The following is a 57,671-nucleotide window of genomic DNA, read 5'->3' as shown; positions in this document are numbered from 1 at the left end:
GCTGATTAGCACTTTGTTCAATTTTAATTGGACAGCAGATAACTTCTCTCAACCGACTAATCAAGTCAATAATTTCCTTGAAAAGGGTAAAGCTGCTGTGGCTGACCCCCGGCGCGTTGCTGCTTTTTTGGTAACTACGCCAGAACCCATTGAGGTAGCTAGCAGCCGCTATTTGTGGGGTAGCGCACAGCAAATAGGTGTTACCGTTGGTGGTGTTATTGTTGTCTCTGCTGACGGTAACCAAAATCTTACAGAGGAATTTAACCCCTTACCCATTAGTGTAGTACCTGATGCATCGGCTGGTGAATGGCGATCGCTTATGGATGCCCTACCAGACTTTGTCCAGGAAGCAATAAAAGCACCAAAACCCATTGAAATTGATGTCCACAACCGTCAGGTACGCTTATTCCTACCTGGATTTGATAAAAAGCAAGTCAAGCTAACCCAGTACGGCCCAGAAGTAACAGTAGAAGCCGGCGACCAACGGCGCAATATTGACCTCCCACCCTCTCTCAGTGGTAAACCCATCACTGGGGCGAAGTTTCAAAATAGTTATTTGATCATTTCGTTTTAAGTTATAGATATCGGTGATTAGGGGCTAGGGACTAGGGGCTAGGAGCTAGGGGCTAGGGACTAGGAATTTTAGATTTTGCGAAAAGTCGAGCACCGGCTTCCGGCGATCTGTTAGCGCAGCGTTAGCGACGCAGGAGCGTCACTTTTCAAGACGGATTTTAGATTTAAACCTAATCCAAAATCGGAAATCCAAAATCCAAAATTGAATTGCCCAATGCCCAATGCCCAATGCCCAATGCCCAATGCCCCATACCCTATGCCAAATTTATCTTATGTCTGATTTAACTCCCATTACCCCAAATTCCAATCCGGCGGAAGCATTAGACGCAGTTAATTCCAGCGAAGAAATCACAGCAGTTGCCGATGACCGCAGTGCGAAAACTAGACAATTACTGGGGATGAAAGGCGCAGCACCGGGAGAAACTTCTATTTGGAAGATCCGGTTGCAATTGATGAAGCCTATCACCTGGATTCCCCTAATTTGGGGTGTAGTTTGCGGTGCAGCTTCTTCTGGTAACTACACTTGGACGCTGGAAAATGTCTTGAAAGCAGCGGCTTGTATGTTGCTTTCCGGCCCTTTGTTGACGGGTTACACCCAAACCATCAATGATTTTTACGATCGCGAAATTGATGCCATCAATGAACCCTACCGTCCTATTCCCTCTGGGGCAATTTCTGTACCCCAGGTAATTACGCAGATAGTTGTATTATTATTATCTGGAATTGGTTTAGCCTACGTGCTGGATTTATGGGCTGGTCATGAATTTCCCAATGTAACTGTACTGGCTATTTTTGGTACTTTTATTGCCTACATCTATTCAGCACCACCGCTGAAGCTGAAGCAAAACGGCTGGTTAGGAAATTACGCCTTGGGAGCAAGCTATATTGCTTTACCTTGGTGGGCTGGTCACGCTTTGTTTGGAGAACTGAACTGGAAAATTATGGTAATCACCCTAGTTTACAGTTTAGCTGGATTGGGGATTGCCATTGTTAACGACTTCAAGAGCGTAGAAGGCGATCGCCAATTAGGATTAAAATCACTACCTGTAATGTTTGGCGTGACTACCGCAGCCTGGATATGTGTAGTGATGATTGATGTATTTCAAGGATTAATTGCTGCCTATCTAGTTAGCATCCATGAAAATTTATATGCAGCAATTCTTGTACTGTTAATTTTGCCGCAAATCACCTTTCAGGACATGTATTTCTTGCGCGATCCTTTAAAGAACGATGTGAAATACCAAGCCAGCGCCCAACCTTTTCTTGTATTAGGAATGCTCGTGGCTGGTTTAGCCCTGGGTCACGCTGGTATTTAATTTATACATCCTGAGCTAGACGTTAAGAGTTGGGGGTTAGGAGTTAAAATTACTTCTAACTCCTAATTTTTAATTATGCCAATTTCAGGAATGATTGCTTGTCAGAGATTGCCGTTTAGGAAAAACACCACTCCTAATTAATTCATCTGTCACCTGATTTTTTAGATTGGCATTAATATGAGAAATTGCCATGCTGCAACTGATTTTTTATCTGATTCATGGGATTCAGCCTTTTTTAGTTCCTATTTGCTTTGTGACTGCTTGGTCTGTAATTATTCTCGGTGCTTGGAGCCTCTGGGCTGCTGCGCGAGATAGCGTGAATAAAGCCAAGCAAATGCATCAAATACCTTGTACTAATTGTCAATTTTTCACTGCTGATTATCGCCTCAAATGCACTGTACATCCCTCTCGCGCCAATACAGAAGAGGCGATTAATTGTACCGATTTTCATGCGAAAACCAACCCCATGTTTTATTAACGGGATGTTGACTGTTGACTGTTGATGGTTGACTGATCCCGAATTGCAATCTAAAACTTAACATTGAAACCCACACAAGGGCGGGGAAACTCCACCCCTACAAAATGTTAATTACGTATCACAATGCGGATTGGTATGACAACTGACAACTGACAACTGACAACTGACTATTGACCAATTTCTAACAAAACTTTGAGAACTCCTCGACTCTGAGCATGTTCAAAAGCTGCTAAACCTTCGCTGAGTTGATAGCGAGCCTGAATTAATGGTTTTACGTCCACTTGCTCTGTGGCGAGTAATTGGAGTGCTGGAGCAAAAGGGCCGCAACGGGAACCAATCAGAGTGATTTCATCTACAACCAAAGACGAAGCATCTAAGCTGAGGTTCCCTGCATAGGTACTTTTCAAGACTAATGTACCGCGAGGACGTAAAGCGCGACGAGCGATCGCAAATCCTTCGGGATTTCCTGTACATTCTACAGAAATATCGAAATATTTATCTTTAACAGCAGCGGCTAAACCCGTTTTAATTCCTCGCGCTTCTAGATTAGCAAGTTTATCTTGATGGCGACCTACTACTAAAAGTTCACAACCTGTCAGCGCTATTGTTTGCGCTACCAGTTGCCCAAGTTTACCATCTCCTACTACCAGTACTAGTTGGTTAGTGCTTAACTCTACCTGCTGCTGAATTTCTAAAGCTGCGGCTAAGGGTTCGGTAAATGTTGCTACTTCTGTAGGCACATTATCGGGTACAGTATGTAGATTGGCGATCGGTAAACAGAGATATTCAGCAAAAGCTCCGTGACGATTGACAATACCTAATACAGTGCGGTTTTCACAGTGAGTTGATTGTTGACTCAAGCAAAATCGACAATGTCCGCAAACAGCGTTAATTTCACCGACTACTCGCTGATTAAGTAAGTTTTCTGGCCCTTGTTCAACAACACCAACAAACTCATGTCCTAAAACACCACTGTAGGGATAGTAGCCTCTGAGCAGTTCTAAGTCAGTATTACAAATCCCTGCACGCAAAACACGCACCAAGGCTTCTCCTGCTGGTGGTTCGGGAATGGGAATATCAGTACGTAATTGTAATTGGTTGTTTTCGAGCCAGAGTCCTTTCATCAAAAACCTCCAAAAAACCTCAACAGAATTTAGTTGAGGCGCAAACTTCATAATTTAGTATAAAATCATTCTCCTTCTTTCTGAAGAATTGTCGTGTTGGTAAGGTTGTAGGAATTGGGCTGAATTTTGCTTAACCAAGTTATGAGATCATCTCCATGTACTGCTATCTCATTTCCTAGAGTTTTAATATATAGAAGTCCGTCGCTAATAGTTAAATCTCGGATGGGATACCATGCATCTCGTGTCCGGATCAGCAGTTCTAACGGAATTCCTAATTGTAAAGCATATTTACGATATCTCCACCAAGCTCGCCAGAGAAAAACCGATTTCGTACCGTGCATTTTATAGCCATTAGGTACTTGACAGTAACGATATTGATAGAAACCGCGACGATCTAATTCACCTGTGAGAATATAGCTATAGTCAGCTAATACCTCATTCATAATTTCCCAATAGGACGAAGTTGCATTAATTAGGAATAATGATGGTGTATGAGCTAATTCGGCGGTTGCAATCACACCTTCAGTTTTTGCCATTAGTTGGGTGGTTTGATAGACTGTTTGCGCCGTCAAAAATGGGTTAGACAGTAAGACTTCTTGTTTTTGCATGGAGTTATAAACAAAAACTCGCATTAATTCTAAATTAGACAACATAGCTATTTTTATACTCGGTGTCTCACCGCAATATTATGGGAGTGACAACACAGTATAAATTAGTTGCAACTAATTGAATCAACTTTAAATATAAATAAACCCTTGTGGGTTAAGGGTTAGAGGGTATATTTTATGACTATAATTCCTTAGCTTTGAGATAGTCTAAATTTTGACATTTGCCAAAAATGGTGTAAACACTGGCACTAATTCGGAACGGCTAACTACCAGTGTGGGAAAAGAGCGATCGCTATAATCTTCTCCTGTTATCAGGGGAAATGGCTCTGTTTTTAAGGATTTCCAAGTAGCGCCAGCCGCTTGCACAATTACCCAAGCCCCAGCTAAATCCCAAACTTTGGGCGTGGCTTCAATTCCTCCCAATGTCGCACCAGTGGCCACAGTCAGAAAATTATAGCTAGCTACACCCAACATCCGAATTTTACAGGGAAAGCCTGGTTGCATCGCTGCCGTACTGCGGGAACAGAGATTAAAAAAATGATTATTGCTGGGAGCATCAGGACTGGAATGGATGGGGTGATGGTTGAGAAATGCTCCAGTAGGCGTTGCTAACCCAGAATTACCTTGCCAAAAACCATGAAAAGTTTGATTCAGTGGTGGCGCGTAGATAAAACCAAAAATTGGTATTCCTCGATACAGTAATCCCAAAGAAATCGACCAAATAGGAATGCCCCTTGTAAAGTTAGTTGTACCATCCAACGGGTCAATTACCCAACACCATTCTGTACCAGGAAAAACGCGATCTGCTTCTTCACTTAAAATCCCGTAGCCAGGAAAAGTAGAAGCGATCGCATCCCTGAGGGTTTGATCCGCCCATTTATCAGATTGGGTCACCAAAGTGCCATCAGCCTTTTGTGAAGCTTGCACCCGCCCAAAATCTTGCATTAATTGCTTACCCACCTTAGCAGTGGTAGTTTGGGCAAAATCGAGAATCGTATTCCAAAAATCGTTCATGAATCAGGAGATGAGGGAAGGGAAGGGGGACAAGGAGGACAAGGGAAGGGAGACAAGCAGGACAAGGAGGACAAATGACCATTGACAATTGACCTGCCCAATGCCCCATGCCCATTTAATCTAAATCGCTTTCCAAAACAGAAGCGATCGCTTGTTTGGTACTAGTTTGAAATTCTGCCACATTTACGCGATTGAGAAACCAAATTGATACCAACATACCTATAGCTTCTAAGACAAATACTAGTCCATAAGCCAACTCTAGGCTAGGTAGTAACTTGCGACCTGTATCTAATACAGCACCACCAATAACTACAGCCAAACCTCTAGAGATAGATTGTGCTAATCCCCAGGCACCAATAAATGTACCTGCGGCTTCCGCTGCCGTCAAATCTAGCATCAAGCTAACTGCGGCTGTAGTTAAGAAACCTGTAGCTAAACCAAATAACACTAAACCGAATTTGAGAAAAGCGGGATTCGCGGAAAATCCTGAGAAACCTAGTAGAAGGGAAGCAAATGCAACTAAAATACAGCCTAGTTTCGCCGTTCGGCGCTTACCTAAACGGGGCACAATGATAAAGCCAGTAATCCCGTAGGCAATCAAGATACCTGTGCCGTAAAAAACATTTAGTTGAGTACTTTCCGCTAAAGGCATGTTAAAAACTTGCCCTGCATAGGGTTCCACAATGGGATCTTGCATAAACAAGCTAATAGTCATCACAACTAAAAATGTGAAAAACAAGCCTGTTTGTGGACTAGCTGTGAGGATTTCCCATGCTTTACCCAAGCTGATACTGTCTTCCCGATTCACTACTTGAGAACGTTTGCTGTATAGGGAGTATTTTTTCTCGACACCTAAGGTGGAAGCGATCGCAAATCCAAATACCAAAGCTGGCACAATCATAAATAATCTATTGACTGCTGCCTGCAAAATTTCTATGCTAGCGCCTGATGTGATTTGCTTGAGTAGGCTAGAGCTAATAATTGCCCCCACAATAATCCCTACCATCAGCATCGACCAGACAACACCAACTACTTTAGAACGGTTGTCTTCTTCCGACACATCCACTAATAAAGCAGCGAAAGCCGTACCACTGGCGCAAAGAGCTAAACCGTAGATCGCAAACACCAAACACAGCAAAGCCGTCCAGCCAATAGTTTGCGTATTCCAAACCCAAGTACCTGCACTTTGGGCAGCAAAATCCAGCTGCCACATTATTTGTACACATAAAAAGGAAGCGATCGCAAATATTGCTGCGCCTACCCAAACATAAGCTGTGCGATGATAACCCCATATCGGCTTCGCATCTGATATTTGCCCAAACAAAATCCGCGAAGGTGCAACAAATGCCGGTAGCGCCAGCACTAACGCCACTAACGTGGCGGGAATGGCGATTTCCTGAATCATGACTCTGTTGAGTACCCCCAGAGTCAAGATAGACATCATACTCAACCCCATTTGAAATAAGCCTAGCCTAAACATGGTCAGCAGATTGACCCTTGGCACAGACGGAGAGTTACTTGCAGAATCAAATGCTTCACTGCTTGCCATAGCTACTTTATGTGATCTGGAATTTTATTGTCCCATTTACTCAAGATAAACCCTGGCATTCCCAATTTCTCTAAAATTTGTCAATAGTCAGTTGTTATTTCTCCTTGTCTCCCTTCCCTCATTCCCCTCTCCTGTGATTGATTACGCACTAGGGGTGTAACGCTACACTAAAAAAGTAAAGAAATGTAACAATAATTATCATGTTGACAAATGTAGAAACTATCTCGTTAGGGAAAAATGGCCCAAGTGTGACGCCGCTTTGTCTAGGAACTTGGGCTTGGGGTGATAAACTTTTTTGGAGTTACGGCGATGGCTACGGCCCAGAACAGTTAAAAGAAGCCTTTACCGCCGCCTTAGAAGCTGGTATAACGTTCTTTGATACGGCGGAAGTTTATGGGCTGGGAGTTAGCGAAACTCTTCTCGGACAATTTTTGCAGCAAACCCAGCAACCTGTACAAATTGCTACAAAATTTGGGCCTCTCCCTTGGCGATTTACCGGACAATCAGTTGCTGATGCGTTAACAGACAGCCTCAAGCGCCTACAATTACAGCGAATCGAACTCTATCAAGTCCATTGGCCATTTACCTTCTTTTTGAGCCAAGAAACACTGATGAACGCCCTAGCCGATGAAGTGCAAAAGGGCAGAATTGGCGCTATAGGTGTGAGTAATTATTCAGCCGCACAAATGCGAGAAGCACACCAAATTTTGGCAGCCAGGGGAATACCTTTAGCCGTAAACCAGGTACGCTACTCTTTGCTGTCTCGCCAAATTGAAAGTCAAGGTATTCTCTCCACGGCTCGTGAGTTAGGTGTCACAATTTTGGCATATAGTCCGCTAGCTCAGGGATTACTCACAGGTAAATACAGCGCTAATAGTAGCGAAAATCCTACTGGTGCGAGAAAACTAGACCCAAGATTTAGTAAAGATGGTTTGCAAAAAATTACACCAGTTATATCTTTACTACAGAAATTTGGCGAGAAATACGATCGCACTCCGGCGCAAGTTGCTTTAAATTGGTTAATTGCTCAAGGTAACGTCATTCCCATTGCTGGCGTGAAAACTGCCCAGCAAGTCAAACAAAATGCTGGCGCTTTAGGCTGGAAATTAAGCGATGACGAAATCAGCGAGTTAGAACAAGTCACTCGCTCTTGGCTGTAAGATTTTTTACTAATAATTTTTCAATGTAGGAAATGTAGGGTGTGTTGTCGCGCAGCGCAACGCACCGCCAATTCTATTAATTTTTGAATAAGCTGAACCATATCTAGTTTGCATAATCTGAAATTGTACATTTCTTGTGGAGTGGGCGTCTCGCCCGCCCAATATATGCAAGTTAAATATGTAACTTATTACTACACAATATGCCCGTAAAATTACAGGCAATTTACCAGAAAATTATTTTTTGTTTAGCCTGAATCAATCCAAATTCAAAACTTGGAATCATACAATAACAAGCTAGTGGTTCATCGCATTAATCATGATAGGGCGAATAAATTCGTAGTCAGGACTTCAGCCCTGCATTCTCAAACACTAAAGTACTTTACTACGAACTCATCAAAACTATTGCGACAGACCACTAACGAAATCTTTCACAAAACCCGTTTTGTTGAATGCCAGTTGATTTCAGGGGGATAGCCCCCGCACATAACTGGCTCTTCCGACCTTAGGAAGCTGATTCTCTAGCTGAAGATGAACCTAGCTTTTGATTAGCAGGCGCTACGGAAGCATCACGACGGCCAGTCCGCAATTTTGGCTTGGGAGAACCACGTCTGTCATCTTCTCCAATGCTGTTGTCTGATTTGCTCCAAGAAGAACGGGTACGTTCTCCAGCATCACGACGCTTAACCAACTTGGGTTTGGGAGTGGAGATATTTTCCTCTTGAGGAATTTCAATATCTGAACTGAGCCAAGCAGGACGGGTTTGATCGTAAGCGATTTGCAAAGCAGCTGCTGCGATCGCTTGCGCATCATATTTTTCGATCAGTTCGCTGACTATCGGTAAAAATGAAGCTAAACGTTCGCCAGTCAAAGCTTCTCTGACTTGTTCTTGCAATTTGTTGATGTGCCGTGCTTCGATTTGCGCTCTGGTAGGAATTGAGAGCAATTGCCAGCTTTGGCGGTTATGGCGTTCAAATATCTGCTGCTTGCGGCGCTCAAATGGTTGGACTAGGGAAATCGCTGTTCCTTCTTTACCAGCCCGACCAGTACGACCAATGCGGTGAACGTAGGTTTCTACACTATCAGGTAAGTCGTAGTTGATCACATGGGACAGTTGGTCTACATCTAATCCCCGTGCCGCAATATCAGTTGCTACTACCCAGCGTACTTGACGATTGCGGAAGCGGCTTAATAAGCGCTCTCTGGCTTGTTGCGATAAATCACCGTGGTATTCATCGACACTATGTCCTGCTGCTTGCAGTTGACTGGTGAGTTCAGCCGCAGTACGTCTGGTACGGACAAATATCAAAGCTGATTCTGGATCTTCCATTTCCAGAATTGGTTGTAGCGCTTTGGCTTTTGTCCAATGACGGGGAATGAGATAAGCTACCTGATTAATCTTGGTAGGTGCAGCTTTTGGCTGTTCTACGGTAACTGTCACAGGCGATCGCAAAAACTTGTTCACCAATTGCCGAATTGATAGCGGCATGGTAGCTGAGAATAAAGCTGTTTGGCGGTCTTCCGGTGCTTGGGAAAGAATTTTGATCACATCATCGATAAAGCCCATGCTTAACATTTCATCGGCTTCATCTAAGACAAACCACTTGACTTGATCGAGTTTGAGGCTACCTCTATCTAGCAAGTCGATCACTCGTCCTGGGGTACCCACAACGATATGTACGCCGCGTCTGAGTTGCAAAATTTGCCGATCGATTGACTGACCGCCATAAATTGCTAACACTCGTAATCCGCTGTCACCGATAAATTGGCTGATAGCATCATGAACTTGCATGGCCAACTCGCGAGTCGGAGTCAACACCAATGCTTGCACAGCTCTTTGATTAATATCTAACCGCTCTAAAATTGGCAGAGAAAAAGCTGCGGTTTTCCCAGTTCCAGTTTGGGATTGACCGACTACATCACGACCTGCTAACAGTTGAGGAATTGCTTGGCTTTGAATATTAGTAGGTGTGGTGAAACCGATTTTTTCTAGTTGTTCAACACGTTCTTGGGAAATGCCGAGTTCTTGAAACGAAAGATTCATTAAATCTCCTAAAATTTTATTTTGGATTTTTTGCATTGAGTCATCAGTCCTGCGTCATTGGTCATTGGCGATTAGACAATGGACTTTTGACAAATTAGTTATTGACAATTTGACCGTAAAGGTCATATGTATCAGCACTTTGGATGTCTACTGGCACGATTGTTCCTAAGTGCGCCTTACCAACCACATAAACCTGCCCGTCAATTTCTGGGGCAAATCTTGCAGAACGACCAATTAATTCTCCAGTTTCAGGATTTTCTTGCTCAATCAGGACATCGACAATTTTGCCTACTTCCTGTTGATTCTTTCGCCAAGTAATTGGTTGTTGCAGTTCCATGAGGCGGCTACGGCGCTCATCCATGACGACTTGAGGCAACTGATTTGGTAACTTGTAGGCTGGGGTTTCCTCTTCTGGGGAAAAGGTGAACACGCCTACATGATCGAATTCGTGCCGCTGAACAAACTGTAGTAGATGTTCAAAATGCTCATCGGTTTCTCCAGGAAACCCAACAATAAATGTTGTTCTCAGCACTGCTGATGGTAGCGCTTCCTTAATGCGCTCCATAATTCCATCATTTACCCGCCCTTGCCAGGGACGGTTCATGGCGCGGAGAATTTCCGGATGAGAATGCTGTAAAGGCAAATCTAAGTAGGGAAGAACATTTGGTACTTCCTGAATCGCAGCGATGACATCTGGTGTCAATCCGGTGGGATAAGCGTAGTGCATCCTTATCCAGGGTACATCTACTTCTCCCAAAGCGCGGAGTAATTCGGCTAACTTTGGCTTACCGTAAATATCCAAACCATAATTAGTAGTGATTTGGGAAATTAGAATAATTTCTTGTACCCCTTGGCTAGCTAACTGCTTGGCTTCAGTGACAATCGATTCAATGGTACGCGATCGCTGATTTCCCCGCAGATGGGGAATAATACAAAACGCACAACGATAATCACATCCTTCGGCCACCCGTAGATAAGCTACGCCTTCGGTTGTAGTGCGGTAGCGCGGTGTAGTTTCATCGGCAATATAGGTTGGTTCTATACTAACCTGCTTAACCCGTTCTCCTTGTTCTACTCGCTCAATTACATTTACAATGTTGTGATAATCGCCTGTACCTACTACGGCCACTGCTTCTGGCAACTCTGCCAATAATTGTTCTTGGAAGTGCTGCGCCATACAGCCAGCAATTACGATTTTTTTATTCGCCTCTGCTAACTCTACCAAAGTTTTAACAGATTCTTCTCTTGCTGCTTCAATAAAACTACAAGTATTGACAATAACGTAATCTGCTAACTCTTCATTACTATCTACGCCATAGCCTGCTTTAACCAGCAGCCCCAGCATATGTTCTGTATCAATTCGATTTTTCTCGCAGCCCAGGTGAGAAATTGCAATAGTTGGCTTGTCACCCATATTTTGCCAAAATTTTCAGTTTTTTTCTTTTCATCAAATCCAAACAGGGTTTATGTCTGTTTTTATTTGCACCCAACATGTGGACAGTATTCAAGTGGAAGGGTAGCATTGCCCCTCGCTGTCCGCAAATCTATGACCCAAATCAATTTTCAGGTCATGTTATGATGCTTTTATTAATCAGTTTTCCCAGGGTAAAGCAGAGTGTCTTGGGGTACATTTGACACTTGTTGATGTTTTTTAACAATTCGCCTGTTGGTATTTTACATTACCAAGAGCGTATGCGTTGTTAATTTACCCATCGGGAAGCCGCCCAAAGGGCTGGTTGTGAGAAGTCGCTACCCTCAGGGAAATCGCGCTCTGGTGCGGACGCTCTGCGAACGTGCTTACGCCTCAACAAGCAGTAATGCTACCCTTACAGATTCAGGCTTTGCCTACGAACAGGCGTAGGAGAGAAACCTCAGACTGTAGGAAGCTGCCTCGCGTCTTGTGAGTTGCAAACTCCTCTTTGTAGTCAGGTTTTATCTTAACATATCTTATGGAAGGTTTTACCGCAATTTCCGTCCTGGGATAGAGGCGGTAAAACCTACTACATAAAGAACCATTTAATGCTAAGGGAGAGAGGGGCTAAGGATTGGAAGAGACTAGGGAATAGTGGTTTACTACATTAATAATGATAGATAAATTAGTTCTTAGCCAGGACTTCAGTCGGTGGATTTTGAAGCACTGTTGGTGCTGACTGTGAAACCATCAAAATTTCTGTGGCTCAATCCTAGGAACTAGAGACTGAAAGTGGCTAGGAAAGTGAAAATGAGGAAATCAGAATTTCCCTAGCCCCTAGTCCCTAGCCCCTAGTCCCTCACCCCTAGCCCCTAGTCTAAGCGCCTCTAATCCCTCACCCCTCCTAATAATTGACGTGGACTTATATCAGCTATTTAAAACTCGAACACCGATTATTGGCGTAGTTCACCTACTACCACTGCCCACCTCGCCTCGTTGGGGAGGTAGCCTGAAAACAGTGATTGATCGCGCCGAACAAGAAGCAACCGCCCTAGCCAGTGGTGGGGTTGACGGTATCATTGTCGAAAATTTTTTTGATGCGCCGTTTACCAAAAATCAGGTAGATCCAGCGGTTGTAAGTGCCATGACTGTAGTGGTGCAGCGTATCCAGAATTTAGTAACCTTACCTATCGGTTTAAATGTGTTGCGGAACGATGCCAAAAGTGCAGTTGCGATCGCCAGTTGTGTGCGGGCGCAATTTATTCGCGTCAACGTCTTCACTGGAGTCATGGCCACAGACCAAGGATTAATTGAAGGAGAAGCCCATCAAATACTCCGCTATCGGCGAGAACTTGGCAGTGATGTTAAAATTTTAGCCGACGTGTTGGTTAAGCACGCCCGCCCTTTAAGTTCCCCAAATCTCACAGTTGCTGTCAAAGACACAATTGAAAGAGGTTTGGCAGATGCGGTGATTTTGTCTGGCTGGGCTACTGGTAGTCCGCCGAATATAGAAGATTTGGAACTGGCTTGTGGTGCAGCCAATGGCACACCCGTATTCATTGGCAGTGGAGCCAATTGGGAAAACGTAGGTACACTAATGCAAGCAGCAGATGGTGTAATTGTTTCCAGTTCCCTCAAACGTCACGGTCAAATTGAACAACCTATTGACCCCATTCGCGTCAGTCAATTTGTCGAAGCCGCGCGTCGGAGTTGGAACTCTAAAGGTGAAACTAAATCAATTTCCTCTGTAACTATACGTTCTTAGGACTGGGCTAGGGCTAGGGGCTAGAGACTAGGGGCGCTTAGGCTAGGGACTGGGAAGGAGGAGCGGGCAAAACAATCAATACCAATGCCCTATGCCTTATGCCCAATACCAATGCCCCTAGCCCCATACTCCATGCCCAATACCCAAAAAAACTTATGATTCGTCGCCGTTCTACTCCTTGGATTCATAAATGGTCGCGACCATTGATTGCCGCGATCGCGGGGCTTGGTGCCCTAACAACAGGTTATTTGACTATCGAAAAGTTAACAGGTGGGAGTGCAGCTTGTGTAGCACAAGCTGGTGCCAAAGGTTGTAATGATGTGCTTTCCAGCCCTTGGGCGACTGTTTTAGGTCAGCCATTAGCTTTGTTTGGGCTATTGGCTTATTTAAGTATGCTGATATTTGCTTTGGCTCCTCTAGTATTGAAACCGGGAGATAATAACCGCAAACAAATAGAAAACTGGACTTGGTGGCTGCTATTAGTTGGTGCGATCGCTATGTCCATCTTCAGCGGCTACTTAATGTATGTACTAGCAACGCAAATCAAAGCTATTTGTCTTTATTGTATAGGCTCGGCTATTTTCTCTCTCAGTATGTTAGTACTGACTATTCTGGGTCGAGCCTGGGAAGATATCGGACAACTTTTCTTCACTGCCCTAATTGTCGGTATGGTAACGCTGATTGGCACTTTAGGCATCTATTCAGGTGTCAATACCTCAGGCGATCCAGTTACTTCCACTCCGGGTAAACCAGTACAAATCAGCTTTACTCCCAAAGTACAGCCCAATCCTCAATTTGGGTGGGAAATCACTACTAGTTCCGGTGAAGCAGAAATAGCCTTAGCTAACCATCTTGCCAAAATCGGTGCTAAAGAATATGTTGCGTATTGGTGTCCGCACTGCCACGAACAAAAGCTACTTTTTGGTAAAGAAGCTTACAAAATTCTTGATGATTCTGTTAAAGTAGAGTGCGCTCCTGATGGTTTGAAAGCACAACCAGATTTGTGTAAAGCTGCCAATATACAAGGTTTTCCCAGTTGGATAATTAATGGCAAAACCTATAGCGGAGTGCAAAATTTAGATGAATTAGCCAAAGTTTCTAATTATACAGGCTCTCGCAACTTTAAATATTTCCGGTAGTTAGTTGTAAACAGTTGCTGTGTTGCAACTACGGCTCATATCTCATCTTCAATAGTCAACTGGCGGCATTAAGTTAATTTGCTCCGGTTGACTTATTTTTTACCTAGTCAAAAGTTCATGAACAGACTCAACCATAAATTATAACCAACAACTTTAATTTGATGATTCCTACATAAGTAAGATAGAGGTATCAGATATTATCTTGTATATTATTTATTAGTTAACAAATTTCGTTCATCCTGACTGCTATAGGTGTGATACTTAAATTATCTCAAAACTTTGAAAATTGAACTGGGAAATTTTTTAAGTAAATCTACTATATATTCTGACTTTAATTGTGATTTTTTAAACTGTTTTTCACAAAAATGCCAACATTTAAGTACAATCTTAGGCTTTTAAAATTACCTATATATATACTACTGTTCTTAGCAAGCACTCTTTATACGGAATTGGTGATATGAGAAGCCAAGATGACAACTACCATTTCATCAGATAATAAGTACCCAAGATTAATCTTGAGGAACACATAGGGTTTGAAGAAATTTTGAGAAAGTTAATGTAGCTCACCTTGCAGCTATATTCGCCACATAGTTGATAGAGATCGCAAATAACAAATCTTTCTCCCTATTAGGTAATGGGAATGAGTAAGCAGCTAGACAAGCGTCTTGTAAAGTTCCTATCTGGACTGAAAAAACCGCTTGGTCGAGGACATAGGGAATTAATTACCGCCTCCTGCGTTGCAGTCTGCATCTTGCTTTTACGTTCGATTGGATTATTCCAATCTTTAGAATTGGCAGCTTTAGACCAATTATTCCGCTTACGTCCATACGATCCGCCAGAAGAGCGAATTACCATTGTTGCGATTGATGAAGCTTCATTACGCCATGTTGGCACTTGGCCAATTCCAGACAATGCGATCGCGCAACTGTTACAAAAATTAAAAGCTTTTCACCCCCGTGCTATTGGTTTAGATATATACCGAGATTTACCAGTGGAACCTGGTTATGAAAATCTGGTGAAAGCTTATAAATCGATGCCAAACTTAATAGGCATTGAACAACTAGCGAATAAAAAAAATGCCAGTGTTCTACCTCCAGCAGTACTAAATCAACTCGATCAAGTCGGTTTTAATAATGTTATTTATGACATTGATGGCAAAATTCGCCGCAGTTTGTTGTATTGGCATATTAATAATCAGGCACACGAAAGTTTTGCCTTGAAGCTGGCTTTATTGTATTTAAAATCATACGGAATTAATCCTCAAAGCGCAGCTAATAACTCTGAGTATTTACAGTTAGGTAAGGCAGTATTTACGAGATTTCAGGCTAATGATGGTGGGTATGTCAGAGCTGATGCTAAAGGCTACCAAATTTTGTCTAACTTTCCCAAACTCAGATGTCCTAATCCCTCAGCAGACTCTTGTAGTTACCGCCAAGTATCGATGCGGGATGTGCTAACAGATAAAATACCCAAAGAATGGTTTAGCGATCGCATTGTAGTTATTGGTTCTACTGCTCCCAGTCTCCAAGATTTTGTATTTGTACCGCAATCAAGCGATTTCATGGGTGCAGCCAAACCGATCGCTGGAATTGAACTGCAAGCCCATTTTATCAATGAGTTAATTAGCGCCGCCCTGGATGGAAGACCTTTACTGCAAGTCTGGCCGAAGCTATGGGAATACTTGTGGATTTTTGCTTGGTCTTATTTAGGCGCTGTGACTGCATGGCGCATCCGACACCCAAGCAGAAGCTTAATTAGTATTGTAATTTGTTGCTTATTGTTAATGCTGTCCGTCTACCTAGCTTTTTTGTTTGGTTGGTGGATACCGATTTTACCTTCACTGCTAACCTTTGGGACTTCGGTTATTTGGATTACCCGTTATCTTGTTTACACCCAAGAAGAGTTAAAACGTTCCAAAGAGTTTTTGCAACAAGTAATTAATACAATTCCTGACCCGGTTTTTGTCAAAAATGAACAACATCAGTGGATTGTTTTAAATGAAGCCTATTGCCGATTTATTGGTTATCCTAATCAGTTGTTAAATGAAAAGTCAGACTATGACTTTTTCCCTAAACATGAAGCTGATGTATTTCGTCAACAAGATGAGATGGTTTTTCAAAGCCATCAGCCCCAAGAAAGTGAAGAAGAGTTTACCGATGCTTATGGCAAAACCCATCTGATTGCTACTAAGCGATCGTTTCATAAAGATGCTGCGGGAAATTACTTTTTAGTTGGGGTAATTCGTGATATTACTAAGCGCAAACAGCGAGAGGAACAACTCAAACGTACTGCTGACGAGTTATATCGATCTAACAGTGAATTAAAACGCAAAGAAGACCATCTGCGTTATCTGGCATATCACGATCCGTTAACTGGTTTATCCAATCGTAAATTTTTCATGGAACAACTTCATGAATCTTTAGATTGGGCAGCCAATAATAATTTATTATTAGGACTATTATTTATCGATCTTGATGGCTTTAAACAAGTTAACGATACATTAGGGCACGAAATTGGCGATCGCTTATTAGTTACAGTTGGACAAAGACTCAGTAACTGCTTGCGCGGTAGCGATACTGTCTCTCGTTTAGGTGGTGATGAATTTACTGTGATTGTGAGAGCTATTCCCAACGTGCAAGTAGCTGCTAAAGTCGCAGAAAAAATCCTGGGGACGATTACAGAACCAATTGTTTTGGATGAATACACTACAAACGTTTCAGCTAGTATTGGCATCAGTATTTATCCCTTTAACAGCAACGATAGTGAAAACTTAATTAAACAAGCAGATACTGCTATGTACCGAGCTAAAAATCTTGGTAAAAACCGCTATGAGTTTGCTTGATTAATTTATGAGAAAGATAGTAGAGAATTATTCTTTTTTGCAAGAAGAATTCCCAACTTTAACCGGAAAGTAGGGTGAATAGGTTGTACTAATTTCTATTAGTTAGTTAGGGCATTAACAGAGGTGACTTGAGCATTAAAAATTTAAACTATTCTTTAGACTTAATGAATTATTTTTTAATAATTTTATGCATGGGCACAATTTGATATTACCCACCAGGTAAATACTCAAAGAGATCTGAGAAACTTATTTACTACAAATTCATTAGTATAAATACTGATAAATTTTATAGTTGTTAGTAACATTTTTACAAGCTTTTTTCTTTGATAAAGAATGGATATAAAAGTTTCAAAGGGCTAGCTTGTCGGTGAGGTTAAGCTATCTTGGCTCTTAAAAATTTCTGAATGTCAAGTAGTCACTAATTGCTGGAGATGATTTTTCTCCATTTGTAATCCATATAACATAAGTATTTCCAGTGAAAGTATTAAGATTGTATTAAGTATAGTAAATTTGATGGATGGTTATGTTTAGGCATTGCCTAAAAATCTCTAACTTTTGACCGATGTTATAAACACAACCAAAATTGTATTTCTATATTTCAAGGGCATCTAATCAAAATATTTTCAAAATCTTCCAAATATACACTAGTTCACTGATATTAAATTTCTTTATCAGTAAAATTGATTACATAAAATAAAAAATTAACTAAAATTTAATATTTTTCTGAGACAATAAGTATATCTACTGTTAAGAGCATAGAGAAAGTCCATGAAAACTGAAACAGCAAATTTACCTAGGTCTATTACTAATAATTTAAGAATTACAAGTATGGCAATCGTCTTGATCGGTGTTTACTTGCTAATTCCTAAAACTGGCACTACAACAACGTCATTAACTGATGTTAGTGTCAATAGCTTTAGCAATATTAGTGAAAGCTTTACCATACCTGAAGCTAATGCTCAGGAGTTACAACCGCCTTACATACCACCGAATTATGGCGGGCCTGACAGCCAACATGGTAGTGGTACTCGCTAAATCAGCTAAATTCCAGAAAATGTTACAAGGCATAAGTCTGGATAAATGATGACTAAAAGCTGCTGTAACCCTAAAAAGAAGCAGCAACAGAGCAAGTTAAAAGAATTGGTGAACGATGGCTGGAAAATTCTTAATATTTTAAATTTGGGGATTTCCACCAATGGTTTTTTTGTATAAGGGTATGAGCTTGCCAATCCAAGTCTGTGTCCGGATAATCTGAGCGGTAGTGTCCGCCCCGGCTTTCGGTTCTAAAAACAGCGCTTTTGAGAATTAAGTCAGCTACATCTAGCAAATTACGAGTCTCAGCCCACAGTCGTAATTGCCGTTCTACGTCTGGTAGTTTTAAACGGGCTGGTTCTAATGAATTTAAAGATATTAGGAATTGACTCAAGGGTAAGGCAGCAAAATCTCGTTGCCAAGATTCTACAGTGGTAATGGCAGCTTCTAAGCCTGATTGCGATCGCGAAATGCCTGCACTTTGCCAAACTAAACGCGGTAACTTCTGTCTAAGTAGTTCTATATGTACTTGCTGTCTTTGCCAATCGTCAGTTTCTGTCTGAAATTCGCGCATTGGCAACTCTGCTATCTCTGCTGGTAATTGCTCTCCAGACAAATCGAGATTAGCCATCTGTGCGCCAAAGACAATACATTCTAATAGCGAATTACTCGCTAAGCGATTAGCTCCATGTACTCCTGTACTGGCGGTTTCTCCCACAGCGTATAAACCAGGAATATTAGTGCGATTCATCAAATCTGTGACAATTCCCCCCATCCAGTAATGGGCTGCCGGAGCTACAGGTATGGGTTCTGTGAAGGCATCAATCCCCCAATGTTGACAGACTTTGATGATATTAGGAAAACGATGACGAATTTTGTCTGCTGGGATGGGGCGCATATCTAACCAAACATAAGCTGTGGCTGGATCAGTGGAAGTCCGCTGCAAATGGCTGAAAATAGCTCTACTAACTACATCACGCGGTGCTAGTTCTCCCTGTGGATGGTAGTCAAAGACAAACCGCCTTCCTTCGTTATCAACCAGGTGTGCGCCTTCACCGCGTACAGCTTCACTAATAAGAAAGCGATCGGCACCTGCTTTCGTGAGAGCAGTAGGGTGAAATTGGACAAATTCTAAGTCGCGGAGTATGGCACCAGCACGAGCAGCGATCGCTACTCCATCTCCCGTACTCACAGCCGGGTTTGTAGTTTGAGCAAATACCTGTCCGCCACCACCAGTTGCTAAAATCACTGCCTTAGCTTGAATCCAGTGGATTTCGCCTTGATAAAATAGGCTAATTCCTTGAACTCGCTCGCCTTGGGGCGTCATCCATAAACTCAAAGCCAAAGCTTGCTGAATAACTTGGATATTAGGGCGTCGCAGTACTTGGGCTGTTAGGGTAGTGATAACTTCTCTACCTGTGGTGTCAGCAGCATGAAGCACCCGGTTACGAGAATGGGCAGCTTCTAAAGTTAAAGCTAAAGCATTACCATGACGGTCAAAAGCTACCCCCAATTCAACTAGAGATTGAATGCAACTAGGGGCGTGTTCGGCTAGGAATTCTACGGCGGCTTTTTCGCATAAACCTGCGCCAGCCCGCATCGTGTCTTCAATATGTAAAGTCGGAGAATCTTCTGGGGCGATCGCCGCAGCAATACCACCTTGTGCCCAATCGCTGGCAGACAAAGCCACTGTTTCTTTGGTAATTATACCGACTCGCAATGAATCTGGTAGACACAGTGCCGTATACAGTCCTGCGGCACCTGCACCAACTACTAAGACATCAAATTGTCTAGGAATATCTATTTGCTGCAAGGTAAGAGATTTAGGGGGAAAGGGGAGAAATCGAGATAGGAGAGGGGTAGAAACAGAAATTTCCCGCTTATACCCATCTCTCAACAAAAAATGCCACTTCTTGAGAGCAGAAGTAGGCTGTGATTTAGCAAGTTAGCTAAAATTGCACTTATCTATAGATGCCGTTGTTAAAACGGTCATCTCCTTCATTGAAGGCAGGTTCAAATTCTGTCACTGTAAACTTATCTAAATTAGCTTGCAAGGTTTGTTTTTGGCGATCGCTCAATCCGGGAAGATCCAAGACATCCTCTACCTTTTGGTAAGGAGCATTCTTGATGATTTTCTTCGCTAGGGTAGGATACAAACCTGGGTACTGTTGAAAAGCACGGACGTTGGTATTGTTTAAATCAATTTTTTTACCAAATTCCGTTGCTAGTTTAGCGTCTGCACGATTCTGCTTTTCAATTGCCAAAATTGGCAGTTGGGGCAAAGTTAGACTATTGAAACTAGCAGCTTGGGCGCTCTGAGTAGTTCCCAGCCATCCCCAACAACCAAGCAACAAGCTAAATACTGTTAATAAACGCACCAATCCTTTCACGATTTTTCTACCTCTTTTCATCAAACGGAAATAAAAGCTTTAAGCTCACAGATGTCAACAGTCAATAGTTCATCATCAGTAGTTTTGACTGCTGAACAATAGCCACACACCAAAGTCAATGGCTCCTAAAGTCGCCTTAGCTAAGGGTAGTGACTGTTTTTTGACTCTTGACTACAATCTGTTTGCCTAATCAACACACAGCAGTCATCAGAAACTAATATACAGCTTATTAATATCCACAATATTGACTGTTACAGGCTTTCCCCTGACTTTTGTAAAAACTTTTCTAAAGTAGTACTTGGACAATAGGTAGATGAAGGGATGAGGGGGATCAGCCAGCAGAGGGAGCAGCGCCTCGGCTGCGCGACAGTTGCGCGTAGTCGAAATTTGGTGAGCGGGAGCAGAGGGAGTAGAGGCGAAAAATAGCAAATTAATTCTCTAGCCCCTAACCCTTAGCCCCTAATTAATGGGTATGTTGTGTTTCCTGTTCTAAAGAAATTCGCTCTCTTGTCCAGCCATCAATAGCGTCACCCAAAGCAGTAGTTAAGTTGTTACGGGTTTGAGCGTGGTTATCTTGCTCAGTTTTCAAAGCTTGCAATAGGCGATCGCGTTCTTGAATCACTTTCACTAATTTTGTTTTTAATTCCTCCACCGATTCGAGTTGTGCAATTTCTTGTTGGATAGCGGTGACTGCTGTAGCATCAGGAAGTGCGCCTGTATCCAAACCTTGGACTTTGTGCAGTTCCGCTTTGAGAGATGCGATCGCCTGTTGCGAGAGTTGAGTATCCGTGCGTCGTTGTTCTGCTTCTGTATTATAGAGTTTCCGCCACTTTTGGGCACTTTCCCAAGCTGCATCGCGATCGCGCTCAATTGCGGCTACTTGCTCCCTTAAAGACTGAATTTCAGTTAACCATTGTGTCGTTAGGTCTTGACTCATAGTGATTTTTGATTAGTCAATAGTCATTAGTCAATAGTCATTTGTCATTTGTCATTTGTCATTTGTCAATAGTTAGTGGTCAGTTGTCTTCCTTGTCCTGCTTATCCCCTCATTTTCCCGATTTCCAGTATTCAGAACTACAAAACTATGTATCAGTCGCGTTTTATCCGCTTCTTTCACCACCTCACATGGCGTAATCTCAAGAAAACTTTTGCGAGGACAATGGAAAGGCGACTTTTAGGACTGGCTTCAGAAATTGCTTTTAACGCTATGCTGTCGCTGTTTCCTGCAATTCTGGCTTTTGTCACAGCGATTGGCTTATTTGCAAACTTCTTGCAAGATACCTTTAGACAACTAGCAGTTCAGTTGAGTCAAATTGTACCCAGAGAAGCGCTAGTTCTCATTAGTGATTTTGCGACAACAGAAATCGCTAATTCTAAAAATAGCGGTTTGTTTTCTCTCAGCTTTGCGATCGCTATTTGGACAGCTTCGGGAGGGGTAAGTACTGCAATGACAGCTTTGGATCAAATTCATCAAGTTCCCCCTGAAAAAATGCGTCCCTTTTGGAAAGCTAAGCTGATTTCTTTGGGATTAACAATCGGGAATATTTTGCTATTAGTCTTAGCATCATTTTTAGTGTTTATCAGTGACCTAATTTTAAGAATCGTAGTCCGCGAAAGTAGTTTGTTTATTTTTTTATTTGATGTTTGGGAACTTTTCCGCTGGCCTTTAGCTTTAAGTATTGTTGCCTTTGCCTTTGGCTTTGTCTATCGCTACGGCCCTAGTGTTTGGAATCCAGGAACACCAATGATGCCTGGAGCTAGTTTAGCAGCTATTTTTTGGGCAATTTTATCGGCTCTGTTTCGGCTTTATGTCGCTAATTTTGGTAATTACAATAAAGTTTATGGTGCTGTCGGGGCTGTGATTGTCTTAATGCTTTGGTTATGGATGAGTGCGGTTGTACTTCTCGTTGGCGATCAATTAAACGTTACAGTAGGAGAAGATATGCGCTCTCGTAAAAGTGAAACTTTTCTTAAAAAGAATTAATAATTTGTATTTTATTTAATTGTTAATAGTTACAAATCTCTATGTTTACCATTAGCCAAAGTGCTGTAAATAATTATTGAACTTCCCAAAGCGATCGCACTCATGCCTGATTTACCTTCTCGGTATCCGATGATTGAACCTGACGCTAAAGCACCTACCGTGAGACGGCTACGTCAGCTAAGTCGGCTCATGGATAACATGATTACGATTCCCGGAACCCAGGTTGGTGTAGGGTTAGATCCAATTTTAGGATTATTACCTATTGGTGGTGATTTCTTAGGAGTAATACTTTCCTGCTACATTGTCTTAGAAGCTGCACGCATCGGCGTATCTAGAGCAACTCTTGGCAGAATGGTAGTCAATATCATCATCGATGGTTTAATCGGTACTTTCCCCATGCTGGGAGACTTATTTGATTTTGCTTGGAAAGCAAATACACTGAATATTCAACTGTTAGAAGAAAACTTAAAATCTCCCCAGAACATGCAAAAAGCAGATAAGGGATTTATGTTACTTCTGTTAGTTGGATTATTGCTAATTGCTATTATTTTAGTGATTTTGCCTATGATAGTAATTGGATGGCTGTGGCAAGCTATAACAGGTAGTTAATTAATTGATAAATGAATGAAAAATTGGTGGCAAGATACTTTTCCTAAAGGGCGACAAAGCATAATTATTACTGATACCAAAGGTTATCCTGTACAAATTTCTTACGGTGAAAAAGGTAAAGGTAAGCCGCTGATTTTATTACATGGTATGGGAAATTGGAGCTATAACTGGCGTTATAGTATAACTCCTTTATCTCAACATTGCCGGGTAATTTCTTTTGATGCCAAAGGCTACGGTTTTTCGGAAAAACCAGTATTAAGAAGAGAAGATAACGGTCATCAAATTATTGAACTAGCGCGAATTATTCAGGAATTATGTGATGAACCGCCTGTAATTGTTGCTGAATCTCTAGGTGGATTAGTTGCCCTTTCCTTGGCACAAGAATATCCCCATTTAGTCGGCAGGTTAATAGTAGTCAATGTGCCAATTTTTGCTGAAAAATTACCTCATTGGGCGATGTGGATACTGGCACAAACACCCATAGAAATTATCGAAACTGTTGATTCTTTACGGCTGACATATTTATTAGCGCCTCTATTTCGCGAAATTATGGCAATGGAAAGACGGCAAGTGCTATATGATCCATCAGTATTAAGTCAAGAAGATATTTATTGGATAGCTTACCCGTTTATTGAATTCCCTGGAACTATTGTCAAAGTTGCCGAAGAATTACAAATAGCAGCGCGCGAAATTGCTAAATGGCAAGAGAAGAAGCCTAATTTACTCAGTAAAATTCAAAGTAAATTAAGTGCAATTGAATGTCCCACATTAATTTTATGGGGACAGCAAGATAGTTGGTTTCCTGCTAGTCATGGTGAAAAATTGCATAAACATCTTCCTAATGCAAAATTGCAAATTTTACCAAACTGCTGCCATGATGCATCAATGGGTTCTTATCAACAGGTAAATAAAGCAATAGTTGAATTTTTGAAAGAAACTAATTTCTTTTAAACTGCTACTAAAGGGAGTAATTTAGCAATGTTTGCCCTAATTTTCTCCGAAAAAATTCAATTATCTCCTGATTCGGTGGTGCGTTTACCTGCTACTTCATATTTTTTAACTATGAGAGTGCCAAAAAGCTTTATTCTGAGAAGAACCTATAGCGCAAAATTAATAGTTATGTCGCATATGCAAACAACTGAAACTAAATCCCAGAACCTGCAAGAGTTTTTCGGCAAACAATGGCAGATTTATCAGAAAATGCTGGATAACAATTATATGGGACACCGAGAAATTTATAATATACTGCACGAATTTTTGATTAACTACTTTCAAAAACCCTTTAGAATGCTGGATTTAGGATGTGGTGATGCCAGCTTCACAAGCCAAGCTTTATTAAATACAAATATTAGCTGTTATTATGGTGTGGATTTGTCTATACCAGCATTAGAGACAGCCAAAGAAAATTTGGCAAAAATTAATTGCGATAAAACTTTAATTTCTGGCGACTTCTCTCAATTAGATTCTGTTTTAGAATTATTGCCAGAAAATAAATTTGATACAATTTTCATGTCTTTTGCTCTCCACCATCAGCATCTTGAACAAAAGTACTATTTTATTGAACAGTTTCACAATCTCTTAAATTCAGGCGGTGTTTTTATTCTAATTGATGTTGTTCGTCAACCGGAAGAAGATAGAGATACTTACGTTAGACGTTATTTAGATATAGCAAAGCAAGATTGGTCTTTACTTACCCAAGAAGACTATTCAATGGTTGCAGAGCATATGTTATTAAGCGATTTTCCAGAAACGCAACAAACTTTACAAGAAATATCTCAAAAAATAGGTTTTATTAAATTTGAATGCCTTTACTGCGATGTATTAAATACCACACAACTGTTGTGCTTTTATAAAGGCTAAAAATCATAATATTCACAGGATAAAATCTGATATTTAATTGAGATTTCAGAAACTTACCTGCTGATTATCGTCCTTGGGGTCAACCTGTGTTGGTTCCTGGTTCTATGGGTACGCAAAGCTGGATTTTGCGGGGAACCGAAAACAGCGCGATCGCCTTTCCTTTGGTTTTAGTTGTCACGGGGTGGGGCGAATCATGAGTCTCGCTAAGGCGAAGCGAGAACTTAAAGGCGATCGCTTGCTTGTCGAACTGGAAAAATAAGGTATCAATATTCGGGCTGGTTCAATGTCTGGTTTAGCTGAGGAAGCACCGCAGGCTGACAAAGATGTCAGTGGGGTTGTGAATGTCGTTAACAATGCAGGGATTGCTCGGAAGGTGGCTCGTTTTAGACCTGTAGCTGTCATTAAAGGATGATACCCATCCATAAGTTAAGGGGTCTAGTTGTTATCAACTAAACCCCTCAGATCTGTGATTCAATTTGAGCCAACATTGCCTCCTTGACTAACTCGAACTTTTAGGTATCGCTTTCTTGACTGGAACCTTTCGTAGTCACCTTTTCCTAAGGTTTAGCTTTGGCATGACTCTTAACTTTAGACCTGTGTTAAGGGAGTCGCCACTTGTTCCTATTTGATAGGTTCTTTGCGATCCTGCTTAGATATTAGCATGGCTTTTTAAAACTGCATGGTAATTTTTCAGATTTTCATCTATTAGAAATTATGAATTGTTTCTAGATTAAAAATTGTAGTGATGAAAAGCCACAACCTAGAAATTAAAAGGTCTTGAGCAAAATTTACTTTTCTTCATCTACAGTGTTTTTTTGTGCTTGTTTGTTGAAACAAACGAAAAGCTGCCTAGAATTTTCTAAGCAGCTTGAGCATTATCACGATTGTGAATTAAAAAATATTTTCTAGCGACCAATACCTACATATTGGAACCCAGCTCTGACCATTGTCTCCGGATCGAGGAAGTTACGACCATCAATAATTACTGGATTATTCATCAAGGTTGCCATCTTGGCATAGTCTAAGGTGCTAAACTGCTGCCATTCAGTTACAAGTACCAAAGCATCGCAGCCATCAGCTAATCTTTGAGCATCGGTTTCTACTAAAACACCAGAAAGACCATGACGTAAACCAGTTTGAGAAACAATTGGGTCGTAGGCTTTAACTTTAGCGCCCAAGCGGTTGAGTTGTTCAATTAAGTTAAGCGCAGGTGCATCGCGCAAATCATCAGTATCTGGCTTAAAGGTCAGACCCAATAGACCTACTGTTTTACCTTTGAGGATTTTCAACACTTGCTGGAGTTTTTCTAAAGCAATCAACCGTTGACGTTCGTTAACAGTAACAGCAGATTTCAATAATTGAGCTTCATAGCCATAGTCATCAGCAGTGTGAATCAGTGCTGATACGTCTTTGGGGAAGCAGGAACCACCCCAGCCAATACCAGCCTGTAAGAACTTGTTTCCAATACGGGAATCTAAACCAATTCCTTTGGCTACTTGAGTAACATCAGCACCAACGCGATCGCAAATGTTAGCAACTTCGTTAATAAAGCTAATTTTGGTTGCTAAGAAGGCATTAGCAGCATATTTAATCATTTCTGCCGAGCTAAGGTCTGTTGCCAGCACTGGTACAGGTGGTAAAGATTTGTCTTCAGCATACTGACGTTCGACAATGGGGGTATAGAGTTCTTTCATTAAGCCGATAGCTTTTTGGCTGTTACCACCCAAGACAATGCGATCGGGGTTAAAGGTATCGTAGACTGCGGAACCTTCGCGTAAAAACTCTGGATTGCTGACTACATCAAACTGATATGCAACCTCAGGTAGTCTTTCTTCTTCAGCAACCCCACCTGCTGTAACTAGGGTTTTTTGGCGTTCAGCAATGCCATCTAACACAATCATTCTTACCCAGTCACCAGAACCAATGGGTACTGTAGATTTGTTAACAATTACCTTATAACCACCATTGAGATGGTTACCAATACCACGAGCTACAGCTTCTACATAGCGGGTATCACTTTCACCTGTTGGTAATGGTGGTGTTCCCACAGCAATGAAGAGAATTTCACCGTGAGCAACTCCAGCCGCCAAATCTGTTGTGAATTCAATTTTCCCTGCTTGAATGGCGTTTTGCATAATTTCGGAGAGTCCCGGCTCAAAAATCGGTGACTGTCCAGACTTCATTAACTTGACTTTCTCTTCGTTATTATCTACACAAATCACATCATGACCGATATGAGCCAAGCAAGCGCCTGTTACTAAACCAACGTAACCAGTACCAATTACGCAAACACGCATTCTATTTAACTCCTGTTTTTTCTGTTGCTATTACAAATGAAAAACTTTTAACACGGCACTCATGTACAGCTATGACTATAGTTAGGGCTACATCGTGAAATTAGCCTGTACCTGAGTGAGAAAGCGATGCTCGACACTAATCACGAGACTAGTTGCTTTGTATCACTTTTGATCCGATTGCGGAAATCTTCTATTGTGAGTTTTAACCCTTCTTGTAGTGGAACGGTAGGTTCCCAATCTAACAAGGTTTTTGCCTTTGTAATGTCTGGACGACGGCGACGGGGATCGTCAGAAGGCAATGGTTCAAACTTAATCTTGGCTTCTGGATTAATCTGGCTTTGTACGGCCTGTGCCAATTCTAAAATGGTGTATTCATCAGGGTTGCCCAGATTCACTGGCCCGACATAGTCGCTATTCATTAGTCGGACAAAGCCTTCTACTAAGTCAGAGACGTAACAGAAACTACGGGTTTGGGAACCATCCCCATAGACTGTTAAAGGTTCACCCCGCAAGGCTTGAACGATAAAGTTACTTACTACCCGACCATCGTTTTCTAACATCCGGGGGCCGTAGGTATTGAAAATACGCACAACGCGAATATCAACTTTATTTTGCCTGTAATAGTCAAAAGCTAAAGTCTCTGCAATACGTTTACCTTCGTCGTAGCAGGAACGCAACCCAATGGGATTGACATTACCTCTATACTCTTCGGTTTGGGGATGAACTTCTGGATCGCCGTAAACTTCACTGGTTGAAGCCAAGAAAAATCTTGCTTTCACACGCTTCGCTAATCCCAACATGTTGAGCGTACCCATCACATTAGTTTTAACTGTTTTTACGGGATTGTACTGATAATGTACTGGAGAAGCAGGACAAGCCAAATGATAAATCTGGTCAACTTCTAACCTAATGGGTTCGGTGATATCGTGGCGGATGAGTTCAAAATATGGATTATCCAACCATTTAAGTATGTTTTGCTTGTTACCTGTGTAGAAGTTATCCAAGCAAATGATTTCATGCCCATCGTTTATTAGTTTGTCAATGAGATGAGAACCAATAAACCCGGCACCACCCGTCACTAGAATTCTCATAGTTCCCCAGTTAATTACATATATTGTCAATAGCTCTTGTGCGTATTTTTTTGATTACCCAATTTTAGGTAAAAAATACTCCCAAAGAATACGGTTATTTAAACATATGTTGTTAAATTTACCAAGTTTTCTTGGGTATATTTTTCAACTCTGTCTTACTTTTATCTATTAGCAAAATAACAAACATCCGTTGAAGTTTGTAGCTTTAGACTCTAGAATTCATCAAATCTTCACCTATATTAAGTATATTTAGAATCCAATATGCCAAATTCTACATACATAAAAAAGAAATTAGAGCAATATATTTAACATTATAAGCTCGGGAAAATAGCGATAAAATCTAGCGTTTGTGTAAACGATTTTACATGCTAGATGTAGTACTAGGAACTCCTGTTGGTAGAACTACTGTTTGCTGACGTTGTGGTTCTCCCAGCATGACAATAGAGCAAGTTAGTTGTCTAGCTAACTGAGTAGTAACATCACTAATAGCTAAGCCACCAGGGCTAGTGTGATTACGTATAAAAGGCAACACCACTAAATCATATAATCTTGCGGCTTGTAAAATGGCTTGGGCTACATTTTCATGAGCAATAATTTGAATTTCTGGGGGATTAGCAAAAGCTAATCTAGATACTAGTAGGGCAAGATGCGATCGCTTGGCAGCAATTTTGCTAGAACTGGTGCGGCGTTCGCACACATTCAAGACAGTAACTTGGGCTTGATTGCAATCTGCCAACATTTGGGCAAAATGCACAGGCTGTAATGTTGGTGCCATTAAATTTTCGATCGGAACTAATATGCGTTGAATTTTTTTCGGAGAGTCTACTAAACGCGTAACCGCTACAGGACAGTGGGATGCCCAAAGAACGTTATCAATGACGTTACCAAACAAACGCGCCCTTAGCCCAGTTCGTTTACCCCAACCCATGACGATCAAACTAGCTTTTTGTTCGCGAGCAGCTCTGCTAATTCCTGGAGCAAAGGCATCATCAATGCGTAGTAAGGGTTCTGCGGTTACCCCCAAGACTCGACTTTGGGCTGTAGCTTTTGCTAATAATCGCTCGCTGCGCTGCAAAGAGGCTTCTAACTGTGGTGCATCCATATGAGCCGCCGCAGTAGCGATCGCTAATGGTACAACTCTGCCATTTGTTTGGCGTGCTAACAATGTTGCTAATTCAATGAGATATTGCTGAGTCTGGGGATTGTAGATTGGTACTACTATCGTCAAAGCATTATTAGTTTCTACGATTTTTTGCTCTAGTTGATTTGTCGGTGCTGGCTCTGGAGGTACTGATGAAGCCAACCCCCCAGCTACCCGACTGGTAACTAACGAGCCAATAGTTGATGTCACAAGCATGACAACCACAACGCTATTGAACACTACAGGTGTCAATAATTTAGTTTCATATCCGACTAACGTTGCTGCTAATGTAGTACCCACTTGAGGAATCGTCAGCGACCACATTGTTAACATTTCTTGCCAAGTGTAGTGGTATAGCAGTTTTGTTAACAATGCAGCGATTAATTTGCTAACAATTACACCAAAAACCAACAGAAGTGTTAATTGCAGATTAGTACTGCTGGTAAATGTAGTGAAATCAATCAATAAACCTAAATGAACAAAGAAAATGGGAATGAATAGGACGCTACCAACAAACACCACTTTTTCTTTGACTGGCCCTTCCCCTACAATTTCATTAACTGCTAAACCTGCTAAAAAGGCACCAATAATTTTTTCTATCCCAATCAATTGAGCGCCCACAGCCGCCAGAAAAATAGTCAGTAGGACAAATAAAAACTGGTTACCTTCTTCGCCTCCAGAACGGCGGAAAAACTCTTTACCTAACCAATCAAAGCCAGCTAAAACGACAACAGCGTAAATAGTTAACCAACCGATTAAAGTCAGAAGCTTGGGGAAACTAAATCCACCTGTATTATCGACAGCTATGCATAAGGTTAAGACTAACAGAGCGCCAATATCAGTAAAAACCTTGGCTCCAATACTGACGCTGACAGCTTCATTGTTGACAACACCCAAGCGATCGAGCACGGGATATGCCAATAAAGTATGGGAAGCGAACAAACAGCCAATGAGTATTGATGCTATCCAATCAAAGCCAAACAATTTCCCAAACAAGCTGAGCATCACTAAGGGAATAATAAAAGTGAAGCAGCTAAACCCTAGGGAACGATTTTTTTGCCGCTGGAATTGCTCTAAATCTACTTCTAACCCGGCGACAAATATTAGGTAAACTAGCCCAATATCTGCTAGTAACTTCACGATCGCTGATTCTGTCTGAAATAAATTCCAGCCTGATGGGCCAAGTACTACCCCAGCAAAAACCAAACCGACTAATCCTGGTAGTCTGAGCCGCTCGAAAAGGATCGGCACTACTAAGATAACTACCAGCAAAATAGCGAAGGGAACAATGGGTTCCTTACCCAGTAATTGGGAGGTTGGTTCTATTGTCAGAACTTGGGAAATGAGTTCCATAGGTAGAACTTGAAAGGGCGATAGTGAAGCTGCGATTACCCTAAAGGCAATCGCCCGTTCAATATAACTGTAAACACCACCTAGAGTAAAAATTAAAAAAACTTAATTTACCTGAGTTAGATTAGACAAGCATCTAAACACTAGCTATAGGTGAACCTGGCGCAAAATGAACCGTAAGCGATCGTAGTCATCCTTTAATAGCAAACTCAGAGTACGTCCAGCTTTGATTAGCCATTGACGGTCAGCTTTGCGTAACTGATAAACTGCTCGAATAGCAGCCGCCGTTAGTGATTCTATTGGCGCACCTTGAACAGACAGTAGTGTCTGTAAAAAATCCAGTTCTTCTGTAAACTTCACAATTGTTTCTGGTTCACAGCGATAAACTGCTTGATGAATTTGTGGGGGGCGAGGAGGTAAATATTGATACGCTCGACCATAGCCTTGGTTGGCGGATGGTGTTGCAAAGCCGACGATCGCGGCGCGAAATTCGGTTTTGAGCATGGCAAATATCTGGGGTTGTTCTTCGCGCAAATCTTGCAAAGATAAACCCAAAGCTACTGCCCGGTGTACGGAATCTATGGGCATAGTAGTCGCATAATATACCACTGCATAAATTTGATTGCCCGATTCTTCATCTGTCGAACAAACCCAGCTACCAAAGGGAGGCATAGGCGGAAAACTTAAGTCTTCCGGTTCCAAGCACTGAGCAAGAAACTCCGTAGTATTAGTTTCGATCACCTCAGCAATATGATTAGGATGGCGATCGCCTGTAGCGAACTGTGGTAAAGGAAGGCGCATAGTAGTTTTTTGTCAATGTCAATCAGTCATTAGTCATAAGTCTTTGCCCAATGACAAATAACTAATGACTAATAACTACTAATTATTTCCCTTTCTTCTTGCCTGTAGTTTCTACAGCTTCCAATTCACTCAGGCGAAAGGTAACTAATTTATCCCAGTTTCCTCCCTCAAATAATACGGCTACTTTGCCATCGCTTACCCGTTGTACAAGTCCTTCATAGCGATAGTAAGTATCTGCGGGATTTTTAATGCGAACAGTTGCTCCAGGCAGGATCATGATTTTTATCCTCGCTTAATTTCCTGTTATATAGCTTAATACTTGTCGGTGGGCATTGGGCATTGGGCATTGGGCATTGGGCATTGTCAGGGAAATCACAACTAACAACTGCCCATTAACTAATAATATTTCTGCCTTTGGCGAAAGTTAGCTACGGATTCTACTATTCCTAAAGCAATGAAGTTAGTCAGCATAGCAGAACGCCCGTAACTCATCCAAGGTAAGGGAATTCCGGCTACAGGTGCTAAACCTACTGTCATGCCAATATTCACGATCAGCTGAAATACAATCATTGATAAAACGCCGATAGCTAATAAAGAGCCAAAATTATCTTTGGCAGTTTGAGCTACATGGAGTAACCGGAAGCAAATTAAACAAAATACAAACAGTACTACCAAACAGCCAATAAAACCAAATTCTTCCCCGACTGCGGAGAAAATAAAGTCTGTATGCTGTTCGGGGACAAAGTTGAGTTGAGTCATCGGCCCTTTAAATAAACCCCAGCCCCAAATTTCACCAGCACCTATGGCAATCCGAGATTGAATCAGGTGGTAACCTGCACCCAAAGGATCGTGTTCTGGGTTCATAAAGACGCTGAGTCTATTTTTTTGATAGTCGTGCAAGACATGGTTCCAGGCAAATACGCCTAACTCACCACCCAGCATATTCAGACTCCATGCACCTATGGCTCCTAACCCAAATTTTCGCCAAGGAAGAGTCTGCCAACCAACAATACCCATTGCGCCTGCCCAAAATAATCCTAATGGGCTTAAAGATATTTCTTTCAAAAAGGATATTTCTTTAAAGGTTATCGGTTCTGATAATGGCCAAGAGATACCAAATAAAATAGCGGCAACTATGGGAGAAATTAGTAGTATTATCCAGCCTGGGTTAGCATTGGCCCAGTAAAGCATACCGATGACGATCGCTCCAAATACTAATGATGTTGCCAAGTCTGGTTGTAAAAATACTAATCCCCAAGGCACAGCAGTAATTGCTAAGGCGCGAAAAAAACTCTCGATGCTGGAAGCCGTGCGTTTGTGTAGTAGCGCTGCAAGGGTAATAATTATACCTACCTTGGCAAACTCCGAGGGTTGGACGTTAAAACCTGCAATACTAATCCACCTCTGTGCCCCTTTAGCAGCAGTACCAGCAACCATCACGGCAATGAGGCTGAAGTTGGTTAATCCGTAGGTTACCCAATGCCACTGGATTAAATTTTCGTAACGCAGACGAGCTAAAAATAAGGCAATTATTGTACCAATCCCAGCTACCAGCCAGTGCCACCACCAGTCAGTTACTGGTTGGTTTAATTCCGTACTGAGAATCATGAGGCCGCCAAAGATACTGGCAGCTATAGGCAAACAAAATAATAACCAATCTACTTGCTGCCAAGGTTTAACCCAATATTTCCAGCGAATTTTGGGGAGCGCACTTTTTAATAACATTGTGTGAGTTGAGACTTTAACTAGTAAATTTTAAATTTATTGTCTACTTAAAATCTGTATTCCCAGGCTTTGGCCCAGGAACCAGATAGAATTGAACTTTCTTATGTCAAAGCGGCAACTGATACTTTACCAGCAATAGACAATGCGATCGCACTTAAGGCTTTGGCTGAAGCTGAATCTGGTTCAGCGACAACTATGGGTACACCGTTATCACCGCCTACTCTGGTGGAAATCTCTAGGGGTACACATCCTAACAATGGTACTCCTAGTTCTGATGCTGTCTTTGCACCGCCACCAGAACCAAAGATGTCATATTGTTTATCTGGCATATCTGGCGGGATGAAATAGCTCATATTTTCGACTATTCCCAATACGGGGACATTCATCTGTTGGAACATCCGCAAGCCCTTGCGGGAATCTAGCAGAGATACAGTTTGCGGTGTAGTTACAATTACTGCTCCAGCCATCGGTACAGCTTGAGTTAAAGTTAACTGGGCATCGCCGGTTCCGGGAGGCATATCGACAATTAAGTAGTCTAATTCTCCCCACTCAACTTGATAAAGAAATTGGCGAATCACACCATTTAACATTGGCCCCCGCCAAATCACTGGCTGATCTCGGTCAATTAAAAAGCCCATTGAGACTAATTTCACGCCGTGATTAAATGCAGGTTCGAGGATTTCCCCTTTTTCCCCAGGACGGACTGTAATTTGGGCATCGCTGAGTCCCAGCATGGTGGGATCGTTGGGGCCGTAGATATCCGCGTCCAGTAAACCTACTTTAGCGCCTGTCTGTGCTAGAGCTACGGCGACGTTTACGGCTACGGTACTCTTACCCACACCGCCTTTACCACTGGAAACGGCAACGATATTTTTTACGCCAGCAATGCCAGTGCGATCGGGTAAACTTTTTTGTTGTGGTGTTTCGGCTGTCACTTCAATGCTGACATCTGTCACGCCTGGCAGCTTGTTCACCGCTTTTTTACAGTCTTCAACGATAAACTCCCTCAAAGGACAGGCGGGTGTGGTTAACACTAATGTGAAACTAACCTTGCCAGCATCAATTTTGACATTGCGAATCATATTCAGTTCTACCAGACTTTTTTGCAGTTCTGGATCTTGTACTGGTCGCAACACTTCTAGAACCGAGCGGGAATCAAGGACATCGTACATAAAAATTCAAATTTCAAATTTCAAAAAGAAGAATGCTTTTGTGGCAAGTAACTTAACTACTAATCTGGATATCCTATTGTGCCGCGATCGCTGTAACAAAACTTAAAAAAAGTACATAATGAATTGATGGTAAATATTTGATTTATTAATAGATTTGTCAATGGTCAATAGCCAATTGTCATTGGTCAGTTGTCAGTGGTCAGTTGTTAGTTGTTAAAAGGTACTGACAGTCAACAGTCAACAGTCTGTGAATTTTAGAAATCAAAACAACTGTCGTTGAGGCTTTTTTTCTGAGTTGAGACTGCTTGTAATGCGGCTTTTTCTACGGCTTCAACTAAGCTACGTGCTACGCGATCAACGTAAGGACGGGACAAAGACCAAATCAGGGGTGACAACCAACCGCGTAGTGTTACAGAATAAGATAAACAAGTGCCGCAAACAGTGGACTCCACTCGATAAGTGATTCGTTCTTCAATTCCCGGAATCGCTAGCACTCGGATACTCAACATTTCTTGGTGATTGACACGCTCAACAAAAATCCGAATGGGAATTGGTGAAAAGCGAGTGACAGCTTGGAAAATTAATCCGGGTTTGGGCACTAATCCGTAGGGTACATTAGTGCTTTTGAGTAGCGGATGCCAAGAAACATCAGTGAAGTTGACGACTTGTTGCCAAAGTTCATCTACAGAAGCCGAACTAATTTCTCGATATGTCCGCACTAGAGAAGCGCAAAATCGCCGACGTTTACGTTGAATGAATTTGGATAAACAACCCCGCATTTGCCTAAACCTCCTAGCTCAACACTTTCGGGAACTCTGGCATGGTGGGCAATTTTACTCAGCCCTTGCATCAAACTTTCTCAAAATTGCCCTAACTATAGCAAGCCCCATAGGGTGCAAACACTAGTACAATCATTGGGAGTTGGCAACCCCCATGTGTAAAACACCATTTTGAATTCCGGTGTCCAAATCTTGAGCAGTTCAGTCTCAGACCTTGCATTATCAAGATTGTGAGTGCTGGTGACTAATTCGCCAGAGTCTGGTGTAAATACCAGAACCTATTTATCAAGAAATAAAAAAAAACTTCGTTCAATATACAAGCCTATACGCATTTGAGGGAAAATAACTCTAGTCTTGCTAATCAATCGTATAAATGCTTGACCAGTAAGAAAAAAGCAAATTTTACTTCTTGTTTGGTTCAGAGATTGTTTTAATTAAGAAATTTTAATTAAAGAATTTCTGGTTTTGGGAAATGTAATTTAGGTACGGGAATCTGTGCTATGTTGATCGACTCTCAAGCCCCTATTCTGACTGTAGACTCATCAAAGTTCTTGCCACCGACTGATGCAAAACAGCGAGTAAGTCGGTTTATGCAACAGTTACAGGATGAAATTACTCAAGCTTTGACAAAGCTGGATGGTGTTGCTAGTTTTCATGAAGATAGTTGGCAACGTCCAGAAGGTGGTGGTGGGCGATCGCGTGTTTTGCGTGATGGGGCAATTTTTGAACAAGCTGGTGTAAATTTTTCTGAAGTTTGGGGTTCCCATTTACCGCCGTCAATTTTAACTCAACGCCCAGAAGCAGCCGGACATGGTTTTTATGCTACGGGAACATCTTTGGTGTTACACCCACGTAACCCCTATGTCCCCACCGTTCATTTAAATTATCGCTATTTTGAAGCCGGCCCGGTATGGTGGTTTGGTGGTGGCGCTGATTTAACACCTTACTACCCCTTTGCCGAAGATGCGAAACATTTCCATCAAACATTGAAGCAGGCTTGCGATCGCCATCACTCAGAATATTACCAAGTGTTCAAGCGCTGGTGTGATGAATACTTCTACCTCAAGCATCGCGATGAAACTAGAGGTGTCGGCGGTCTATTCTTAGATTACCAAGATGGTCAAGGTACTATATATCGCGGCCCCGATCCCAATGGCGAAGCTGCTAAATATAGCAACCAAGTAGGCGCATTACCACAGCGGACTTGGGAAGAAATCTTTGCTTTAGTGCAAGACTGTGGAAGTGCCTTTTTACCCGCTTATTTACCCATTGTTGAACGCCGTCATCAAACTGAATATGGCGATCGCGAACGGAATTTCCAACTTTATCGTCGGGGTAGGTACGTAGAATTTAACTTGGTTTATGACCGAGGCACAATTTTTGGTCTGCAAACCAACGGACGTACCGAATCAATTCTCATGTCCTTACCGCCTTTGGTACGTTGGGAATACGGGTATCAGCCAGAAGCTAATACCCCAGAAGCTGAGTTATATGAAACTTTCTTGAAACCTCAAGATTGGATAAATTGGGCACCTACCACTAGTGCTGAATAAGCATTGTCTAAAAGTGAGTTTTGAGTAAAATCTTACAAGCTATACTGTAAAAATTACAGTCAATCACTTTAGCTTCAGTGCTTGATATATCTAGGCTTCATCTCTGTTTTGTCTGCTGCTAACCGAGCATTTTTAACTGGCTCTCTCCTGTTTTAGTGAGTTAAACTACTAAAGATAAGCACCGAGTAAAAAAAGGTGACATTTTTAGCTGTAACTTGTTAACCTCAAGTATCAGCATGAAATTATTTTGTTAGTGGTGAGTCAATTAATTTACTAACCACTGGATATCATCCTCGTCATGGGGCATTGAGGTTTCCAGAAATGCAAGTTTTTTGACTCACCAGTAACAGCTTTAAATACAGTAGTTAATTTGCACAGGACTGCCATAGGGAGGCTCAGTGATTCAGATAGAGCAGAAAACCCAAACAACTCAAGATGGTAATACCGTTATTGTCTTGACACCGAGCGGACGCTTAGACATTACAACTGCTTGGCAATTTCGCCTGAAGTTACAGGAATGTATTTCCAAACTCAGTCGCCATGTGGTAGTAAATCTAAGTCAGGTAAACTTTATTGATAGTTCTGGTCTTACTTCTTTAGTAGCCGGAATGCGTGATGCTGATAAACTCAAGGGTAGCTTTCGGATTTGTAACGTACATACAGAAGCCAAACTTGTGTTTGAAGTGACAATGATGGACACAGTCTTTGAAATCTTTGACACCGAAGAAGAAGCTTTAGAAGGTGTACCTCGCAGCATGGCTAGCTAAAAGTCTTTTAAGGTCTCATTTTTGAGAAGCTAGCGCCTTACTTAGGTTGTCAAAATTTTCATCAATGGCGTTGCTGAGTTGAAAAATTGAGAAAAGGTACAGAAGACGAAGTAGAGTTAAGACAAAAATCTTGTCTACTACTTCGTAGTCACCACTCAATACTCAGTAGTGCTGTCGCTTGGTGTAGCGGTAGGGGCCTAAAACTGCTCCCCAAGTAGCTTTACCAGTGGTGCTGTCAATACCTTTATCGTAGCTAAGAAATTCTGTTGTCGAGGCCGCAAAACCCAAAGAAACTTGGATGGTGTTGCCAAGATAGGTAAAGCAACAGCTAGTATTTGGTAGCGGAGTGGCGACAAATTTATAGCAGTTAGGCGCTATTGTTTCTGGAGTAACTGTAAGAACGCAGCCTGGCAATAAATCTAGGCTATCCGGTGTCAATGTATCAAGTAAATTAGGATTGCGTCCTGCACCTTTTAAACTATTTGGGTCTTTAGGCATATAATATTGGACTTGCAGGGGTGCATCGTTATCACCGCCTGACTGTAACCGCATAATTCTTTGGCGGTAAGGATTCTCTAGGTTGATAATATTCGCTTGTTCAGCAAACAATGTAATACTGTCTGCGGAAAACAGATTAACTGGCCTTTGCCAAAGGCGGAGGTGGACGTACCAAACAGGATCGTTGATGGCTTGTTCCTGATTGTCAAATTCACCAGCCAAGTACTGACCCAGAACTGTTAACTGTGAAGATAGGCTCATAAATTTAGATTTTGTCAAAAGTTCATAGGGAACTCCAAAAAATAAATTATTCCGTTAAACGTTGACTGTTGACAGTTGACGGTTCACAGTTAACAGTCAACCGTCAACAGTGAACAATAGCAATGGAATATTTTTTTACTTGGAAGTCCCATAGTCAACAGTCAACAGTTATTAGTTGATTAATAATTGACCGCTTGAAGGCTGATGCAAAACAAGCCAAAGAGTATAAATGACTATTGACTATTGACCATTGATAGCCTAAAAGAGAAATCGATGAAACACAGATCGATCCCTGGCTAAGTAAAAATATTGTAAACCGACCACTCGCAAGTTGAAACCCGAACTTGGCAAACTAGCCTTTAAGCGAGACAATAAAAATACGTCGCCCTTAACATTTTCTTTGTGAATAACGTCCGTACTGTTTCTGATACAAAGCGAACTTTCTACACTCTTCACACCCGTCCAATCAACACGATTTACCGTCGGGTAGTGGAAGAGTTGATGGTGGAAATGCATCTGCTGTCAGTCAATGTTGATTTTAGCTACAATCCGATTTATAGCTTGGGCGTCGTTACTACTTTCGACCGCTTTATGCAGGGCTACCAGCCAGAACGAGATAAGGAATCTATTTTTAGCGCCTTATGTCAGGCTGTAGAGCAGGAAGAGCAACGCTACAAGCAAGATGCGGAACAATTACGCGAGTTAGCTAAAAGCTTACCAATCAACGATCTAATTGGCTGGCTAAGTCAAACTACTCCCTTAGATAGAGATGCTAATTTGCAATCTCAGTTACAAGCGATCGCAAATAATCCCAATTTTAAATATAATCGCTTGTTTGCTATTGGTTTATTTTCCCTATTGGAACTGTCAGATCCAGAATTAGTTAAAGACGAGAAGCAACGCACCGAAGCTTTGAAAAAAATTGCTATCGGCTTGCATCTATCAGAGGAAAAATTAAGTAAAGATTTGGATTTATATCGTTCTAATCTCGATAAAATTACGCAAGCTTTAGTAGTGATGGCAGATATACTCTCCGCCGATCGCAAAAAACGGGAACAGCGCAAACAACAATCAACTACTTCCGCTGCTCCGCCTAGTGCAAACGAATAGTCAATAGTCAATAGTCAATAGTCAATAGTCAATAGTCAATAGTCAAAGTGCCTTGACTATCGACTGTGGACTCAAGTTTTTTGTCTAAGTAAGTGTTTTATTATTGAGAATTAATTCACTTATACACCTAATAATTGGTAAGCTAAATTTTGGATGATAGTGAGTGTAAGCGCTCCCATAACGGCACTCCAAATTCCATAGCGCAGGCGAAAGCCGTCAATTAACCAAGCAGCAATACTAAAACAGACAACAGAAATCATAAATGTAAACAAGTCGGCTAACCAGTTGAGTGTCAGCAGACTTGTTACTGTAAATAGAAAGTGTAAAATTGGTCTAACTATTGTAGTTAATATACCGATTATTGCTGCTGATACTAAGGCTTTATTGAGAGTATCAATCTCTACCCCTAAGGGTAATTTGCAAATAATCAACAAGCCAATAGATGTAACTAACCACACTATTAAGATTATCCAAACTTCATTCATTGCCACAACCCCTGAAACGTAAATGGTGATTGGCGATAAATTACTCAGTCTATTAAGAGAAAAAGCTTTGAAACTCCACCAATTATTTGTAAATTAACAGATTTATTTTCTCTAGACAGAAATTATTTCGGATATCTTTATGTTTAAGGCGATTTGGTGAGGATTGCAAGATAGAAGATGAGAGGAATGGGCAACACAAGCAAGACAAGGGAGAAACACCTCCCTCATCTTTCTCTATTCCTTTATCTCCTTTGAGGAGCAGAGTTAGTTGTTCCAGGGGCTACATTTTGGTTAGGTTCGGTGGAATTAGGAACTACAGGCGCAGTTTGCGGATTCGCTGGATTCGCACCTGTTCCCGATTGGGGTTGGGTGGGGTTCAGGGGAAAATTAGGATTACTACCTTGAGGATTGACACCGGGGATTGGTGCGTTGTTGGGTGCAGGATTAGGATTGATGGGGAACGAGGGAATGACAGGCAGATTGGAATTTGATCCTTGAGATGGCCCTGGTATAATCCCCAAAGATACGCGATCGCCTCCTACCTGGCGAAGTAAATCCAATGTTTCGATGACATCGTTGTATGTGGCTGTCCGCGATGCATTCAGCACTAAAATACCGTTAGGATTTGCTTGGACATATCGCTTTAAAACCTCTGCCAATTGCTCTCGCGTCACCATGTTTTTTTCCACATAAGTCTGGCCCACAGCATCAATAGTCACTGGTAAGATATTGCTATTAGCTTGTAGCGAGGTTGTAGGTGACGTTCCAGTGTTGGCTTTGGGCAAATCAATATTAATTGCTTGTTGACGAGTAAATTGCAAAGCCGCCAACAAAAAAAATGTCAAAATGCAAAAAACGACATCAATTAAGGGAATGATTTGGATTTGGACTTCTTCAACCGGAGTATGCAAATTAACTTTCATGGTTTTAAACTGAATCTATAGCTGGTTCAAGGATGGAAGTCTTGACTTATTGCTCGGGGTTGATAGAATCATTCTCTTCTGGGCTTTCTGGAGAACTAGAAAATTTGTTTCTACCGCGTTTCCGGGGTGGAGTAAAATTGTCTCTGGAAGATTCCCGCAGCACGATCGATGTATTATTACTAAAGTCAGGTGGTGACTGACGGTAGAGCAATTCCATGTCATTCCCAGCTTTACGGAAAACCTTGACCTGGTTGACAATAAAACTTTGAAACAGGCGATAGAATACCAAAGCCACAATGGCAACTATTAACCCAGCTGCTGTACTAATGAGAGATTCGCCAATACCTGTAGTTACCCCAGCCGTTGATTCAGTTCCCAAATCACCAATGCGAATTGCTCGTAATGACTGAATCAAACCTAAAACCGTACCCAACAATCCCAAAAGTGGCGCGAGTGCAATTACTGCTTCTAAGAGTTTTTCACCCCGACGCATTCCTGCTATCTCATCTTCGGCTGTTGCTTCTAAAGCCAAGCGAAAGCTTTCTGCGTCATTTTTGACTAGTCTTAAGGGAGCATAGAGAAACCTGCCAATAGGTTGATTTGTGGCTTGTCTAGCAATGTCTGCTGCTGCTTGCCAATTTTCACTAGCTGCATCGAGAACGCGCTCGACTATTTCTTTTTCCTGAGTTAAAATTCGCAGCCAGAACCACAGACGCTCAAAAATTACGCTCAAAGCTAGAATAGACAGCGCCAGCAAAGGCCACATTGCTGGGCCACCCTTGTAAAACAAATCTAAAATATCCACTGTTTAATTCTCCTCCCTCCACATCCACAATAAATATTGCAAAGCACTTTAATTTTAAAGATTAATGCACAATTGCCATAGTCTGATGGCGAATTTCATAGTAATTAGGTTAGTAAATTCAATTTACATTAGCTCATCAACCAAGATGCCTATCACAGCTAGGTTTGAGTATTTTAAAAGCAGAAATTGGCAATTTAATTTTTTTTGTAGCATCTTCCAGACATACTTGGGCGGTTATTCCCACCGGGAGTTTTGAGCATAATTTGTCAAAATTAAAGGTAACTGGAGGTTCAAAACATGAAATTTTCAATCCAATCAGTTTACGCCTGGTATCGCAATTTGCTGCAAAATCCAAAGTATCGTTGGTGGGTAATTTTAGGAACTATTGTTTATATCCTCAGTCCTATTGATATTGCCCCTGATTTTATCCCTATTGTCGGTGAAATTGATGATATTTTTCTGCTGACCCTGCTAGTTAGTGAAGTATCTGGACTAGTGATTGAAGGCTGGAAAGCCCGTAAGGGTTATGTAGAAACCAATACTTCCTCTACTACAGAAGATACTACGACCACCGCGAATACTGTCGATGTTGATGCTATCCCTGTCAAGTAGTTTTTTAAAAAATATAACATTTAAAAACCCCCTACTTTCACCAAAGTAGGGGGGTATTTTTTGATTTGTTAGGTTTATAATTCTGTGACAAACTCCGTCAAGAACCGGAAGGCCTTCAAAATATAAATAGCGAAATCTCTAGGAGAGGTATTGTAAAAAGATCGCCATGCACTTGCTTTATCTTCATCATAGCGATCGCCGCGTTCGGGATGGGCATCTAACCATGCTAGTCTAACTGCGTGACCAATTAAGACATCTAAGACGATATATTCTTCAATTTGCAGGTTAGGGTTATTGGCGGCGATCGCAGATAATTCCATTAAGGCTTCTATATTCACTTGGCGATATTCGGGAGCTTCAATTTTATTGAGTAGATGCTCGACTAGTAAGGCAAAATTCCTTTCCCCTGGTGTCATTTCTGACAACATTAATTCACTATCTAAGCGATTGCGACGTTCTAATTTATCGCCAATCACAATACCTTTGCAATGTTTCATCAATAGCCACACTTGCTGAAAAAAGTCCTTGGGTACTCGTCCGGTTGAGCCTTCAGCTTGGCGATATCGCCGCCATCCACCTGCGGGAACTTCGATTTCGCTATCATTGGTGAATGGTAATACCCAATCAATGTCACTTTCTTTTTGTCTGACATGTAATGATTCTTGCTGACGTAAGAGTTTACTCATCCCCGCATATTCAGCTAAGACAATTTGCAACCTGGTTTTGACTTCAAAAGGTGACAGTTGCATTAAATGTTCGTAGGCTTCATCTTGGGTGACTTTTAATTCTCTGGCTAGTTTGCTGGTAATTAAGAGGATGAGATAACCAACTTTGAGTGTCAGCAATCCGCGAAATAGTTCGGGTTCGCCTCGCATGAGTACGCTCAAATAGATGATAATCTCTTGAGTGAGGACGCGATCGCGGATATCTTCTCGACAAAAATGATTAATTTTCTCGGCTATTTCATCGTGAGACATGGGTACAGCAATTAAGGAATCTTCGCTGTAAGCTTTACCGACGGAAATTTGCTTACCCCTGACTAAAATACTGGTGACAGCATCCGATAAGCCAATATCTACCATTCGTCGCAACCCAGCAACCCGGCGCACAATCGCCCAAAGCCCTAAATCCCCAGCTTTGGTATATATTTCATCAAGTAAGTTGTCTACTGTGACGACAGAGTTAGGCCCGCCAATACCAGTATCAAAATTTAATCCTTGCAACCTTGTTAAGGTTTGCAATAACTCAATTTGCTCGTAAATATTTTCCGAAGCACGTAAAGTAGCAAGCAATGAACCCAAGTTGGTTTCACATTCCATTTGGAATTCTTGGGTATGTCCTAATTGCCAGTTTTTACCTGGAGTATATGCCAAATAATAGCAGTGTAATCCCCCATCTTTGACGGCTGGTAGGGAAAATTCTTCATCTTGGAGAAAGTCAATTCTTTGCAATCCAGCTGTTAGCATTAGCTGATTTAATCGTCCTAATTTTACTCTAACACCCTGACAAACACCATTTTTCAGTTCTTGCATTAATTCTAATAATGCTTCAGCACCAATTTCTAACATGGTATGGGTTAGCATTAAAGTTAAAGTCGGACGACCTAAATCACTCCAATATTTTTGAATGTAGGCGAGTTCACTTCTAATTTGATCGAGTAAGAAATGATAATCAAGGGTTAAATAAAATTGTTGGGCATCTAAGAAGGATGGTAAAAATACCAATGTCTGGTCTTGAATGCGAAAGATGCGAGAGGTAGTCAAACTACGTAACCGCCTCACTGGACGCCCAGTTAAACCGAGTTTATTGTTGCGTCCAATTTGGGTATAAATAGTAGATAAATCCCCAGCATTTCTGACTTGAATTGGTTCTAATTGCTTGGGTGTTTGGGTTTCAATACCATGAACTGCTAATTTTTCTTGTAAATCTTCATCTTCTGCAATTAAGGCAATTTGTACGAGAGATTCTCGATTTTTTCCCACACACAAATGTCTTCCCAAAGGGTCAATATCACCAATAGCGATTAATCCTTCATTTAACATTTGGGCAAGAAAATATAAGCTTTGTGCCCAAACTAAGGGAACGTTTTCGTTAGGTAGACGCGGTTGACTTTGGGGGGCTAACTTTTCTGCTTCTATGTTCTCTTCTGCGACATAATATAGTTCTGGTAATAATTGCAAACCATCTCGTTCTACGAGTAATGATTCTAAACGTTCTTGGTAATATTGAGTTTGGACTTTGTCGTGACGAAATAAGCCATCAAGAAATAAATAAGTAAAAAATAGCGGCCATTCACATTCTATATGCTCAAATTGCTTGAGTTCCCAGGGTTCGTAATGTAAGCGGTGAGTATCTTCTAATACAGTTTGATGTCCGTCTCGGAGAAAGCGTTTGCAGCCGTATTTGCCTTGGAGTTTGTTAATGATATCGTTAAAGGTGCGATCGCGTAGTTGCTCGTCTTCAACTGCAAAGGCGGGAAAACTAATAATACTCAACAATGCTGCATCAATTTCTTTTGAACCTGATTCTCTAGGTAATAAAGATTCTAATGTAATTCGCGCGCGGGCAATTTCATCTGGAAGCACATGAATTACCGAAGCTTGGCTTCCGTGAACGCCAAATAAATCTAGTCCATTCATGGCTTCTAAAGCAGCTTTCGCCATACCGACAGAACTAGCGTTTAACTCTGCATTACCGTGATTAATTTTATTACCCCGTTCCCAAATCCCATAATCTGGTGTGCGATAAGCGCGTCCAATGTAATAAACTAAATTTTGGACAAAATTAACTTCATCAATTGTATAAATTATTTGCAAGCCAGAGGCAGTCATTTGCGCTAACATCAACAAAAATATTGATGTCGCATCTAATTGTAAATGTCCCCATTCATCATCACCAACTACAATATCACCAGTAGCGGTATTGTATTTAGCATGTAATCCATCTAATGGGGATTGTGTCTGTTTAAATTTTTCTACTTTATAAGCCTGTCGCATCATTGCAAATAGCAATCCACGCATGAGCTTAATTGCACTATGTTCTAGTTCATAAGTGTAGCCTTTAGTTTCATCAATCTTGCGGTATGCAAGTGCTAAACCCCAAACTGCCAAAATACTATATACGTTATCTCTTACCCAAGCATCTGTATAATCTCCGTGAGCTGTTATCGCCGTACTCGCAGGTAGTAAACCAGTAATCGGATTCTGACGACTGAGAATAATTGTCTTGATTTGCTGATAATAATTTTCTAAACGAGCATACAATTTGGTAGTTTCCATGATCTTATTTGCGACTTAACTTACCTGAAACCTTACAAAAAGCTTTAGATGTATACAAATTGGTAATTTTCACTATCTTATTGGCGACAAATAGCGAAAATCTACCCTGTAGTTGTGAATATAAAGCAGCCTAGGCAAAGGGATGGTATTACAGCTGAGGATGGTATAAGTTTATTATTATCTCCTGTTCTCGGTCTTAATGTTGGGCAATCATTAAAGACCTAACTAGCCATGATGAACTGGCGACACCAAAACGAATAGAAAATGTCATAAAAATCTCTCTTAACAGTCAACAGCGCCGCACTGAGCTTGTCGAGGTGTCAACCGTGAACCGTCAACACTCTTTTCAGTTGTACTACTAGCTCTTTTAACTAAAAACGGTGATAAAAGTTGATTTTTTACTGTTTTACCTTGAAATAATTCTAGTAACATCGTCATAGCAAACTGACCCATTTCAGACATTCGCTGACTAACTGTGGTGAGTGGTGGGGTAATGTAACTCGCGAGAGCAATGTTATCGAATCCCACAAGGCTTAAATCTTGCGGTACGGAAATTCCTAGCTCTTGACAGGCTAAGAGAGCGCCAACTGCGACCATATCGTTGTAGCAAAAAATGCTAGTTACTCCAGCTGAGACTAGTTGAGACAGCATTTTTTTACCGATATCAATATCGTTGATTGTTTCCTGGTTTCTCGGAAAAATTGCGAGCCAATCGGTATTTGGTGTGATACCTGCTTGAATTAGCGCCATTTGATAGCCTTCTAGGCGCTCTTGTTCGGCTTTGCTACCATCGCCTACACCTAGATAGCCAATAGCACTGTGTCCTAGCTCTATTAAATGTTCTACAGCTAAACTACCACCTAAGCGATCGTCAATGGCGACTGAGTGAAATATTTCCCCTTGGTCTTCTGTGTCGATATTAATTAAAACTGTTGGCACCGTGAATGGGGTTAACTGCTGCGTATACTGTTTACTAATGCGGGAATCAGCTATGAGAATTCCGTCTACTCTGCGATAGTGAAAATTCTCAATCGCTGCTATTTCTTGCTCAAAATCTCCATGTGAAGCACTTAACAACACATTCAACCCTGCTTGTTTAGCAACCTGTTCAATTCCCTCGACTAACTCACCAAAAAAGGGATCGGCGATAGAAGTGACAACAACTCCAACAGTATAAGTGCGTTGAGTCTGCAAACTTTGGGCGATCGCATTTGGAACATAATTCATTTCCTGCGCTAGTTTTTTAATTTCCTCCCGCACCTTGGCGCTAATTAAAGGACTGTCTCGTAAAGCGCGGGAAACAGTAGAGTGAGAAACGCCTGCTTGACGCGCAATATCTTCAATAGAAATTTTTCGCTTACTCATCTTCACAACTTACCGAAGGTAACGTAATTAAACTTAACATGTTTTTTATGCACAGGTGTGCAAAAATAAAAATCAGCAGTCATGCACAGGTGTGCATAAAGTTTAACAAACAAGATGTTTAACAAAAATTAAAATGACCAAGCCATAGTCTAAGCCTTAAGACGGTGATGAATTTTAAAATTTACGTTTAATCTGAATTACATCCAAAAAACGTTGTAATTTCGGAGGTTGTCTCAAATAACTTTGAGATAAAGCTCCAAACCCAGATGGGATAAAAAACGTTTCTAATTCATATCAAGCGTGATTTATATTCTGCTGATTGTTATTGAATTTAAATGCGTTATTAGGATATAGATGAATGTGAAAAAACTTCCCTTTACCTCAGGTGTGGCAGCTACTATATTAAGTATTGTTAGTGGTACGCTTGTTAGCTGCACAAACGTTGCTCCCAATGGCGACAAAGCCACTAATACGGATACCACTAATACAAAAAACGTTACTGATATAAGTACGCAGACTAATAAGAGCGATCGCAATCCTAAATTACGTTCTGTTGGCGTAACTTTGGGCGATTTAAGTAACCCGTTCTTTGTGGTTATGGCACAAGGTGCGGAGAAAGAAGCAAAAAACATTGGTGGAAGTGATGTCAAAGTCACTGTAGTTTCTAGCGGCTATGATTTAAATCAGCAATTTAACCAAATTGAAAATTTTGTGGCGGCGAATACTGACTTAATTGTCCTCAATGCTGCGGATAGTAAAGGTATCAGACCTGCTGTTGAGCAAGCCAGAAAAGCAGGGACAATTGTGATTGCAGTAGATACACCTGTAGAAGCAGATGTAGATGCGACTGTCACTACTAATAATGTGCAAGCTGGAGAAATTAGCTGCCAATATATTGCCGATCGCCTCAAAGGTAAAGGCAATGTTGTCATAGTCAACGGGCCGCCAGTCACTTCAGTCATCCAGCGCGTGGATGGTTGCTTAAAAGTGTTAGCTAAATATCCCAATATCAAACTACTTTCTAAAGACCAAAACGCAGAAGGTAGCCGCGATGGGGGATTGAGAGTGATGAGCGACATACTAGTCACTTTCCCCAAAATTGATGCAGTCTTTGCCATCAACGATCCTAGCGGTGTGGGCGTAGATTTAGCGGCTAACCAAGCCAAACGCAGAGACTTTTTTATTGTGGGAGTTGACGGCGCACCGGAAGCCATAGAAGCGATCGCATCTAGCGATAGCCTCTATGCAGCCACAGCTACGCAAAACCCCAGAGGGATGACTGTAAAAGCGGTTCAGGTAGGTAACGACATCTTGAATGGCAAAAAACCAGCATCACCAAACATTTTGATTCCCGCCAAGTTGATTACTAAAGAGAACGTAAGTACATCTACAGGTTGGTAATCCGTTGACTGTTGACTGTTGACTGTTGACTGTTGACTGTTGACTGTGGCGTTAGAGCTAAAGCAGCTTAACACTTTAAAATTTAGGACTCTGCACTCACCACATATGACAACAAATATTGAAAGAGATTTTTCTCCACCCGCGACAGCTAACCCTGTCTTAGAAATGCGCGGGATTGCTAAACGATTTCATGGTGTCCCGGCTTTGCAAGGTGTGAATTTGACTATTTATCCGGGTGAAGTTCACGCTTTGATGGGTGAGAATGGTGCGGGTAAAAGCACTTTGATGAAAATCCTGGCTGGGGCTTATATTGCTGATGATGGCGAGATTTGGATTAATGGTCAAGCGGTGAAAATTACCGATCCGGGTACAGCCAGACAAGCAGGGATTAATCTGATTTATCAAGAATTGAACGTTGCACCCAATTTAACTGTTACCGAAAACATGTTTATGGGTAGCGAGTTGCAAAAAGGTCAATTTTTAGACCGTAAAGGTATGGAACTTGAAGCCCGGCGGGTATTAGATAGCTTGGGGGCGAGTTTTGCACCTACGGATATTGTCGGTACTTTAGCGATCGCGGAACAGCAGCAAGTAGAAATTGCGAGAGCGCTAAAAGATAACAGCCGGATTTTGGTGATGGATGAACCAACAGCCGCTTTATCTGACAGAGAGACGGAACGGTTATTTGAGGTAATTCGCAAACTGCGCAACGATGGCATTGCCATTATCTATATTAGTCACCGCATGGAAGAAATCTATGCCCTGGCTGACCGCATTAGCGTGCTGCGGGATGGTCAATATATTGGCAGTTTGACGCGGGAAGAAATTACTCCCCAGCGCTTGGTACAAATGATGGTTGGTCGTTCGATGCAGGACTTTTACGAACATCAACGCCAAAACAATCCCGGCGCGGTGGTGCTGGAAGTGAGAAATATTAGCGATGGGCGCAAAGTTAAACCCGCCAGCTTTCAACTGCGTGCAGGGGAAATTCTCGGATTGTCTGGGTTAGTGGGTGCGGGACGGACAGAGGTATCGCGGCTGATTTTTGGAGCCGATCGCAAAGTTAGCGGTGAAGTATTTCTCAATGGTAAAAAACTAGAGATTAATTCCCCCAGTGATGCGATCGCTGTGGGTATTGGCTATGTCCCAGAAGATCGCAAAGACCAAGGTTTATTTCTGGAAATGAGTTCCCGCAAGAATATTGGACTCAATAGACTTAAACAAGATGCTAGGAGTGGCATCGTTAATTGGGCTTCAGTCAATAAGATTGCTGCTGACGCAGTCGAAAACTTTCATATCCGGCTGGCTAATTTAGAAATTCGCGCCGTGGATCTTTCCGGGGGAAATCAGCAAAAACTCCTGCTAGCCAGGTGGTTGGCGATTAATCCTAGAGTATTGATGCTGGATGAACCGACAAGGGGCGTAGATATCGGTGCTAAAAGCGAGATTTACCGGATTATTAGCGATTTAGCCGCCCAAGGGGTTGCAATTTTCATGGTTTCCAGCGAACTACCAGAAATTGTGGGAATGAGCGATCGCGTTTTAGTCATGCGCGAAGGGGAGTTAGTGGGTGAACTAGACAACAGTCCCGGTAAAGAAATTAGCCAAGAAAACATTATGCACTATGCAACAGGAGCATCGGAGGTACTAGCATCATGAGTCAAACCTTAAAACCAGTTAACAGAAGACCAAGCGAGAATTCCCAACGCCAGCGCAAATCCATTAACAATTTACTGCAAGTTGCCGGGATTTTACCGATTTTGGTAATCATCTGCATTCTATTTGCGCTGCTGAGTCCTAATTTTATGACAGCAGGTAACGCCGTCAACATCTTGCGTCAGGCTTCAATTAATATTGTCCTGGCAACGGGGATGACCTTTGTGATTCTCACCGGAGGTATTGACCTTTCAGTCGGGTCAATCTTGGCTGTTTCTGCTGTAGTTGCAGTATTAGTATCTCTAATACCGGCTTTAGGTTGGCTAGCTGTTCCTGCGGCCTTAGTCACCGGATTGCTGTTAGGTTTACTCAACGGTGCGTTAATTACCTTTTTAGATGTACCGCCGTTTATTGTCACCTTGGGTTCTTTAACTGCCCTCCGTGGTGCAGCCTTCTTAGTTGCTAATGGTACAACAGTAATTAACCGAAATATCAACTTTGCTTGGATAGGTAACAGCTATGTCGGCCCGATTCCCTGGCTAGTAATCATTGCTTTGTTGACTGTGGCTGTGAGTTGGTTTGTACTGAGACAAACAGTTTTAGGTGTACAAATTTACGCCGTAGGTGGTAACGAAAGAGCCGCCAGATTAACGGGTATCAAAGTCAATCGCGTCATGCTGTTTGTTTATGGCGTGAGTGGATTACTCGCAGGTTTAGCCGGAATTATGAGCGCCAGCCGCTTGTATAGTGCCACCGGTATGTTAGGGCAGGGTTATGAACTAGATGCGATCGCGGCTGTCATTCTCGGTGGAACCAGCTTCACAGGCGGTATCGGTACCATTGGGGGCACACTTCTCGGTGCATTAATTATTGCTGTACTCAACAATGGTTTAACTCTGTTGAACATGTCTTACTTCTGGCAATTAGTTGTCAAAGGTTTGGTAATTATTGCCGCAGTTATGATTGATAGATTGCGCAGACGTTCTCGACGTTAACACAAATTGAAGGGATGAATAGTTATCTTTTTAACTCTTCTTCCCTTCTCTCTTCATCTCAACAGTTAACAGAACTTACGACACCCTAAGAATTCTTGGCGTTCTTGGCGTCTTGGCGGTTCAATAAATTAAGAATTTTTGGTATTTTTGCGTAGTTTTTAAAATCAGTATTTCTGCAACGCGCTAAAGCCAAGAATAAGGTGCGTTACACTACCCTTCTCCTGCGGAGACGCTACGCGAACGGGACGCCACTTCGTGTCTACGTGATAACACACCCTACACATACATAACTTGTTTTAAGTATTTGCCAGCAAAAATCAAATAAAAACATCATCAATACAAGATTATTCCTTGCATATTTGCCAGAAGAGTCTTTCTTTTCCGCTCTCAAAAAAACTCTTCTTTGCGTACTTCGCGTCTTTGCGGTTCGTTACTTCATCCCATTTCATACAACGCCGCAGATATTAATCGCAATCTCTTGAGCTTAGAGGATGTTTGAAAAGTGGTTAGCTGTAATTTTAAGCACTTGTTGATCCCCCCAACCCCCCTTGAAAAGGGGGGCAAAAACTTCTAAAAGTCCCCCTTTTTAAGGGGGATTTAGGGGGATCTAAATATTGTGCTACCAAACAGAGAACTTTTAAAACAACCTCTTAGACAATCAAGAAAAACCCAGTTTTTTCTCATATCAAATACCATCATAAATCCAATGCTGAAACATTCTTGGTGCAGTTTTCTACTTTTATTTTTAGCATCTCCAGCAGTCTGGGCAGCAGATGCAACAGATGCCGAATTTAATACATTACAAGAACAAGTCACATCAGTTTCCCAATTCTCAGATGTGCAACCAACCGATTGGGCTTTTGCTGCATTGCAATCATTAGTTGAACGCTATGGTTGTATTGCAGGTTATCCCAATTCTACTTATCGCGGAAATCGCGCCTTAACTCGTTATGAATTTGCCGCAGGTTTAAATGCTTGCTTGGATAGAATTAATGAATTAATCACCACAGCTACCAGCGATTTAGTCCAGAAACAGGATTTAGCCGTGTTGCAAAAACTACAACAAGACTTTGCAGCAGAACTAACAACTCTACGCGGAAGAGTCGATAGTATAGAAGCGCGAACATCAACATTAGAACAACAACAATTTTCCACTACTACCAAGCTAAATGCCCAAATTATTACCGCCATTAGCGATACCTTTGGTAATAAAGTCGGGGGTACGCGCGATGAATCTAACCCCTTCTTTGCTACGCGCGGTCGTTTGCAGTTAGAAAGTAGTTTTACAGGCAAAGATTTATTGCGAGTGCGACTAGAGTTTGGCAACTTTGCCAATTCTAATGGTGTCAGCCAAATTGCTGCTGCTAGCGGTACGGGAATGACGCGCTTAAACTTTGATAATGATAGTAACAATACATTGTTTGTACCCCACATCCGTTACTACTTTCCTGTTAGCGAGTCTCTATCCTTTGTTATCGGCCCGGTGGGTATTGGCTACAACGACATCACAGATAACGTCACTCCAGCGACAGTTGCTGATGATGGTAACGGTATTCCCTCACTATTTGGTAAGAATAGTTTGCTGTTTGAACGGGGAGGGGGCGGTGCAGCAGTTAACTGGAAGATTAGCAGTGACTTGGTGTTAACTCTCGGTTATTTAGCTAACAGTCCCAATAATCCAGCACCTCAAAATGGTTTATTTGATGGTGGTTATAATGCATTGGCACATTTAGTTTACTATGGTCAACAAGGCGCAATTGGTGTTGCTTACTCTCATGGATATAGCCCTGCTGGTACTGTGGATATTACAGGTAGTAGAGGTAGCGCTTTATCCATATCGCCTTTTGGTAACAGCATTGCTACCTCTAATAGTATTGTTGGTGCGCAAGGATATTATCGCTTTTCTCCCAATTTTCAAGTACATGCATGGGGCGGGTATATTTGGGCAACTGCGAAGAACTCTGGTTTCAGTGATATTTCTAATGGGAGAGGTAGCACAGATTCGCTATTTGTGAATAATGGTGATAGTGCTAATGCTTGGTTTGGCGCAATTGGGATGACATTTCCTGATGTTGGCGGTAGGGGTAATTTACCAGGTATTCTTTTTGGTTTACCGCCACGAGTTTCTCACAGTGATGTTCGTGAGGAAAGCGATAGCTCTTACCATATTGAAGCTTTTTACCGTTGGCGAATTCATGACAATATTTCTGTGACTCCTGGGTTTTGGGTAATTCTTAACCCGGAAAATAATAGTAATAATGATACTCAATATGTAGGAGTGTTGCGGACAACTTTCGATTTTTAAACCGCCAAGACGCCAAGTACGCCTTCTCTGCGAGAGGCTTCCGCCAACGCGCAGCGTCTCCCCTTGGGAGAAGAATTTGTAGAGTGTGCGTAAGTCCTATTCTCTTATCTCTGTGTTCTCTGCGCCTCTGTGGTTAAATAAATAATTTTTAAAACGCAGAGACACAGAGGCACAGAGAGAAAAATAAGTTTTTCCCATCACTTGAAAGAATGGGAATTGGAAATTAAGCTTGGCGCAACTTTTGCTTTTCTGCTAACCAAGTAAATAATACAATACCGCAAAGGTCAGCTAATAAATCAACTGGATCGGCTGAACGATAGGGGACGAAATGTTGAATGATTTCGTCAATTAAACAAAACAATATAACAATCATCGGCGCAATTGGTAAAGCAATATTACCAATATTAAATTTGACTTTGTTAAAGGCTAAATGGCTGACAAATGCGGCGATACCTAATAATAGGAAATGCAAAATCGTATCGTAATGAGGAAATTTGGCAATTTCACTAGGAATGATTTTTAAATAAGCTGATAGGGAAATGGACATTAAAATCGTCAAATAAACCCAAAATACAAACATCCAAGGACGATTAGTTCTCATAGCGATCGCATTCTGCAACTGGTATGATTTATTACTACATAAACGAAATCCAGCTTTCCGCAATTAAACCCATTGGGTATCAAAGGCATCTTGCCCTGTACCATAAATTAAGTCGCCATATTCCCGCCAGTGTGCGATTTCTTCAGGGGAAAGAGGGGGAGCATTGAAAACGCTGAGGTTTGCTTCTAATTCCTGGCGCGTTTTAGGGGCGGTAAGTGCGATATTTACCGCCGGATGATGCAGTGCGTAACGGTAACAATCGGCGGCGGTGGGTGGTTGCATTTGCCAATGAGGATGCTTGGTAAGTAGGGAACCCCAGCGCGTACAAGTAAAGGCAACTACAGGAATACCAGCTTGGTAAGCAGTGGGTAAAACATCTTCTTCCGCTTTGCGGTGAGCCATATTATAACGATGCATTAATATGTCACACTGCTGATGCTGTATTATTTCTAAAGCAATCGGTCGATTATGGGTAGTTACTCCTACATAGCGGATTGCTCCTGTTTGTTGGTGCGATCGCAATTCTTCCAACACTGCCTGAATTTGTTTGCTATCATCACCAGGAAACACATATTCCACAAAAAACACATCTACGCTATCAACATTTAGGCGATGGCGCACCGAGTCAAGGTAACGACGCAAAGCGTTGATATCTCGGTTTTCGCTCCCAGTAGCAACTAAAATTTGTTGGCGCTTTTCTTTGAGCAGAGATTTTAGCCCAGTAAGGAAGTTTTCCGACTCCAGATTGTAAAAGAAATAATAATTAATTCCCCCTGCAAACGCCGTTGAAATAGAATTAGCATCTAGCTGTGACTGTGCTGCTAAACCGAGAATACTAGCTTTTTGTCCCTGCTGGGTAACTATAGGATTCATATTTAATTTCTGAAATATTCCTACCTACTTCCAAGATACTGTGACAGCAGAAGTAGCAGCAGCTAGTATGAAAGCTTACAGCGAACAGCTATTTGCGCAAGTTTTTCGGGTTGATTGCAATGTTTACACCAGAAGAAGAAGAAAAATATTGGCAAGCCTTTGCTACCCCCGTGGGTTTTCTTCAATAGCAGCCTTTGAGGATGACGGCGAGATTTCAGGATCAGCAAGGGATCTTACCCCTGATGCGCCAGTTGTATTCTTCAAGAAGTCGAGGATCTAGCAACTCATCAAAATTAATTGCATAAACCACTACATATAGCGATCCTATTTCAGTTGTGAAAAATATCGGTTTTGGCTGTTGACTGTTGACTGTTAACCGTTGACAGTTAACAGTCAACGAACCTACATATAATATTTCACAAATCATTTAAGATTGCTATATATTTCTACGTACATTTCAACAATCAAGTCTTATAGCCGCGAATTCTATTAAAAAATTGAGATTTTCCTGATTGCATAATTCCTAAAATTATTTGCTTAACTTTGTGGCAATTAGTTGAGTTAACAACAGCAAGATTATTTATCTCTATGGTTTTCTAAAAATCTTCCCCCTCAAGATATATGCCAAAAGGAATAGGTAAACAAACTGAGTCAACATTTGCTTGCAAAAATCTCTGTGCAGCAGCTATCCTCAGGACGAAGCAAAGGCTATGATTGGCTAAGAGAAATTCTAATAAGTGTGGTAGTAGCACCATTTGAGGATAGAGTTATTTGCTGAATTTAATCCTGTCCTCAATAGTGCTACTTGTGAACTTAATAGTATTCCCCCAGGCAAAATGGGGAGAAAAAATATATAAAATAAATTCCTAAAGGATAAGCTAATGGCAACTGAACAGTTAATCAGAGAAAGCGACAACCTAGATTTAAAACAGTTATTAAGAACGTTAAATGCTGTTAAAAAAGGCGATTTTTCTGCTCGGATGCCGATTGATCAAACAGGAATGGCGGGAAAAATTGCTGATACGCTTAATGACATTATCGATCAAAATGAGCGCATGGCAGCAGAGTTACAGCGCATCGGTAATGTTGTGGGCAAAGATGGTAATGTTTCCGAACGTGCTTCTTTAGGAAATGTTCGCGGTTCTTGGTTAAGTTGCGTCAATTCTGTTAACAGTTTAATTACAGATTTAGTTCAGCCAACAGCAGAAACTACAAGGGTAATAAGGGCTGTGGCTAATGGTGATTTATCTCAAACTATCGCCCCAGAAATTGAAGGTAGACCCCTGAAGGGAGAATTTCTACAAACTGCCAATATTGTCAACACAATGGTAGATAGGCTTGGTTCCTTTGCATCGGAAGTTACTAGGGTAGCGCGGGAAGTGGGGACAGAAGGGAAGTTAGGCGTACAAGCCGAAGTTCGCGGTGTGGCGGGAACTTGGAAGGATTTGACAGATAATGTCAATTTAATGGCAGGAAATTTAACCGGACAGGTACGTAATATTGCAGAAGTTGCAACTGCGATCGCAAATGGTGACTTATCGAAGAAAATTACAGTTAATGTCAAAGGCGAAATTCTCGAATTGAAGAACACCGTCAACACGATGGTGGATCAATTAAACTCCTTTGCGTCTGAGGTAACCAGAGTAGCGCGAGAGGTGGGTACGGAAGGGAAATTGGGCGTACAAGCTGAAGTTCGCGGTGTGGCGGGTACATGGAAAGATTTGACCGACAACGTTAACTTGATGGCAGGGAATTTAACTGCTCAGGTACGTAACATTGCGGAAGTAACAACGGCGGTAGCCAATGGCGATTTATCCAAGAAAATTACTGTAAACGTTAAAGGCGAAATTTTAGAGTTGAAAAACACCGTCAATATCATGGTTGATCAACTCAATTCCTTTGCATCGGAAGTTACCAGAGTGGCGCGGGAAGTAGGCGCGGAAGGAAAATTAGGCGGACAAGCAGAAGTTCGCGGTGTGGCGGGTACGTGGAAAGATTTAACCGACAGCGTGAATTTCATGGCGGGTAGTTTGACGGCGCAGGTGCGGAATATTGCGGAAGTAACTACAGCTGTGGCGAATGGCGACTTATCCAAGAAAATCACCGTGGATGTGAAGGGCGAAATTTTGGAGTTGAAAAATACCATCAACACGATGGTGGATCAATTAAATTCCTTTGCGTCGGAAGTTACCAGGGTAGCAAGGGAAGTGGGGACGGAAGGGAAGTTAGGTGTACAAGCAGAAGTTCGCGGTGTGGCTGGTACTTGGAAAGATTTAACAGATAACGTTAACTTGATGGCGGGGAATTTGACAGCCCAGGTACGGAATATTGCGGAAGTAACTACGGCGGTGGCGAATGGGGATTTATCCAAGAAAATTACTGTAGATGTGAAGGGCGAAATTTTGGAGTTGAAAAACACCGTCAATATTATGGTGGATCAACTAAATTCTTTTGCATCGGAAGTTACTAGGGTAGCGCGGGAAGTAGGGGCGGAAGGTAAATTAGGGGGACAAGCAGAAGTTCGCGGTGTGGCTGGTACGTGGAAAGATTTAACCGACAGCGTGAATTTCATGGCGGGTAGTTTAACAGCCCAAGTGCGGAATATTGCGGAAGTAACTACAGCTGTAGCGACGGGTGACTTATCGAAGAAAATCACTGTGGATGTGAAGGGCGAAATTTTGGAGTTGAAAAATACCATCAATACAATGGTGGATCAATTAAATTCCTTTGCGTCGGAAGTTACCAGGGTAGCGCGAGAGGTGGGAAGTGAGGGGAAACTGGGAGTACAAGCTGATGTACGCGGTGTTGCGGGTACTTGGAAAGACTTAACCGACAGCGTGAATTTTATGGCGGGTAGTTTAACAGCCCAAGTCCGGAATATTGCGGAAGTAACTACAGCAGTGGCGACTGGTGATTTATCGAAGAAAATTAC

Annotated in this window: 50 protein-coding genes (2 of these 50 cut by a window edge); 25 read left to right on the top strand and 25 right to left on the bottom strand. The window is 41.7% G+C overall.

The window, feature by feature from the left end; translation table 11 throughout:
• From H6G41_RS13825 to H6G41_RS13815, 3 genes are all read left to right on the top strand, one after another.
• Positions 1-574 carry the 3' portion of an ArsA family ATPase gene (locus H6G41_RS13825; RefSeq protein ID WP_190746748.1) on the top strand. 527 nt of this gene lie to the left of the window's left edge, so only the last 574 of its 1,101 coding nucleotides appear in the window; the start codon falls outside the window, past its left edge; it ends in the stop codon at positions 572-574.
• A gap of 271 nt (positions 575-845) precedes the next feature.
• Complete coding sequence (gene chlG, locus H6G41_RS13820; protein ID WP_190746778.1) at positions 846-1,889, top strand: chlorophyll synthase ChlG; 1,044 nt, start codon at positions 846-848, stop codon at positions 1,887-1,889.
• Between the two features lie 190 nt (positions 1,890-2,079).
• Positions 2,080-2,367 (top strand): hypothetical protein, encoded by a 288-nt coding sequence (locus tag H6G41_RS13815; RefSeq protein WP_190746747.1) that lies wholly within the window; start codon positions 2,080-2,082, stop codon positions 2,365-2,367.
• 167 nt (positions 2,368-2,534) lie between these two features.
• On the opposite strand, the gene H6G41_RS13810 is transcribed toward H6G41_RS13815, so the two are convergent.
• From H6G41_RS13810 to H6G41_RS13795, 4 genes are all read right to left on the bottom strand, one after another.
• On the bottom strand, positions 2,535-3,491 hold the full coding sequence (locus H6G41_RS13810; RefSeq protein ID WP_190746746.1) for an alcohol dehydrogenase catalytic domain-containing protein: 957 nt from the start codon (positions 3,489-3,491) through the stop codon (positions 2,535-2,537).
• Between the two features lie 65 nt (positions 3,492-3,556).
• Entirely contained in the window at positions 3,557-4,144 is a 588-nt protein-coding gene (locus H6G41_RS13805) for a hypothetical protein (RefSeq protein WP_190746745.1), read from the bottom strand.
• Between the two features lie 162 nt (positions 4,145-4,306).
• Positions 4,307-5,113, bottom strand: coding sequence for an inositol monophosphatase family protein (locus tag H6G41_RS13800; RefSeq protein ID WP_190746744.1), 807 nt, complete (start codon positions 5,111-5,113; stop codon positions 4,307-4,309).
• A gap of 115 nt (positions 5,114-5,228) precedes the next feature.
• The gene (locus tag H6G41_RS13795) at positions 5,229-6,662 is read right to left on the bottom strand and encodes a BCD family MFS transporter (RefSeq protein ID WP_190746743.1); all 1,434 of its coding nucleotides are present in this window, start codon (positions 6,660-6,662) and stop codon (positions 5,229-5,231) included.
• Positions 6,663-6,862: 200 nt separating this feature from the next.
• On the opposite strand from H6G41_RS13795, the gene H6G41_RS13790 reads away from it, so the two are divergent.
• Entirely contained in the window at positions 6,863-7,822 is a 960-nt protein-coding gene (locus H6G41_RS13790) for an aldo/keto reductase (RefSeq protein WP_190746742.1), read from the top strand.
• 502 nt (positions 7,823-8,324) lie between these two features.
• Here the strand turns inward: H6G41_RS13790 and H6G41_RS13785 are convergent.
• A complete protein-coding gene (locus H6G41_RS13785; RefSeq protein WP_190746777.1) occupies positions 8,325-9,863 on the bottom strand; it encodes a DEAD/DEAH box helicase in 1,539 nt (512 codons plus the stop codon).
• 94 nt (positions 9,864-9,957) lie between these two features.
• Positions 9,958-11,277, bottom strand: coding sequence for a 30S ribosomal protein S12 methylthiotransferase RimO (rimO, locus tag H6G41_RS13780; protein ID WP_190746741.1), 1,320 nt, complete (start codon positions 11,275-11,277; stop codon positions 9,958-9,960).
• A gap of 324 nt (positions 11,278-11,601) precedes the next feature.
• Between rimO and H6G41_RS35750 the strand changes: the two genes are divergently transcribed.
• The 5 genes from H6G41_RS35750 (at position 11,602) to H6G41_RS13760 (ending at position 18,055) form a co-directional block, all read left to right on the top strand.
• A complete protein-coding gene (locus H6G41_RS35750) occupies positions 11,602-11,724 on the top strand; it encodes a hypothetical protein (protein ID WP_277878119.1) in 123 nt (40 codons plus the stop codon).
• A gap of 466 nt (positions 11,725-12,190) precedes the next feature.
• The gene (gene btpA / locus H6G41_RS13775; protein WP_190746740.1) at positions 12,191-13,039 is read left to right on the top strand and encodes a photosystem I biogenesis protein BtpA; all 849 of its coding nucleotides are present in this window, start codon (positions 12,191-12,193) and stop codon (positions 13,037-13,039) included.
• Between the two features lie 155 nt (positions 13,040-13,194).
• Positions 13,195-14,178: a vitamin K epoxide reductase family protein gene (locus H6G41_RS13770; protein WP_190746776.1), complete on the top strand. Its 984-nt coding sequence runs from the start codon at positions 13,195-13,197 to the stop codon at positions 14,176-14,178.
• 640 nt (positions 14,179-14,818) lie between these two features.
• Positions 14,819-17,020 (top strand): CHASE2 domain-containing protein, encoded by a 2,202-nt coding sequence (locus H6G41_RS13765; RefSeq protein ID WP_190746739.1) that lies wholly within the window; start codon positions 14,819-14,821, stop codon positions 17,018-17,020.
• 768 nt (positions 17,021-17,788) lie between these two features.
• Positions 17,789-18,055, top strand: a complete 267-nt coding sequence (locus H6G41_RS13760) for a hypothetical protein (protein ID WP_190746781.1) — start codon at positions 17,789-17,791, stop codon at positions 18,053-18,055.
• A 130-nt stretch (positions 18,056-18,185) separates the two neighbouring features.
• Here the strand turns inward: H6G41_RS13760 and nadB are convergent, their stop codons facing one another.
• The 3 genes from nadB to H6G41_RS13745 all read right to left on the bottom strand — a co-directional run bounded on the left by nadB (position 18,186) and on the right by H6G41_RS13745 (position 21,379).
• Positions 18,186-19,865 carry an L-aspartate oxidase gene (nadB, locus tag H6G41_RS13755; protein WP_190746775.1) on the bottom strand — a complete coding sequence of 560 codons (1,680 nt, stop codon included), beginning with the start codon at positions 19,863-19,865 and terminating at the stop codon, positions 18,186-18,188.
• A gap of 148 nt (positions 19,866-20,013) precedes the next feature.
• Positions 20,014-20,442, bottom strand: coding sequence for a photosystem II complex extrinsic protein PsbU (psbU, locus tag H6G41_RS13750; RefSeq protein ID WP_190746738.1), 429 nt, complete (start codon positions 20,440-20,442; stop codon positions 20,014-20,016).
• Positions 20,443-20,905: 463 nt separating this feature from the next.
• Entirely contained in the window at positions 20,906-21,379 is a 474-nt protein-coding gene (locus H6G41_RS13745) for a hypothetical protein (protein ID WP_190746737.1), read from the bottom strand.
• 147 nt (positions 21,380-21,526) lie between these two features.
• Here H6G41_RS13745 and H6G41_RS13740 point away from each other — a divergent pair, with 147 nt between their 5' ends.
• The 6 genes from H6G41_RS13740 to H6G41_RS36205 all read left to right on the top strand — a co-directional run bounded on the left by H6G41_RS13740 (position 21,527) and on the right by H6G41_RS36205 (position 25,307).
• Entirely contained in the window at positions 21,527-22,426 is a 900-nt protein-coding gene (locus H6G41_RS13740) for a YihY/virulence factor BrkB family protein (RefSeq protein ID WP_190746736.1), read from the top strand.
• 102 nt (positions 22,427-22,528) lie between these two features.
• The gene (locus H6G41_RS13735; RefSeq protein ID WP_190746735.1) at positions 22,529-23,035 is read left to right on the top strand and encodes a DUF4112 domain-containing protein; all 507 of its coding nucleotides are present in this window, start codon (positions 22,529-22,531) and stop codon (positions 23,033-23,035) included.
• A gap of 15 nt (positions 23,036-23,050) precedes the next feature.
• Positions 23,051-23,986, top strand: a complete 936-nt coding sequence (locus tag H6G41_RS13730) for an alpha/beta fold hydrolase (protein WP_190746734.1) — start codon at positions 23,051-23,053, stop codon at positions 23,984-23,986.
• A gap of 27 nt (positions 23,987-24,013) precedes the next feature.
• Positions 24,014-24,895 carry a class I SAM-dependent methyltransferase gene (locus H6G41_RS13725; RefSeq protein ID WP_242037921.1) on the top strand — a complete coding sequence of 294 codons (882 nt, stop codon included), beginning with the start codon at positions 24,014-24,016 and terminating at the stop codon, positions 24,893-24,895.
• Between the two features lie 86 nt (positions 24,896-24,981).
• Positions 24,982-25,092: an RtcB family protein gene (locus tag H6G41_RS36210; RefSeq protein ID WP_199316156.1), complete on the top strand. Its 111-nt coding sequence runs from the start codon at positions 24,982-24,984 to the stop codon at positions 25,090-25,092.
• Between the two features lie 86 nt (positions 25,093-25,178).
• Positions 25,179-25,307: an RtcB family protein gene (locus H6G41_RS36205; protein ID WP_199316155.1), complete on the top strand. Its 129-nt coding sequence runs from the start codon at positions 25,179-25,181 to the stop codon at positions 25,305-25,307.
• Positions 25,308-25,800: 493 nt separating this feature from the next.
• Here the strand turns inward: H6G41_RS36205 and H6G41_RS13715 are convergent, their stop codons facing one another.
• The 8 genes from H6G41_RS13715 to H6G41_RS13680 all read right to left on the bottom strand — a co-directional run bounded on the left by H6G41_RS13715 (position 25,801) and on the right by H6G41_RS13680 (position 35,251).
• Positions 25,801-27,192, bottom strand: coding sequence for a UDP-glucose/GDP-mannose dehydrogenase family protein (locus H6G41_RS13715; RefSeq protein WP_190746733.1), 1,392 nt, complete (start codon positions 27,190-27,192; stop codon positions 25,801-25,803).
• Positions 27,193-27,332: 140 nt separating this feature from the next.
• Positions 27,333-28,283: a UDP-glucuronic acid decarboxylase family protein gene (locus tag H6G41_RS13710; protein WP_190746732.1), complete on the bottom strand. Its 951-nt coding sequence runs from the start codon at positions 28,281-28,283 to the stop codon at positions 27,333-27,335.
• A gap of 361 nt (positions 28,284-28,644) precedes the next feature.
• Positions 28,645-30,777 carry a cation:proton antiporter gene (locus H6G41_RS13705; RefSeq protein ID WP_190746731.1) on the bottom strand — a complete coding sequence of 711 codons (2,133 nt, stop codon included), beginning with the start codon at positions 30,775-30,777 and terminating at the stop codon, positions 28,645-28,647.
• Between the two features lie 144 nt (positions 30,778-30,921).
• Positions 30,922-31,575, bottom strand: coding sequence for an HAS-barrel domain-containing protein (locus H6G41_RS13700; RefSeq protein ID WP_190746730.1), 654 nt, complete (start codon positions 31,573-31,575; stop codon positions 30,922-30,924).
• Between the two features lie 82 nt (positions 31,576-31,657).
• Positions 31,658-31,852 carry an NAD(P)H dehydrogenase subunit NdhS gene (locus H6G41_RS13695; RefSeq protein ID WP_190746729.1) on the bottom strand — a complete coding sequence of 65 codons (195 nt, stop codon included), beginning with the start codon at positions 31,850-31,852 and terminating at the stop codon, positions 31,658-31,660.
• A gap of 119 nt (positions 31,853-31,971) precedes the next feature.
• Positions 31,972-33,300, bottom strand: coding sequence for a rod shape-determining protein RodA (rodA, locus tag H6G41_RS13690; protein ID WP_190746728.1), 1,329 nt, complete (start codon positions 33,298-33,300; stop codon positions 31,972-31,974).
• Between the two features lie 101 nt (positions 33,301-33,401).
• Positions 33,402-34,472, bottom strand: coding sequence for an Mrp/NBP35 family ATP-binding protein (locus H6G41_RS13685; protein ID WP_190746727.1), 1,071 nt, complete (start codon positions 34,470-34,472; stop codon positions 33,402-33,404).
• A gap of 254 nt (positions 34,473-34,726) precedes the next feature.
• On the bottom strand, positions 34,727-35,251 hold the full coding sequence (locus tag H6G41_RS13680) for an SRPBCC family protein (RefSeq protein WP_190746726.1): 525 nt from the start codon (positions 35,249-35,251) through the stop codon (positions 34,727-34,729).
• Positions 35,252-35,751: 500 nt separating this feature from the next.
• Between H6G41_RS13680 and hemF the strand changes: the two genes are divergently transcribed.
• Complete coding sequence (gene hemF / locus H6G41_RS13675) at positions 35,752-36,804, top strand: oxygen-dependent coproporphyrinogen oxidase (RefSeq protein ID WP_190746725.1); 1,053 nt, start codon at positions 35,752-35,754, stop codon at positions 36,802-36,804.
• 398 nt (positions 36,805-37,202) lie between these two features.
• A complete protein-coding gene (locus H6G41_RS13670; protein ID WP_190746724.1) occupies positions 37,203-37,571 on the top strand; it encodes an STAS domain-containing protein in 369 nt (122 codons plus the stop codon).
• A 162-nt stretch (positions 37,572-37,733) separates the two neighbouring features.
• Here the strand turns inward: H6G41_RS13670 and H6G41_RS13665 are convergent, their stop codons facing one another.
• The gene (locus tag H6G41_RS13665; protein WP_190746723.1) at positions 37,734-38,330 is read right to left on the bottom strand and encodes a chromophore lyase CpcT/CpeT; all 597 of its coding nucleotides are present in this window, start codon (positions 38,328-38,330) and stop codon (positions 37,734-37,736) included.
• A gap of 402 nt (positions 38,331-38,732) precedes the next feature.
• On the opposite strand from H6G41_RS13665, the gene psb29 reads away from it, so the two are divergent.
• Positions 38,733-39,440, top strand: coding sequence for a photosystem II biogenesis protein Psp29 (gene psb29 / locus H6G41_RS13660; protein WP_190746722.1), 708 nt, complete (start codon positions 38,733-38,735; stop codon positions 39,438-39,440).
• Between the two features lie 119 nt (positions 39,441-39,559).
• Here the strand turns inward: psb29 and H6G41_RS13655 are convergent, their stop codons facing one another.
• The 3 genes from H6G41_RS13655 to H6G41_RS13645 all read right to left on the bottom strand — a co-directional run bounded on the left by H6G41_RS13655 (position 39,560) and on the right by H6G41_RS13645 (position 41,653).
• A complete protein-coding gene (locus tag H6G41_RS13655) occupies positions 39,560-39,925 on the bottom strand; it encodes a phage holin family protein (protein ID WP_190746721.1) in 366 nt (121 codons plus the stop codon).
• Between the two features lie 242 nt (positions 39,926-40,167).
• Complete coding sequence (locus H6G41_RS13650; RefSeq protein ID WP_190746720.1) at positions 40,168-40,848, bottom strand: biopolymer transporter ExbD; 681 nt, start codon at positions 40,846-40,848, stop codon at positions 40,168-40,170.
• Positions 40,849-40,894: 46 nt separating this feature from the next.
• The gene (locus H6G41_RS13645) at positions 40,895-41,653 is read right to left on the bottom strand and encodes a MotA/TolQ/ExbB proton channel family protein (protein ID WP_190746719.1); all 759 of its coding nucleotides are present in this window, start codon (positions 41,651-41,653) and stop codon (positions 40,895-40,897) included.
• Between the two features lie 297 nt (positions 41,654-41,950).
• Here H6G41_RS13645 and H6G41_RS13640 point away from each other — a divergent pair, with 297 nt between their 5' ends.
• A complete protein-coding gene (locus tag H6G41_RS13640; protein ID WP_190746718.1) occupies positions 41,951-42,265 on the top strand; it encodes a YkvA family protein in 315 nt (104 codons plus the stop codon).
• 74 nt (positions 42,266-42,339) lie between these two features.
• Here H6G41_RS13640 and H6G41_RS13635 read toward each other — a convergent pair whose 3' ends face one another.
• A complete protein-coding gene (locus tag H6G41_RS13635; protein WP_190746717.1) occupies positions 42,340-45,543 on the bottom strand; it encodes a glycoside hydrolase family 15 protein in 3,204 nt (1,067 codons plus the stop codon).
• Positions 45,544-45,825: 282 nt separating this feature from the next.
• Positions 45,826-46,908, bottom strand: a complete 1,083-nt coding sequence (locus H6G41_RS13630; RefSeq protein ID WP_190746716.1) for a LacI family DNA-binding transcriptional regulator — start codon at positions 46,906-46,908, stop codon at positions 45,826-45,828.
• Between the two features lie 354 nt (positions 46,909-47,262).
• Here H6G41_RS13630 and H6G41_RS13625 point away from each other — a divergent pair, with 354 nt between their 5' ends.
• The 4 genes from H6G41_RS13625 to H6G41_RS13610 all read left to right on the top strand — a co-directional run bounded on the left by H6G41_RS13625 (position 47,263) and on the right by H6G41_RS13610 (position 53,265).
• On the top strand, positions 47,263-48,309 hold the full coding sequence (locus tag H6G41_RS13625) for an ABC transporter substrate-binding protein (RefSeq protein WP_190746715.1): 1,047 nt from the start codon (positions 47,263-47,265) through the stop codon (positions 48,307-48,309).
• Between the two features lie 105 nt (positions 48,310-48,414).
• Positions 48,415-49,968, top strand: coding sequence for a sugar ABC transporter ATP-binding protein (locus tag H6G41_RS13620; protein WP_190746714.1), 1,554 nt, complete (start codon positions 48,415-48,417; stop codon positions 49,966-49,968).
• Positions 49,965-50,960 carry a ribose ABC transporter permease gene (locus H6G41_RS13615; RefSeq protein WP_190746713.1) on the top strand — a complete coding sequence of 332 codons (996 nt, stop codon included), beginning with the start codon at positions 49,965-49,967 and terminating at the stop codon, positions 50,958-50,960. Before H6G41_RS13620 ends, H6G41_RS13615 begins: the two co-directional genes overlap by 4 nt.
• A 706-nt stretch (positions 50,961-51,666) precedes the next feature.
• On the top strand, positions 51,667-53,265 hold the full coding sequence (locus H6G41_RS13610) for an iron uptake porin (RefSeq protein ID WP_190746712.1): 1,599 nt from the start codon (positions 51,667-51,669) through the stop codon (positions 53,263-53,265).
• Between the two features lie 223 nt (positions 53,266-53,488).
• On the opposite strand, the gene H6G41_RS13605 is transcribed toward H6G41_RS13610, so the two are convergent.
• Complete coding sequence (locus tag H6G41_RS13605) at positions 53,489-53,866, bottom strand: VanZ family protein (RefSeq protein WP_190746711.1); 378 nt, start codon at positions 53,864-53,866, stop codon at positions 53,489-53,491.
• 63 nt (positions 53,867-53,929) lie between these two features.
• Positions 53,930-54,739 carry an aldo/keto reductase gene (locus tag H6G41_RS13600; protein WP_190746710.1) on the bottom strand — a complete coding sequence of 270 codons (810 nt, stop codon included), beginning with the start codon at positions 54,737-54,739 and terminating at the stop codon, positions 53,930-53,932.
• Between the two features lie 40 nt (positions 54,740-54,779).
• Here H6G41_RS13600 and H6G41_RS13595 point away from each other — a divergent pair, with 40 nt between their 5' ends.
• A complete protein-coding gene (locus H6G41_RS13595) occupies positions 54,780-55,019 on the top strand; it encodes a hypothetical protein (RefSeq protein ID WP_190746709.1) in 240 nt (79 codons plus the stop codon).
• Positions 55,020-55,620: 601 nt separating this feature from the next.
• Positions 55,621-57,671: the 5' portion of a HAMP domain-containing protein gene (locus H6G41_RS13590; protein WP_190746708.1), read on the top strand. It continues 4,552 nt past the right edge of the window; 2,051 of the gene's 6,603 nt are visible here — the first part of the coding sequence; it begins with the start codon at positions 55,621-55,623; the stop codon falls past the right edge of the window.

Origin of the sequence: Tolypothrix sp. FACHB-123 (assembly GCF_014697075.1) — a bacterium.
Classification (GTDB): domain Bacteria; phylum Cyanobacteriota; class Cyanobacteriia; order Cyanobacteriales; family Nostocaceae; genus Aulosira.
Note: the sequence above shows the minus strand (reverse complement) of the source record. Positions and strands in the feature narration are given on the sequence as shown.

What these genes read in the sequence shown, in the direction of transcription:
- H6G41_RS13715 (WP_190746733.1), bottom strand. Translation starts at nt 27,192, where the DNA reads ATGCGTGTTTGCGTAATTGGTACTGGTTACGTTGGTTTAGTAACAGGC.
- H6G41_RS13770 (WP_190746776.1), top strand. Translation starts at nt 13,195, where the DNA reads ATGATTCGTCGCCGTTCTACTCCTTGGATTCATAAATGGTCGCGACCA.
- H6G41_RS13655 (WP_190746721.1), bottom strand. Translation starts at nt 39,925, where the DNA reads ATGAATGAAGTTTGGATAATCTTAATAGTGTGGTTAGTTACATCTATT.
- H6G41_RS13600 (WP_190746710.1), bottom strand. Translation starts at nt 54,739, where the DNA reads ATGAATCCTATAGTTACCCAGCAGGGACAAAAAGCTAGTATTCTCGGT.
- H6G41_RS13730 (WP_190746734.1), top strand. Translation starts at nt 23,051, where the DNA reads ATGAAAAATTGGTGGCAAGATACTTTTCCTAAAGGGCGACAAAGCATA.
- H6G41_RS13680 (WP_190746726.1), bottom strand. Translation starts at nt 35,251, where the DNA reads ATGCGGGGTTGTTTATCCAAATTCATTCAACGTAAACGTCGGCGATTT.
- H6G41_RS13785 (WP_190746777.1), bottom strand. Translation starts at nt 9,863, where the DNA reads ATGAATCTTTCGTTTCAAGAACTCGGCATTTCCCAAGAACGTGTTGAA.
- H6G41_RS13745 (WP_190746737.1), bottom strand. Translation starts at nt 21,379, where the DNA reads ATGAGTCAAGACCTAACGACACAATGGTTAACTGAAATTCAGTCTTTA.
- H6G41_RS13700 (WP_190746730.1), bottom strand. Translation starts at nt 31,575, where the DNA reads ATGCGCCTTCCTTTACCACAGTTCGCTACAGGCGATCGCCATCCTAAT.
- H6G41_RS13615 (WP_190746713.1), top strand. Translation starts at nt 49,965, where the DNA reads ATGAGTCAAACCTTAAAACCAGTTAACAGAAGACCAAGCGAGAATTCC.
- H6G41_RS13640 (WP_190746718.1), top strand. Translation starts at nt 41,951, where the DNA reads ATGAAATTTTCAATCCAATCAGTTTACGCCTGGTATCGCAATTTGCTG.
- H6G41_RS13795 (WP_190746743.1), bottom strand. Translation starts at nt 6,662, where the DNA reads ATGGCAAGCAGTGAAGCATTTGATTCTGCAAGTAACTCTCCGTCTGTG.
- chlG (WP_190746778.1), top strand. Translation starts at nt 846, where the DNA reads ATGTCTGATTTAACTCCCATTACCCCAAATTCCAATCCGGCGGAAGCA.
- H6G41_RS13800 (WP_190746744.1), bottom strand. Translation starts at nt 5,113, where the DNA reads ATGAACGATTTTTGGAATACGATTCTCGATTTTGCCCAAACTACCACT.
- H6G41_RS13635 (WP_190746717.1), bottom strand. Translation starts at nt 45,543, where the DNA reads ATGGAAACTACCAAATTGTATGCTCGTTTAGAAAATTATTATCAGCAA.
- H6G41_RS13665 (WP_190746723.1), bottom strand. Translation starts at nt 38,330, where the DNA reads ATGAGCCTATCTTCACAGTTAACAGTTCTGGGTCAGTACTTGGCTGGT.
- H6G41_RS13725 (WP_242037921.1), top strand. Translation starts at nt 24,014, where the DNA reads ATGTTTGCCCTAATTTTCTCCGAAAAAATTCAATTATCTCCTGATTCG.
- H6G41_RS13620 (WP_190746714.1), top strand. Translation starts at nt 48,415, where the DNA reads ATGACAACAAATATTGAAAGAGATTTTTCTCCACCCGCGACAGCTAAC.
- H6G41_RS13735 (WP_190746735.1), top strand. Translation starts at nt 22,529, where the DNA reads ATGCCTGATTTACCTTCTCGGTATCCGATGATTGAACCTGACGCTAAA.
- H6G41_RS13610 (WP_190746712.1), top strand. Translation starts at nt 51,667, where the DNA reads ATGCTGAAACATTCTTGGTGCAGTTTTCTACTTTTATTTTTAGCATCT.
- H6G41_RS13810 (WP_190746746.1), bottom strand. Translation starts at nt 3,491, where the DNA reads ATGAAAGGACTCTGGCTCGAAAACAACCAATTACAATTACGTACTGAT.
- H6G41_RS13650 (WP_190746720.1), bottom strand. Translation starts at nt 40,848, where the DNA reads ATGAAAGTTAATTTGCATACTCCGGTTGAAGAAGTCCAAATCCAAATC.
- H6G41_RS13710 (WP_190746732.1), bottom strand. Translation starts at nt 28,283, where the DNA reads ATGAGAATTCTAGTGACGGGTGGTGCCGGGTTTATTGGTTCTCATCTC.
- H6G41_RS13760 (WP_190746781.1), top strand. Translation starts at nt 17,789, where the DNA reads ATGAAAACTGAAACAGCAAATTTACCTAGGTCTATTACTAATAATTTA.
- H6G41_RS13740 (WP_190746736.1), top strand. Translation starts at nt 21,527, where the DNA reads ATGTATCAGTCGCGTTTTATCCGCTTCTTTCACCACCTCACATGGCGT.
- H6G41_RS13630 (WP_190746716.1), bottom strand. Translation starts at nt 46,908, where the DNA reads ATGAGTAAGCGAAAAATTTCTATTGAAGATATTGCGCGTCAAGCAGGC.
- H6G41_RS13625 (WP_190746715.1), top strand. Translation starts at nt 47,263, where the DNA reads ATGAATGTGAAAAAACTTCCCTTTACCTCAGGTGTGGCAGCTACTATA.
- H6G41_RS13695 (WP_190746729.1), bottom strand. Translation starts at nt 31,852, where the DNA reads ATGATCCTGCCTGGAGCAACTGTTCGCATTAAAAATCCCGCAGATACT.
- H6G41_RS36205 (WP_199316155.1), top strand. Translation starts at nt 25,179, where the DNA reads ATGTCTGGTTTAGCTGAGGAAGCACCGCAGGCTGACAAAGATGTCAGT.
- H6G41_RS13790 (WP_190746742.1), top strand. Translation starts at nt 6,863, where the DNA reads ATGTTGACAAATGTAGAAACTATCTCGTTAGGGAAAAATGGCCCAAGT.
- H6G41_RS13605 (WP_190746711.1), bottom strand. Translation starts at nt 53,866, where the DNA reads ATGAGAACTAATCGTCCTTGGATGTTTGTATTTTGGGTTTATTTGACG.
- rodA (WP_190746728.1), bottom strand. Translation starts at nt 33,300, where the DNA reads ATGTTATTAAAAAGTGCGCTCCCCAAAATTCGCTGGAAATATTGGGTT.
- H6G41_RS13805 (WP_190746745.1), bottom strand. Translation starts at nt 4,144, where the DNA reads ATGTTGTCTAATTTAGAATTAATGCGAGTTTTTGTTTATAACTCCATG.
- rimO (WP_190746741.1), bottom strand. Translation starts at nt 11,277, where the DNA reads ATGGGTGACAAGCCAACTATTGCAATTTCTCACCTGGGCTGCGAGAAA.
- H6G41_RS13815 (WP_190746747.1), top strand. Translation starts at nt 2,080, where the DNA reads ATGCTGCAACTGATTTTTTATCTGATTCATGGGATTCAGCCTTTTTTA.
- H6G41_RS13765 (WP_190746739.1), top strand. Translation starts at nt 14,819, where the DNA reads ATGAGTAAGCAGCTAGACAAGCGTCTTGTAAAGTTCCTATCTGGACTG.
- H6G41_RS13685 (WP_190746727.1), bottom strand. Translation starts at nt 34,472, where the DNA reads ATGTACGATGTCCTTGATTCCCGCTCGGTTCTAGAAGTGTTGCGACCA.
- H6G41_RS13705 (WP_190746731.1), bottom strand. Translation starts at nt 30,777, where the DNA reads ATGGAACTCATTTCCCAAGTTCTGACAATAGAACCAACCTCCCAATTA.
- hemF (WP_190746725.1), top strand. Translation starts at nt 35,752, where the DNA reads ATGTTGATCGACTCTCAAGCCCCTATTCTGACTGTAGACTCATCAAAG.